Source organism: Bacillus sp. ISL-75 (assembly GCF_018613095.1).
The window spans coordinates 1-57,671 of sequence record NZ_JAGGQX010000012.1 but is presented as its reverse complement, the minus strand read 5'-3'; the positions used below and the strand labels follow the sequence as shown (position 1 = coordinate 57,671).

General features: G+C 37.9%; 55 protein-coding genes, 2 pseudogenes and 1 riboswitch (1 of these 58 running past the window's edge). Of the genes and pseudogenes, 28 read left to right on the top strand and 29 right to left on the bottom strand.

Annotated features, from left to right (window positions below; translation table 11 throughout):
• A protein-coding gene (locus tag J7E63_RS05555; RefSeq protein ID WP_215010589.1) for a GntR family transcriptional regulator crosses the window boundary here: on the bottom strand, window positions 1-157 show its 5' portion. 470 nt of this gene lie to the left of the window's left edge; the window shows 157 of its 627 coding nt (coding positions 1-157); its start codon is at window positions 155-157; its stop codon lies off the left edge, out of view.
• A 221-nt stretch (window positions 158-378) separates the two neighbouring features.
• Here J7E63_RS05555 and garR point away from each other — a divergent pair, with 221 nt between their 5' ends.
• The 3 genes from garR to J7E63_RS05540 all read left to right on the top strand — a co-directional run bounded on the left by garR (window position 379) and on the right by J7E63_RS05540 (window position 4,098).
• Window positions 379-1,272, top strand: a complete 894-nt coding sequence (gene garR / locus J7E63_RS05550) for a 2-hydroxy-3-oxopropionate reductase (RefSeq protein ID WP_215010588.1) — start codon at window positions 379-381, stop codon at window positions 1,270-1,272.
• Between the two features lie 3 nt (window positions 1,273-1,275).
• Window positions 1,276-2,712: a four-carbon acid sugar kinase family protein gene (locus J7E63_RS05545; RefSeq protein WP_374193699.1), complete on the top strand. Its 1,437-nt coding sequence runs from the start codon at window positions 1,276-1,278 to the stop codon at window positions 2,710-2,712.
• Window positions 2,713-2,778: 66 nt separating this feature from the next.
• The gene (locus tag J7E63_RS05540; RefSeq protein ID WP_215010586.1) at window positions 2,779-4,098 is read left to right on the top strand and encodes a gluconate:H+ symporter; all 1,320 of its coding nucleotides are present in this window, start codon (window positions 2,779-2,781) and stop codon (window positions 4,096-4,098) included.
• An 872-nt stretch (window positions 4,099-4,970) separates the two neighbouring features.
• Here J7E63_RS05540 and J7E63_RS05535 read toward each other — a convergent pair.
• The 3 genes from J7E63_RS05535 to J7E63_RS05525 all read right to left on the bottom strand — a co-directional run bounded on the left by J7E63_RS05535 (window position 4,971) and on the right by J7E63_RS05525 (window position 7,129).
• Window positions 4,971-5,171 carry a hypothetical protein gene (locus J7E63_RS05535; RefSeq protein WP_215007809.1) on the bottom strand — a complete coding sequence of 67 codons (201 nt, stop codon included), beginning with the start codon at window positions 5,169-5,171 and terminating at the stop codon, window positions 4,971-4,973.
• 171 nt (window positions 5,172-5,342) lie between these two features.
• Entirely contained in the window at window positions 5,343-5,528 is a 186-nt protein-coding gene (locus J7E63_RS05530) for a hypothetical protein (RefSeq protein WP_215010585.1), read from the bottom strand.
• Window positions 5,529-5,674: 146 nt separating this feature from the next.
• Window positions 5,675-7,129: an NADP-dependent glyceraldehyde-3-phosphate dehydrogenase gene (locus J7E63_RS05525; RefSeq protein ID WP_215010584.1), complete on the bottom strand. Its 1,455-nt coding sequence runs from the start codon at window positions 7,127-7,129 to the stop codon at window positions 5,675-5,677.
• Window positions 7,130-7,631: 502 nt separating this feature from the next.
• Between J7E63_RS05525 and J7E63_RS05520 the strand changes: the two genes are divergently transcribed.
• Together J7E63_RS05520 and J7E63_RS05515 are read left to right on the top strand one after the other, a co-directional pair.
• Window positions 7,632-7,895, top strand: coding sequence for a hypothetical protein (locus J7E63_RS05520; RefSeq protein ID WP_168241056.1), 264 nt, complete (start codon window positions 7,632-7,634; stop codon window positions 7,893-7,895).
• 321 nt (window positions 7,896-8,216) lie between these two features.
• Complete coding sequence (locus J7E63_RS05515; protein WP_168241057.1) at window positions 8,217-8,390, top strand: hypothetical protein; 174 nt, start codon at window positions 8,217-8,219, stop codon at window positions 8,388-8,390.
• Window positions 8,391-8,487: 97 nt separating this feature from the next.
• On the opposite strand, the gene galU is transcribed toward J7E63_RS05515, so the two are convergent.
• Window positions 8,488-9,360 carry a UTP--glucose-1-phosphate uridylyltransferase GalU gene (gene galU / locus J7E63_RS05510; protein ID WP_215010583.1) on the bottom strand — a complete coding sequence of 291 codons (873 nt, stop codon included), beginning with the start codon at window positions 9,358-9,360 and terminating at the stop codon, window positions 8,488-8,490.
• A gap of 481 nt (window positions 9,361-9,841) precedes the next feature.
• Between galU and J7E63_RS30315 the strand changes: the two genes are divergently transcribed.
• From J7E63_RS30315 to J7E63_RS05490, 4 genes are all read left to right on the top strand, one after another.
• On the top strand, window positions 9,842-10,411 hold the full coding sequence (locus tag J7E63_RS30315) for a DUF6241 domain-containing protein (RefSeq protein WP_308161918.1): 570 nt from the start codon (window positions 9,842-9,844) through the stop codon (window positions 10,409-10,411).
• An 893-nt stretch (window positions 10,412-11,304) separates the two neighbouring features.
• Window positions 11,305-11,523 carry a DUF1659 domain-containing protein gene (locus J7E63_RS05500; RefSeq protein ID WP_215010581.1) on the top strand — a complete coding sequence of 73 codons (219 nt, stop codon included), beginning with the start codon at window positions 11,305-11,307 and terminating at the stop codon, window positions 11,521-11,523.
• Window positions 11,524-11,604: 81 nt separating this feature from the next.
• Window positions 11,605-11,823 (top strand): DUF2922 domain-containing protein, encoded by a 219-nt coding sequence (locus J7E63_RS05495; protein ID WP_098932548.1) that lies wholly within the window; start codon window positions 11,605-11,607, stop codon window positions 11,821-11,823.
• Window positions 11,824-11,892: 69 nt separating this feature from the next.
• The gene (locus J7E63_RS05490) at window positions 11,893-12,036 is read left to right on the top strand and encodes a YvrJ family protein (protein WP_066248207.1); all 144 of its coding nucleotides are present in this window, start codon (window positions 11,893-11,895) and stop codon (window positions 12,034-12,036) included.
• 370 nt (window positions 12,037-12,406) lie between these two features.
• On the opposite strand, the gene J7E63_RS05485 is transcribed toward J7E63_RS05490, so the two are convergent.
• On the bottom strand, window positions 12,407-13,264 hold the full coding sequence (locus J7E63_RS05485; RefSeq protein WP_215010580.1) for a dimethylarginine dimethylaminohydrolase family protein: 858 nt from the start codon (window positions 13,262-13,264) through the stop codon (window positions 12,407-12,409).
• A 305-nt stretch (window positions 13,265-13,569) separates the two neighbouring features.
• Here J7E63_RS05485 and J7E63_RS05480 point away from each other — a divergent pair, with 305 nt between their 5' ends.
• The 5 genes from J7E63_RS05480 to J7E63_RS05460 all read left to right on the top strand — a co-directional run bounded on the left by J7E63_RS05480 (window position 13,570) and on the right by J7E63_RS05460 (window position 19,683).
• Complete coding sequence (locus J7E63_RS05480) at window positions 13,570-15,159, top strand: spore germination protein (RefSeq protein ID WP_215010579.1); 1,590 nt, start codon at window positions 13,570-13,572, stop codon at window positions 15,157-15,159.
• The gene (locus J7E63_RS05475) at window positions 15,160-16,278 is read left to right on the top strand and encodes a GerAB/ArcD/ProY family transporter (RefSeq protein ID WP_215010578.1); all 1,119 of its coding nucleotides are present in this window, start codon (window positions 15,160-15,162) and stop codon (window positions 16,276-16,278) included.
• Window positions 16,262-17,476 (top strand): Ger(x)C family spore germination protein, encoded by a 1,215-nt coding sequence (locus J7E63_RS05470; RefSeq protein WP_215010577.1) that lies wholly within the window; start codon window positions 16,262-16,264, stop codon window positions 17,474-17,476. The genes J7E63_RS05475 and J7E63_RS05470 overlap by 17 nt, the downstream gene beginning before the upstream one ends.
• A complete protein-coding gene (locus tag J7E63_RS05465) occupies window positions 17,473-17,697 on the top strand; it encodes a hypothetical protein (RefSeq protein WP_215010576.1) in 225 nt (74 codons plus the stop codon). The genes J7E63_RS05470 and J7E63_RS05465 overlap by 4 nt, the downstream gene beginning before the upstream one ends.
• Before the next feature lie 834 nt (window positions 17,698-18,531).
• On the top strand, window positions 18,532-19,683 hold the full coding sequence (locus J7E63_RS05460; RefSeq protein WP_215010575.1) for an asparaginase: 1,152 nt from the start codon (window positions 18,532-18,534) through the stop codon (window positions 19,681-19,683).
• 248 nt (window positions 19,684-19,931) lie between these two features.
• Here J7E63_RS05460 and J7E63_RS05455 read toward each other — a convergent pair.
• The 5 genes and pseudogenes from J7E63_RS05455 to J7E63_RS05435 form a co-directional block, all read right to left on the bottom strand.
• Window positions 19,932-21,163: pseudogene (locus J7E63_RS05455) on the bottom strand (MFS transporter).
• 224 nt (window positions 21,164-21,387) lie between these two features.
• A complete protein-coding gene (dgoD, locus tag J7E63_RS05450) occupies window positions 21,388-22,536 on the bottom strand; it encodes a galactonate dehydratase (RefSeq protein WP_088090027.1) in 1,149 nt (382 codons plus the stop codon).
• Between the two features lie 28 nt (window positions 22,537-22,564).
• Window positions 22,565-23,194: a bifunctional 4-hydroxy-2-oxoglutarate aldolase/2-dehydro-3-deoxy-phosphogluconate aldolase gene (locus J7E63_RS05445; protein ID WP_215010574.1), complete on the bottom strand. Its 630-nt coding sequence runs from the start codon at window positions 23,192-23,194 to the stop codon at window positions 22,565-22,567.
• A 25-nt stretch (window positions 23,195-23,219) separates the two neighbouring features.
• Entirely contained in the window at window positions 23,220-24,173 is a 954-nt protein-coding gene (locus tag J7E63_RS05440) for a sugar kinase (protein ID WP_215010573.1), read from the bottom strand.
• A 16-nt stretch (window positions 24,174-24,189) separates the two neighbouring features.
• Window positions 24,190-24,939, bottom strand: coding sequence for an IclR family transcriptional regulator (locus J7E63_RS05435; protein WP_215010572.1), 750 nt, complete (start codon window positions 24,937-24,939; stop codon window positions 24,190-24,192).
• A gap of 618 nt (window positions 24,940-25,557) precedes the next feature.
• Here J7E63_RS05435 and J7E63_RS05430 point away from each other — a divergent pair.
• From J7E63_RS05430 to mmuM, 3 genes are all read left to right on the top strand, one after another.
• Window positions 25,558-26,499 carry an LCP family protein gene (locus J7E63_RS05430; RefSeq protein WP_308161917.1) on the top strand — a complete coding sequence of 314 codons (942 nt, stop codon included), beginning with the start codon at window positions 25,558-25,560 and terminating at the stop codon, window positions 26,497-26,499.
• Between the two features lie 252 nt (window positions 26,500-26,751).
• Window positions 26,752-26,856, top strand: a riboswitch (SAM riboswitch).
• A gap of 83 nt (window positions 26,857-26,939) precedes the next feature.
• A complete protein-coding gene (mmuP, locus tag J7E63_RS05425) occupies window positions 26,940-28,349 on the top strand; it encodes an S-methylmethionine permease (RefSeq protein ID WP_215010597.1) in 1,410 nt (469 codons plus the stop codon).
• Window positions 28,324-29,271 carry a homocysteine S-methyltransferase gene (gene mmuM, locus J7E63_RS05420; RefSeq protein ID WP_215010571.1) on the top strand — a complete coding sequence of 316 codons (948 nt, stop codon included), beginning with the start codon at window positions 28,324-28,326 and terminating at the stop codon, window positions 29,269-29,271. The genes mmuP and mmuM overlap by 26 nt, the downstream gene beginning before the upstream one ends.
• A gap of 47 nt (window positions 29,272-29,318) precedes the next feature.
• Here the strand turns inward: mmuM and J7E63_RS05415 are convergent, their stop codons facing one another.
• The 8 genes from J7E63_RS05415 to J7E63_RS05380 all read right to left on the bottom strand — a co-directional run bounded on the left by J7E63_RS05415 (window position 29,319) and on the right by J7E63_RS05380 (window position 37,806).
• The gene (locus J7E63_RS05415) at window positions 29,319-31,505 is read right to left on the bottom strand and encodes an Ig-like domain-containing protein (RefSeq protein ID WP_215010570.1); all 2,187 of its coding nucleotides are present in this window, start codon (window positions 31,503-31,505) and stop codon (window positions 29,319-29,321) included.
• A gap of 1,441 nt (window positions 31,506-32,946) precedes the next feature.
• Window positions 32,947-33,234: a hypothetical protein gene (locus J7E63_RS05410; RefSeq protein ID WP_215010569.1), complete on the bottom strand. Its 288-nt coding sequence runs from the start codon at window positions 33,232-33,234 to the stop codon at window positions 32,947-32,949.
• Window positions 33,235-33,395: 161 nt separating this feature from the next.
• Entirely contained in the window at window positions 33,396-33,563 is a 168-nt protein-coding gene (locus J7E63_RS05405; protein WP_251033383.1) for a JAB domain-containing protein, read from the bottom strand.
• Window positions 33,564-33,675: 112 nt separating this feature from the next.
• Entirely contained in the window at window positions 33,676-33,849 is a 174-nt protein-coding gene (locus J7E63_RS05400) for a hypothetical protein (protein WP_215010568.1), read from the bottom strand.
• Between the two features lie 696 nt (window positions 33,850-34,545).
• Complete coding sequence (locus tag J7E63_RS05395) at window positions 34,546-35,250, bottom strand: ZIP family metal transporter (protein WP_215010596.1); 705 nt, start codon at window positions 35,248-35,250, stop codon at window positions 34,546-34,548.
• Window positions 35,251-35,705: 455 nt separating this feature from the next.
• Window positions 35,706-36,152 (bottom strand): lipid II flippase family protein, encoded by a 447-nt coding sequence (locus J7E63_RS05390; protein ID WP_251033382.1) that lies wholly within the window; start codon window positions 36,150-36,152, stop codon window positions 35,706-35,708.
• 257 nt (window positions 36,153-36,409) lie between these two features.
• The gene (locus J7E63_RS05385; RefSeq protein WP_215010567.1) at window positions 36,410-37,315 is read right to left on the bottom strand and encodes an NAD(P)/FAD-dependent oxidoreductase; all 906 of its coding nucleotides are present in this window, start codon (window positions 37,313-37,315) and stop codon (window positions 36,410-36,412) included.
• 89 nt (window positions 37,316-37,404) lie between these two features.
• Complete coding sequence (locus J7E63_RS05380; protein WP_215010566.1) at window positions 37,405-37,806, bottom strand: Rrf2 family transcriptional regulator; 402 nt, start codon at window positions 37,804-37,806, stop codon at window positions 37,405-37,407.
• A gap of 653 nt (window positions 37,807-38,459) precedes the next feature.
• Here J7E63_RS05380 and J7E63_RS05375 point away from each other — a divergent pair.
• The 3 genes from J7E63_RS05375 to J7E63_RS05365 are packed head-to-tail and all read left to right on the top strand — an operon-like array spanning window position 38,460 to window position 39,520.
• Window positions 38,460-38,825: a DUF2089 domain-containing protein gene (locus tag J7E63_RS05375; protein WP_168241107.1), complete on the top strand. Its 366-nt coding sequence runs from the start codon at window positions 38,460-38,462 to the stop codon at window positions 38,823-38,825.
• A gap of 13 nt (window positions 38,826-38,838) precedes the next feature.
• Complete coding sequence (locus J7E63_RS05370; RefSeq protein ID WP_214733045.1) at window positions 38,839-39,228, top strand: SHOCT-like domain-containing protein; 390 nt, start codon at window positions 38,839-38,841, stop codon at window positions 39,226-39,228.
• 10 nt (window positions 39,229-39,238) lie between these two features.
• A complete protein-coding gene (locus tag J7E63_RS05365) occupies window positions 39,239-39,520 on the top strand; it encodes a hypothetical protein (protein WP_215010565.1) in 282 nt (93 codons plus the stop codon).
• A gap of 190 nt (window positions 39,521-39,710) precedes the next feature.
• Here the strand turns inward: J7E63_RS05365 and J7E63_RS05360 are convergent, their stop codons facing one another.
• The 5 genes from J7E63_RS05360 to J7E63_RS05340 form a co-directional block, all read right to left on the bottom strand.
• Window positions 39,711-40,331 carry a YARHG domain-containing protein gene (locus J7E63_RS05360; protein WP_215010564.1) on the bottom strand — a complete coding sequence of 207 codons (621 nt, stop codon included), beginning with the start codon at window positions 40,329-40,331 and terminating at the stop codon, window positions 39,711-39,713.
• Window positions 40,332-40,913: 582 nt separating this feature from the next.
• Entirely contained in the window at window positions 40,914-42,395 is a 1,482-nt protein-coding gene (locus J7E63_RS05355; protein WP_215010563.1) for an amino acid permease, read from the bottom strand.
• Between the two features lie 189 nt (window positions 42,396-42,584).
• On the bottom strand, window positions 42,585-44,105 hold the full coding sequence (gene hutH, locus J7E63_RS05350) for a histidine ammonia-lyase (RefSeq protein ID WP_215010562.1): 1,521 nt from the start codon (window positions 44,103-44,105) through the stop codon (window positions 42,585-42,587).
• A gap of 275 nt (window positions 44,106-44,380) precedes the next feature.
• Entirely contained in the window at window positions 44,381-45,085 is a 705-nt protein-coding gene (locus J7E63_RS05345) for a hypothetical protein (RefSeq protein ID WP_215010561.1), read from the bottom strand.
• Window positions 45,086-45,431: 346 nt separating this feature from the next.
• Window positions 45,432-46,154, bottom strand: a complete 723-nt coding sequence (locus J7E63_RS05340; RefSeq protein WP_251033381.1) for a restriction endonuclease — start codon at window positions 46,152-46,154, stop codon at window positions 45,432-45,434.
• Between the two features lie 948 nt (window positions 46,155-47,102).
• Between J7E63_RS05340 and J7E63_RS05335 the strand changes: the two genes are divergently transcribed.
• The 5 genes from J7E63_RS05335 (at window position 47,103) to J7E63_RS05315 (ending at window position 50,101) form a co-directional block, all read left to right on the top strand.
• The gene (locus J7E63_RS05335) at window positions 47,103-47,930 is read left to right on the top strand and encodes a hypothetical protein (protein WP_215010560.1); all 828 of its coding nucleotides are present in this window, start codon (window positions 47,103-47,105) and stop codon (window positions 47,928-47,930) included.
• Between the two features lie 383 nt (window positions 47,931-48,313).
• Complete coding sequence (locus J7E63_RS05330) at window positions 48,314-48,925, top strand: competence protein ComK (protein WP_215010559.1); 612 nt, start codon at window positions 48,314-48,316, stop codon at window positions 48,923-48,925.
• A gap of 41 nt (window positions 48,926-48,966) precedes the next feature.
• Window positions 48,967-49,230, top strand: a complete 264-nt coding sequence (locus J7E63_RS05325) for a helix-turn-helix domain-containing protein (protein WP_215010558.1) — start codon at window positions 48,967-48,969, stop codon at window positions 49,228-49,230.
• Between the two features lie 210 nt (window positions 49,231-49,440).
• A complete protein-coding gene (locus J7E63_RS05320; protein ID WP_215010557.1) occupies window positions 49,441-49,704 on the top strand; it encodes a helix-turn-helix domain-containing protein in 264 nt (87 codons plus the stop codon).
• Between the two features lie 157 nt (window positions 49,705-49,861).
• Window positions 49,862-50,101, top strand: coding sequence for a hypothetical protein (locus J7E63_RS05315; RefSeq protein WP_215010556.1), 240 nt, complete (start codon window positions 49,862-49,864; stop codon window positions 50,099-50,101).
• Between the two features lie 956 nt (window positions 50,102-51,057).
• Here the strand turns inward: J7E63_RS05315 and J7E63_RS05310 are convergent.
• The 3 genes and pseudogenes from J7E63_RS05310 to J7E63_RS05300 all read right to left on the bottom strand — a co-directional run.
• Window positions 51,058-51,435, bottom strand: a pseudogene (locus J7E63_RS05310) (SH3 domain-containing protein); the annotation flags it as partial.
• A gap of 74 nt (window positions 51,436-51,509) precedes the next feature.
• Entirely contained in the window at window positions 51,510-52,286 is a 777-nt protein-coding gene (locus tag J7E63_RS05305) for an REP-associated tyrosine transposase (protein WP_215010555.1), read from the bottom strand.
• Window positions 52,287-52,379: 93 nt separating this feature from the next.
• Entirely contained in the window at window positions 52,380-53,936 is a 1,557-nt protein-coding gene (locus tag J7E63_RS05300) for a YifB family Mg chelatase-like AAA ATPase (RefSeq protein WP_215010554.1), read from the bottom strand.
• Window positions 53,937-54,287: 351 nt separating this feature from the next.
• On the opposite strand from J7E63_RS05300, the gene J7E63_RS05295 reads away from it, so the two are divergent.
• From J7E63_RS05295 to J7E63_RS05285, 3 genes are all read left to right on the top strand, one after another.
• A complete protein-coding gene (locus J7E63_RS05295) occupies window positions 54,288-54,524 on the top strand; it encodes a DDE-type integrase/transposase/recombinase (protein WP_215010553.1) in 237 nt (78 codons plus the stop codon).
• The gene (locus J7E63_RS30465) at window positions 54,497-54,670 is read left to right on the top strand and encodes an IS3 family transposase (protein ID WP_215010552.1); all 174 of its coding nucleotides are present in this window, start codon (window positions 54,497-54,499) and stop codon (window positions 54,668-54,670) included. Before J7E63_RS05295 ends, J7E63_RS30465 begins: the two co-directional genes overlap by 28 nt.
• A 351-nt stretch (window positions 54,671-55,021) precedes the next feature.
• On the top strand, window positions 55,022-56,284 hold the full coding sequence (locus J7E63_RS05285; protein ID WP_215010551.1) for a family 1 glycosylhydrolase: 1,263 nt from the start codon (window positions 55,022-55,024) through the stop codon (window positions 56,282-56,284).
• A gap of 332 nt (window positions 56,285-56,616) precedes the next feature.
• Here the strand turns inward: J7E63_RS05285 and J7E63_RS05280 are convergent, their stop codons facing one another.
• Both J7E63_RS05280 and J7E63_RS30460 read right to left on the bottom strand, forming a co-directional pair.
• Entirely contained in the window at window positions 56,617-57,351 is a 735-nt protein-coding gene (locus J7E63_RS05280; RefSeq protein WP_374193698.1) for a phosphohexomutase domain-containing protein, read from the bottom strand.
• Window positions 57,302-57,601 carry a hypothetical protein gene (locus J7E63_RS30460; protein WP_374193697.1) on the bottom strand — a complete coding sequence of 100 codons (300 nt, stop codon included), beginning with the start codon at window positions 57,599-57,601 and terminating at the stop codon, window positions 57,302-57,304. The genes J7E63_RS05280 and J7E63_RS30460 overlap by 50 nt, the downstream gene beginning before the upstream one ends.
• Between the last annotated feature and the right edge of the window lie 70 nt (window positions 57,602-57,671).

Genomic DNA, 57,671 nt, shown 5'->3' with positions numbered 1-57,671 from the left:
GGATGGGTGTTCTACTGACACCTAATTCAGCAGCAATTTTTTCCTCGACAATTTTGGTACCACCAGGAAGTTCTCCATTTAAGATCCTATCACGAAGGATCTCATAGGATTGGTGGGAAGCAGGACGAGAACGATTACTTTCTAACACACTGTTCACCTCTATATCTCTTCAAACCTACATTTATTTTACCAAAATTCTTGTCAAAAAAATACAATCTACATCAGTTTCACTAATTTTTGTATACGAAAAATAATTTTCTGTATACAAAAATTATAAATTTGTGTACAATTACTTTTGTAAACGATATCTGAAAGCGATTGCAGTTGAATGGATCGCTTAACTTATAAGATTTCAAATAGAATGAGGAGGAATTTATCATGGCACAAAAAGTTGGTTTTATAGGTCTAGGAATTATGGGGAAACCAATGGCATTAAACCTAATCAAAGCGGGATTCACACTTACGGTTAATGATCTAAATCAAGACGCCGTCCATCAGGTCGTCGAAGCTGGAGCAGTGGCAGCTCATTCTGCGAAAGAAGTAGCAGAAAACAGTGATGTCATTATCACAATGTTACCTGCCTCAAAACATGTTGAAGAAGTCGTTTTAAGTGAAAATGGAATCTTGGCAGGGGCTAAAGCAGGTTCGGTCATTATCGATATGAGTTCAATTACACCTGAAGTCTCACGGGAACTAGCAGCAGCGGCAGCGAAAAAAGGCGTTGGCATGCTAGATGCGCCAGTCAGCGGCGGCGAACCAAAAGCGATTGAGGGTACATTAGCTATTATGGTTGGCGGGAAAGAGGATGTTTTTGAAAGCGTTATGCCGGTCCTCTATGGGATGGGGAAAGACGTGATCTTAGTTGGTGATCATGGCTGCGGCGTGACTGCAAAGCTTGCCAATCAAATTATTGTAAACCTTAACATAGCGGCGATGTCCGAGGCACTTGTTCTAGCAGCGAAAGCAGGTATTGATATTGAAAAAATGTACCAAGCAATCCGCGGCGGACTTGCCGGAAGTGCTGTTCTGGATGCCAAGGTACCATTGATTTTAGACAGAAACTTCGTGGCTGGCGGAAGTATTGCCATCAACATGAAAGATATTACGAACGTAATGGACACCGCCCATGAAATTGGCGTACCACTACCATTATCAAGCCAGTTGCTAGAAATTTTCCATGCATTAAAGGTCGATGGAAAAATAAAAGACGATCATGGCAGCATTGTCCGTTATTATGAAAAGCTTGCCAATGTTGAAGTAAAGAAGGCGTAAATGATGACTGAAACGAACAGAATATCCGCAGCGTACCTAGAAACCGTCCCTGAGGTGGACCGTCAGGCAGTCCATCAATTAGTCACCGAAGCACTAAAAAGCTTAAACAAAAAAATCATCGTCCTCGATGATGATCCAACAGGTGTCCAAACCGTCCATGATATCTCCGTTTTCACGGATTGGTCTGAGGAAAGTATTGAGCAGGGCTTTAACGAAGAGCAGTCCATGTTTTTCATTTTGACAAATTCCCGAGGCTTTACAGCGGAAGAAACCGAAAAGGCTCATCGCGAGATCGCCGCTAACATTTTAACCGTAGCTTCGAAATTAAATCGAGAATTCCTCATTATTAGCCGTGGAGATTCCACACTTAGAGGACACTATCCACTAGAAACCACCGTTTTAAAAGATAAACTCGAATCAGGTTCTGATTTGAAAATAGATGGTGAAGTCATCCTGCCATTTTTCAAAGAAGGCGGTCGATTGACCATTAACAATATCCACTATGTTCAAAATGGTCAAGAGCTTGTGCCTGCAGGCGAAACAGAATTTGCAAAAGACCGGACATTTGGCTATTCCAGTTCTCATTTAGGAGAATGGATAGAAGAAAAGTCGAATGGTTTATTTCTCGCTAAAAATACATTATATATCTCACTCGAACAATTACGGGCCATGGAGATTGGCGCCATCACGGAACAGCTTCTTCAGGTAAACGATTTTAATAAAGTAGTAGTGAATGCAATCGACGAAGTCGATGTTAAAGTATTCACGGCTGCCTTAGTACAAGCAATCAACGCCGGAAAGAACTTCCTTTTTAGAAGTGCAGCCGCTCTTCCAAAAGTCATTGGCGGAGTCAGCGATAAAACTCTGTTAACGAGAGAAGAGTTAATAATAGAAGAAACAGGGAATGGCGGATTAGTTATTATCGGTTCCCATGTGAAAAAGACGACGGAACAGCTAGAAAAATTAAAAGAATTAACCACCATTGAATTTATCGAGTTTAATAGTCATTTAGTTTTACAACCAGAGCAATTCAAAGCGGAATGCGACCGCGTGATAGAAACCACCGAAGCACTGATCCGATCCGGTAAAACCGTTGCCGTTTATACAAGTAGACAACGGCTTGATCTTGGCGAGAATAAAAAAGAAGAAGAGTTAAAAATGTCCGTGACGATTTCGGACGCGGTAACAAGCATTGTAACGAGATTACAGGTGAAACCGAATTTCCTTGTCGCAAAAGGCGGAATCACCTCCAGCGATGTAGGGACAAAAGGGCTAAGGGTAAGAAGAGCAACCGTTGCTGGACAAATTAGACCGGGAATTCCTGTCTGGAGAACTGGGGATGAAAGTAAGTATCCAGGCATGTCCTATGTTATTTTTCCAGGCAATGTTGGAACACAAAGTGATTTAAAAGCAGTGGTAGAGATTTTAAGCACGAAGTAAATTGAACTGATCGATTGGAATGCCGTTCTGGCATTCCACACTTTCAAAGGGGAAAGAGGGAGAAACATGCCAATCGTTTATATTTGTATAGGGGTTGCCCTATTGCTATTATTAATGGTCGTCTTCAAGGTAAACGCCTTCATATCATTGGTTATTGTTGGATTACTTGTAGGAGTTATGGAAGGAATGACCCCAATCGAAGCGATAACATCCGTCACATCCGGTTTGGGCGGAACCCTTGGCAATCTCGTACTGGTTATTGGTTTTGGGGGTATGCTTGGTAAACTAATGGCCGATTCTGGTGGTGCACAACGAATCTCCACCACATTGGTTAACGCTTTTGGAAAAAAACGAGTACAGCTTGCAGCCGTTCTAACAGCCTTCATTGTTGGGATTGCGCTATTCTTTGAAACGGGCGTGGTTGTGTTAATTCCGTTAGTCTTCACAATCGCTGCTACAGCAGGTGTACCGATTCTTTATATTGGGATGCCGGTTATTGCCGCTTTGATCACCATGCATGGCTTTGTTCCTCCACACCCTGGACCAACAGCCGTTGCCGATGTTTACAATGCCAATATAGGTAAAACCTTATTATATGGAATTCTTATCGGTATTCCAGCAATCATTATCAGTGGACCATTATATACAAAGACGTTTAAAAAAGAAGAGTTGGAAGTTAAAATTCCAAAAGGACTTTTTAATCCTAAGCAGTTTACAGAAGAAGAAATGCCTGGTTTTGGGATTAGTGTATTTACGGCCCTTATCCCCGTCATTCTGATTGCCTTCCAAGCCATCGTTGAAATCACGATGCCTGAATCATCACTGATTCAAACAGCTAAATTTTTAGGAAATCCTGGTATTGCCCTATTAATCGCTGTCATAGTCGCCATCTTTACCTTTGGTTTAAATCGAGGTAAAAAAATGCCAGAAATCATGAACTCGATCACAGAATCAATCAGCAGCATCGCCATGATTCTTTTAATCATTGGAGCTGGCGGTGCATTCAAACAAGTACTCATCGAAAGTCATGTGGATAAATACGTTGCCCATCTGATGGAAGGTTCCACCATGTCGCCGTTAATCCTCGCATGGTTAATCGCTGCGATCCTACGGGTAGTCCTAGGTTCAGCAACCGTTGCCGGATTAACAGCAGCCGGTATTGCCGCACCACTCGTTGCCTCTGCACACGTTAGCCCAGAACTAATGGTGCTAGCAACCGGTGCAGGAAGTATGACCTTCTCTCACGTAAACGATGCCGGTTTCTGGATTTATAAAGAATACTTCAACCTAAGCATCGGTAAAACCATCCGCACCTGGTCAGTAATGGTAACGATTGCATCCCTTGTCGGACTTGCTGGTGTGCTAATTATCAATATGTTCCTATAGGGAGAAGCAAAATTAAAAGACCACCCCCGCGCCGTAGCAGGCAAAGGGGTGGTCTTTTTATATTCAGGATTCTTATTATTTGGTCCCTACTACATATTTTTAGGCTATTATTACATATTTTTTGATTTTTACAACATATTTTCCAAAACTTACGACATTTACTGGATAATAATTGGGAATTCTATCAAACTTCAGATTAATACAATACAATATGGGTTCTTACTTCGCAGATTCGGAGATTCATTCGCTGATATGATGCTAGTTTCGCTGATAAAAGTGGCATTTTCGCTGATAAAAGTCGTTTTTCCGCTGATAAAATGGTCCAGTTCGCTGATATCCTTCAATAATTCGCTGATAAGCTGCTCATTGTGCTAATTCCCCCCTACAGGCTCCCGCCTCCGCCTAAAAGTTAGCTTTATTTGTGCAAATTTGGCTTTTATTTGCGGATCTACTGCTTTTATTTGCGGATTCACAGCTTTTATTTGCGGATCGTCTACGAAATCTCGAAAACTCTATTAAAATACCCTGAGAGACGCTATCCTCTAGGGCCTTTTTCAATTTATTTGTAACTCAGAAATCGAATTGGTGAGTGCAAATAGTTTGGTGTACATACACTCACCGCTTCATACGTTGGATAGGTTTCATGTCCCGGTCTGAAATAAAATACTTAAGACCAAGAAAAATGGACTGCTGAAACAGTCCATTTTTCTTCAATTCTTGCGCCCGATTGTTGAAAAAGAAAATAGGCTACACTCTTTATGTAAAACCTAAATTTTTAATAATAGATGATTATAAATTTATATAACTTGTAATAATGATAAAGTATTCCTTAATGATAGAATCCTTTGATCTCGTTAAACAAAGTTTATTTTTTACGAATTCTTTCTATGTAGAAAAAACTTTAATCCAGTTTGATTGACGACTTCAGGCCAGCTTAACTTTAACCTGCGACAAATGGTTGTACTAAAAACTTGTCCTTTCTTCTTCAACAAATCATAATCCCTTTGGTTGGTTGAACCAATCCGTAGCAATTCTGTTTTCAACTCTTCAAGTATTTCTTGTTTTGTTTTCAATCTACTCACCTCTTTTTGATTTACAAAAAATCGAGCCAGAAAGATTGATAATGCATGTTCCCGCTTTAAAATGTTTTTTAGGAGCGGATTAAATTTGTTATACAAAATATTGAGATGTCTTACCATTTTCATCTATATAATCAATTACTGACTTATTCCTTTTAAGTAACGCTACTTGACTGGCAGGTACCGGACCGATTCCCAAGATAAACACTCTTTAGTGTTTTTTAGTTCCCTTAACCTTTCTTTGATAAACTCAATTTGTTCCTCGGTAATAATAAAATCCTTAAGACGATCCTCAAAATGAGCAATTCGTCTTTCTAATTCCTCTATAGTAAGGCTATTAGTATTCTTCATAAATCTTCCAACCCCTTTTATTTGGTGGGACCCCTGGACTTGCTGGGGCCAATGCAACGCAAATTGCTTTTAAAGCTTCCAAGGGAAATTAACAAAGAAGGGCCAACAAGGACCCCTCTATTAGGAATTAAAGTTACAATTTTATATTACTCAGCAAGATTTAATACAGTTACTTTTTCACGCGTCATCGATTCAAGGCTCTTGTGGATACCTTGCGCACCCATTCCAGATCCTTTTACACCAATAAATGGGAAATGATCCGGGCCGCGTTCGGTACGTCCGTTTATTTGAACTGAGCCTGTTTCAATTTTATTCGCAATCGCAAATGCTTTATTAATATCTTTGGTAAAGACACTTGCCTGTAAACCAAATTCAGATTCATTCGCAATATTGATCGCTTCTTCATCAGAGGATACACGGATTATTGGCAGCACAGGTCCGAACGGTTCCTCCCAAGCTACGGCCATGTCTTCTGTCACATGATCAAGAAGAGTAGGGTAAATTAAATTGCGTTCACGCTTATTTCCTGTTACAAGAGTTGCACCTTTTTCAATGGCATCCTCAATTAATCCTTGAACAAAGTCAGCGGATTGATCATCAATTAACGGGACAACTGTGTTGCCTTCTTCCGGAGAACCTACAGCTAATTTTTCGATTTCTTCTTTTAAAATGGATACTAGCTCGTCTGCTACACTTTCATGCACTAATACACGTTTAATAGCTGTGCAACGTTGACCGGAATAAGAAAACGCACCGCTGATAATATGTTTCGCCGCCTCGTGTAAATCAGCGTCTTCACGCACAATACCAGGGTCTTTCCCGCCAAGCTCAAGTACAAGTGGAATCATTCCTGCTTTTTTCGCTAAACTAATACCAGTATTTGTCCCGCCTGTAAAGGAGATCATATTAATACCTTTATGCTCAACTAAGTAATCACCAATGACAGAACCACGACCTGTCACGATATTGACAAGACCTTTTGGAAAGTTTGCTTTGTGAAGAGCCTCAATCATTTTAATACCACTAATAGCTCCTTGTGTAGCTGGTTTAAAGATAACTGCATTACCTGAAATGAGTGCCGGTGCTAATTTAGCAGCAGCTAAATTTACGGGATAGTTAAACGGAGGGATTGCTAGTATTACTCCTAGTGGAACACGTTCAACAATAGCAATCTTAGATTTAGATCCGCCTGGGAAGCTATCTCCCTTCATACTTTCACCATGCATATGCATTGCTTCTTCGACCGTATAACGAATGAAATCCGCAGTACGTACGACTTCATTCTTTGCATCTTTCAAACTTTTTCCTACTTCTTTCATAATGATTTCAGCAATTTCATCTTGCATGTTCACTAATTCATCTGCCCATTTATACAAAAACTTTGCTCGTTTTTGAAGGGAAGTTTCTGCCCAAATTTTTTGTGCCTCATGAGCAAAATTAATTGCCTTATCTATCTCTTCTATCGTAACCGCCTGTACTTTTCCAATAACTTCATAAAGATAAGGTGAAGTGATTTTAATTGTTTCACCAGACTTACTTTCTCTCCATTCCCCATTTATATAAAAAGGATAAGCTGTTAAGGATAATACGTTTGTTGGCATAATAAATCCTCCTTGAAGTTTTTAATATATTTTGAATAAATTGCAACATAATGGATTGGGACTTAATCCGTCCCGTATAGACATAAAATGTCCCGATTAGTGTAAAAAAAATTCTTCTTGTTACTTTTTTATTCTTGCAAGATCAGCCATTCCTTTGTTGGGACCACTTTAGATTATATTTTTTTATATTTCAATTTTTCCATTTCAATAAAAGATTGGAATTCCATAAAAAATATTATGGATCATATTAAGAAAAATAAATATAGTTTCTACAAAAGATATCAAAACATTACAAAAATAGACAAAATTCAATGATTAAAAATCCTAACTATTCATAGATCCTTAATTCATAAATATTCTTTCCCCATAAGAATATTTTATATTTTTACCGTGCGTTTTCAAATTCCCTTATAAAAGGGAATATCTTTTGCTGTAACGTTCGAATTTTCTGGTATAATTTCATTTTAAGAATACAATTTGAACATAGTAAGGAGAGTTTAATTTGGAAGGTTTTATTGGATTGGTTTTAAATATAATCCTCACGATTTATTTAGTGATTGATTCTCGTAAGCATGGTAAAAGCCCCATCCTTTGGGGAATTCTCGGATTCATTTTTGGGTTGATCGCTTTAGGAATCTACCTAATAAAAACAAATCGAAAGGTCATCGGTTGGATTATCACAATTATTAGCATAATAGGTTATTTAGCCTTACTCTTAGTCCTACTATTAGGTGCGGCCCTTATACTCGGGGGAGGATTTTCTTAAAATAAAAATGAAGGCTCCACAGGGACGGTTCAGGACCAGTGATAAGTCCTCTTTATGTGTAAAAGATACGGATCATCTACCATATGTAGATGATCCGTATCTTTTTTCTTTCTATTTACGAGTAAAACACACGTTTTTTTATTGAAGTAATTACTTTTTCAGCAGCCCCGGTCTAAGTTTCCTCATCTATGAGAAAAAAATTTAACAGAGGTAACTTTTGTATAAGCTATGAAAAATTTGTCCATCCTGATCATATAAAAGATAGGTTAGGAGAGTGGAGAACTTGATAATGATTTTTCCGATAAATAGGGGTGATTTTCAATGAGCACAGAAGAATTGAATAAAATTATTACAGTTAAGAAGATGGATTTAGAGGAATGTGAACAAGAACTTAACAGTCGTTACTACCCTTCAATAGTGAGAGTAGCAATGATGAATTACATTTTAACCCTACAGGACCAATTGGAAAAGTTTAATCATGCAATGAAGAAATAATTACTACTTAAAATAGAAGTCCCGTTAGGGTCTAGTGCCTGCCACTTATAAATCTATCAATCTTCGACAAAATACGAGGAGTGACAGGCACGGAATTTTATTCCACCTTAATTTTTTCTTCCATAAAAGCTAGAATTTCTTTACGTAATGTAGGTTCCTGCAGAGCAAATTCTATCGTTGTCTTCACAAATCCACTCTTTTCTCCTACATCAAACCTCTTACCCTCAAAATCATAAGCAAATACCCGTTGGATCTGATTCAACTTCTGAATCGCATCCGTCAGCTGAATTTCTCCACCAGCACCAGTTTCTTGCTGTTCCAAAAACATAAATATCTCTGGAGTTAGTATATAGCGTCCCAAAATGGCTAGATTAGAAGGGGCAGTTCCTGCCTTAGGCTTTTCAACCAAATTATTTACTTGATACCTTCTACCCACCTGAACTGAAGGTTCAACAATCCCATACCGATGTGTCTCATCATCTGGAACAGATTGTACTCCAATAACTGACGAATGCGTTTCTTCATATACATTAATAAGCTGTTTCAAGCATGGAGTCTCACTTTGAACAATATCATCACCAAGAAGAACCGCAAACGGCTCATCCCCTATAAAGTTACGAGCACACCAAACGGCATGTCCTAGCCCCTTTGGTTCCTTCTGACGAATATAATGAATATCCGCAAGATTAGTAGCATAACGTACTTTTTCAAGTATATCGAACTTTCCCTTTTCCAATAGATTTTGCTCTAATTCATGTGCAATATCAAAATGGTCTTCAATCGCCCGTTTCCCTTTACCGGTAACAATAATAATATCTTCAATCCCTGACGCCACTGCTTCTTCGACAATATATTGAATTGTTGGTTTATCAATAATCGGCAACATTTCCTTAGGCATTGCCTTTGTTGCAGGCAGGAATCTTGTTCCAAGTCCAGCAGCCGGAATAATCGCCTTCCGTACTCGTTTCATACTTACTCCACCTTTTTATTATTTTTTTGTAAAAAACAGGGGGTTTACAGTTCCAAACTCTATTCATTCAACCATATAATCATTCTTCTACTCAGTTAGTTTAAGCAAATCTTCACTATATTTATTTTAACATAGATAGCCAATAACAAGCTCCATGGACGTTTCTCATGGTATATCATTTGGTTAGTCCCATTCCATTGAAAAAGAAAGCATATCTCTTAAAGCTCCGAAATATATGTGAGAAAGATTAATTGTAAATACTATTTAGAAATTAAATTTTTTACAATCCATTCTTACATACATGTTCAAAACCGCTTGTATATCCAGAAAGCGCAAAAAACATTCGGTATACGTTTAAATCCAAATTTGAAAAAATGTCGACATCTGTCTTGTTTGAAGTGATTATGTAAGTTAAATAAGCTAGATGAATTCTGAATTCTTTGTTAAATTAGAGCTATCTAGTAAAACAGGGGGAGATGAAGTGAAAATAGTATTAATCGTAACTGGTATTATTTTAGCTGTTTTAATAGGCGTAAAATACGGAGGATATAAACCGGTCGACAATGAAGCCGAATCTGGAAAAAAACAAGAGAAAGTAGAAGCGAAAGCTGTTCAAGATACGGTCAATAATGAGAAAAATGAAGTAGACAAGCAACAGACAGCCAAAATTGGCGGAGTTCAATATGATATTGGGATTGATGACAGTAGTTCACAAGATGCTGTGATCGAAGTGATGCACAAGATGACACATCAAAAAGTGAAAGCGAAAGAAAAATGGGGAGCCATTCCTATGATTCCCGATACAATTAATCAAGTTTATGACATTGTGGAGAACAGTGAGTTCGAACAAAAGGATGATTTGCTAGCCATTTTAGATAAATGGAAAAAAGGCATTTTTTCTGAAGTAGATGATGACCACAACTTTTTCTGGACGTACCAAGGCGGGACGATCGGTAAAGCTTATGGAATTATGAGCAAATCAGAAGAAGAAACATTCATCCTGAATAACTTCGAAGAAGATATTGTACGTGAAGTAAGCTCCCAGCACTAATGGGAGCTGCAATATTCAGTTACAACTTCATCTGTTATTTCTACTTCTCTAAAAACCTATCAATCTTCGAAAAATCCGGGGAGTAACAAGCACGGAAATTTAGTTTCTTACTATTAAGCTATTGCTTCTAAATTCGCTCATAAAATGGTTAAATCCGCTCATTAAAGCCCAAAATTCGCCCATAAAACTCGAAGATTCGCTCATAAAACTTAAAAATTCGCCCATTGAAGGGTCAAGTCGTTTAATAACTCATAAATGCTCAACTATTGAAGTGTAACTTTACACAAAATATCATATTAACGAGCTCCTCCATGAGTAATCCTCTCAAACTTCAGATCCTTATTACGTAATTATTGCTTCTTATTACATATTTTTAGGCACTTACTACATATTTTCCAAAACTCACGACATTTACTGGATAATAATAGGATTCCCCTCAAACTTCAGATTAATATAACACAATAATGGGTTCTTACTATGCAGCTTCGGAGATTCATTGGCTGATAAAATCCTAGTTTCGCTGATAAAAGTGGGATTTCCGCTGATAAAAGTCGGTTTTCCGCTGATAAAATGGTCCAGTTCGCTGATATCCTTCAATAATTCGCTGATAAGCTGCTCATTGTGCTAATTTTCCCCCTCCAGGCTCCCTCCTCCGCCTAAAAGTTAGCTTTATTTGTGCAAATTTGGCTTTTATTTGCAGATCCACTGCTTTTATTTGCGGATTCACAGCTTTTATTTGCGGATCGTCTACGAAATCTCGAAAACTCTATTAAAATGCCCTGAGAGACGCTATCCTCCAGGGCTTTTTTCAATTTATTTAAAATTCTCTTCTCCCTACCCTGTCCTTTTTGCCGACTTTTTTCTATATAGAATGTGAAAGGTGGTGAGAGACAATGGCACTAGCGTTATTAGAAGTAACAAAGCTTCGTATCGTATTTGAAGCGGGCATGGATGACGAGGGAAATCCCATCCTCAAAGCGAAAACGTTTAGCAATGTCACAAAGGCTGCTACCGCAGACCAACTATCGCAAGCGGCACTAGCAGTTGCAGTTCTATGCAATGACACGCTAAACAAAGTGGAGCGGAATGATATCATCGGAATTGTAGGTTAATAGTCTAGTGAAACGGAATGACAGCTCTGCGATTCTAGGTTAATAGTCTAGTAAAAAACGAAGGGAGAGGAGGTGAAAGAAATGGCAAAAACATTGGAATTGCAATTTACCACGGAGTTTGGAAAGACGGCAAGCCTTTCCGTTGATAACCCAAAAGAGCCAATCGATGAAGAAGTCGTAAAATTATCGATGGCGCAGATTATTGCATCTGAAGTTTTCACAACTAGCAGTGGCAAGTTTGTTGCTGCAAAAGGAGCAAGAGTGATCGACCGCAATGTGACAGATTACGTGATTGCCTAATAAGGGAGAGAGGCCGGATTCATTATGAACCCAGCCTCTTTTTATAACAAGTGGAAGGAGGAGAGAAAAGTGGAGCAGTTGATTCCAATCATCAGCCAGGTGGGATTCCCCATCGTTGTGACGCTTTATTTGCTTTACCGAATTGAAGCAAAGCTTGATTTGGTCGTCCAATCGATACAGACACTTCCTGAGCGGATGAGAGAGCGAACATAAAAAAGAGAAACCACCTAGCCTCTACTATCAGGCAGATCCAAGGTGGTTTCCTGTCTTTATTCTTTCACTTTCCACAATCTAAAAGCCTATCAATCTTCGACAAAATCCGGGGCGTGACAGGCACTAAATTTAAGGCCGCCACGTCTCTACTGTTTTTCATTTATAATATTTTTATTGATAAACAAATATTAATTTTAGACAAAAATAAAAAACATTCCTCATTACAAAGAAATGCTCTATAAATTCACACTATTCACGTACTCCCAGGTTAAAACGTAAAAAGCTAAATTATGTATCTTATGACTATATAAACAACCTCACCCTTTACGGGCTTGAGGGTTGTTTATATGGTCATTTTTATATGATTATTTTACGCTTCTCGTAAGATAGGAAGGGTACAACAACGGAAGGAGCCACCAGATTTAATGATTTCTGTGATATCCACTTCAATAACTTGAAAGCCTCGGTTACGAAGCTGCTTGTTTACCTTCTTGTTGACCGGCAGACTTAAAACCCGTTTGTTCCCGATACTCAATACATTTGTACCTAATTGAAATTGTTCTTCTTCCGAAACTTCAATTAATTCATAGCGTGAAGCAAAAAGCTCGATGTCTTTTTTCGTTAAGGCATTTGGGTAAATAAGGGCCACATCAGGAGAAACGACATTAAATATACAATCCAGATGCAGGTATTTTGCTTTAAAATGGATGGGAATGACATTGAATTGATTCAAAAGACGCTGTAATTGTTCAGCAGCTTTTTGGTCCGTTCGATTGCTGAGCCCCACATAAATTGTTTCCCGATCAATCACAACATCTCCGCCCTCAATTCGTTCCTCGGCTAAATTATAATAAGAGATTTCTTCATCCTCCAGCCATTGTTTTAAAACGTTTTCCTCCCCTGCGCGAACATCCGTTGCCATATTAGCAACAAAGATTGTTTGCCCTAGAGTAAAACCAATATCCCGGGTAAAGACCTGTTCAGGATACTTTTTATGATAGGGCAATAAAATAACTTCGATGCCATTCTGCTTTAGCGTTTTGACAAATTTACTGTGCTGCTCAAGCGCGCGTTCAATATGGATACCTTCATTCTTAAAATGCTCTTGCGTTTCATTAATTACCTCGCGGATCGTCATATATTGAGGCTGACAAAGGATTACTCGTTTTAATACATCGTATTCACTCATGCAAAAAGTCTTGTTGTTTGTCTTTGGGATTTCTGCCATTTTGCTGCCCTCCAGCGTTCTCTTTTTAATTAGGTTTTCCTAATCTATCGTTAATATTTACAAACAGAGACAAAAGGAAATCTCTAACCGCCGCTTTAGTTGATGTTGCGGTGAACCGTACCAGAAGTAGGTGCGGCTTTTATTTTTTTTTAAATAACCCTAAATTCAAGCTGAGATATAAAAGGTCTCTTTTATATCCTTCTTACTTAGAAAAGGCGAAGGATAAAATTACCAAAATGTGCATATTTTTGTTTTTTTAAAACATAATAAAAAAACAATGTTGGTACATTAGGAGATTGTTGTAGATGCGTAGTAAGTGGAGAAAGCCTAAAAAAATTCAATCATTATTTCAAAATCAAACATCTACTGTCTCTAAAGAAAATAAAGCTCCATCATCAAAACCAGAAGATGTTCTAGTAGATGATTTGAATGAAAATATTACTAATCTAAATTCCATTTATGAGAATTGTCCCGATGTTATTTTTCACTCCTTCTTAATAGAAGGAAAAGAGAAAGCAGTGTTAATTTACATTGAAGGCTTAACGGATGTAGAAGGGATTAACGATACAATCCTTTCCCCACTTTTGAAGGAATCTGGAGAGCAAAATTCTGAAAATACTTCCTCTAATCTGAAACAAAAGATTTCTAACTCTAATATTAGTACAGTAGAAACATATACAGATGTGATTGATCAAATGTCATCAGGAAACCCTGTCATTCTTATAGACCAAAAAGGTGAGGGATTTTCTGTCGGTTTAGCAAAATGGGAAAAAAGGGCAATTGAGGAACCATCTGCTGAATCAGTAATACGGGGACCGCGCGAAGGATTCATCGAATCCATCGGGGTTAATATTGCTCTCCTTCGACGTAAAATCAAAAGTCCAACGTTAAAAATAAAAAAAACCACAATAGGCAGATTAACCAAAACAAGTGTAGCAGTAGCTTATATTGATGGAGTAGCAGATCAGAATCTCATCACGGAGGTTGAAAATCGCCTAAATCGAATTGATGTCGATGGGATATTGGAAAGCGAGTATATTGAGGAATTTATTGAGGATAATCCGTATTCTCCTTTTCCCCAAGTATTAAATTCGGAACGGGTGGATGTTATTTCATCCTATTTATTGGAAGGACATGTTGCGATTATAACAGATGGCACTCCTTTTGTACTGGTTGCTCCAACCACGTTCTATTCTCTGATGCAAGCTTCAGAAGATTATTATCAACGTCCAATTATAAGTACATTTATCCGCTGGCTTCGTTTTTTATTTATCGTCATTTCGCTTTTGCTCCCTTCTTTATATGTAGCCGTTTTATCGTATCATCATGAAATGGTTCCAACTGCACTTTTAATCAGTATGGCAGCGTCACGTGAACCCATCCCATTTCCCGCCTTAATCGAAGCAATTTCGATGGAGATTATGTTTGAGATTTTAAGAGAAGCTGGAATTCGATTGCCCAAACAGATGGGGGCAGCTGTAAGTATTGTCGGAGCACTAGTGATTGGACAGGCAGCAGTTGAAGCAGGAATTGTTTCTGCCCCTATGGTAATGGTTGTTGCTGTAACAGGAATCGCTTCGTTTGGCATCCCTAGATATAATGCTGGAATGGCTCTTAGATTGCTGCGCTTTCCCATGCTTATCCTAGCAGGAACGTTAGGATTATTGGGAATTATGCTGGGGGTCATTATGATTGTTACCCACTTATGCACATTACGTTCTTTTGGGGTACCGTATTTGTCTCCCATTGCACCGATGAAGGGAAGCGAAATGAAAGATGTATTTTTTAGACTTCCAAGGTGGGCTTATTCTTCCCGCCCTCATTTGACTGGGGATTATAACAAGTACCGTCAAGCTCCTGGTCAAAAACCAGGTCCAAATCATGGGGGTGAATAAATGATTGAAAAAGGGAAAATTTCATCTTTTCAACTGGCCATCATGATGCATCCTACCATCTTGGCTACCGCTCTACTGATCCTTCCTTCGATTACAGCAGCCAAAGCAGAGCGTGATATGTGGATATCCCCTGTTTGGGGTTCCTTCTTTGGTTTTTTGGCTGTATGGATTGCTTATGAATTACATAAACACTATCCAAGAGAAACAATTATTGAATATAGTAAACGTATTATTGGAAATATCCCTGGAAAGATCATTGGTTTTTTATATCTATTTTTATACTTACATATAAATGGCATTGTGATAAGAGAATATGGAGAGTTTATCTCGGGTAACTTTTTGTTTCAGACCCCTCAGATGGTCATTTTAGGAAGTATGACACTCGTTTGCGCTTTTGCTGTCCGCGGCGGATTAGAAACGATCGCTAGAGCGGCGCAGCATTTTGTCCCTATTGTGATATTACTCTGGTTGACGCTTGTCCTTTTCCTTATCAAGGATTTGGATCTAACCAATATGCTCCCTATACTGGAAAAAGGTCTCAAGCCTTCCTTTTTAGGAGCAGCCTCCCCAGCCTCCTGGTTTAGCGAATATATTCTTATCGCCTTTTTTCTACCTTATTTATCGGATCAGAAAAAAGGATTATTATGGGGAAACCTTTCCGTACTCAGCGTAGTATTTATTATGGTTCTAACCAATTTGACAGCCCTTTGTATATTTGGAGAAATAACTGCCGATTTAACTTATCCGATAATGAATGCAGGAAAATACGTTAGTATAGCGAAATTTTTTCAACACTTGGAATCGCTTGTAATGGCACTATGGGTATTAGGAACTTTTATAAAAATTTCTGTATTTTATTATGCTTTGGCACTAGGCACCGCTCAATGGCTAAAGCTATCCAATTACAAACCCATTGTATTCCCACTTGGCTTCCTTTTAATTTTATTCGCTCGGTGGTCTGCCCCTAATCTGACAGAATTAAAGAGTTTTCTTGGAACTTCTAGTGTCTTTTACTTGCTATCGCTGCAAATAATCCTTCCTGCCCTTTTGTTATTCATTACTCTAGTACGTAAAAGAGTGGAACAAAGGAAGGGATTAAAAGATGAACTCAAGGGTTAATCAAACGATTTGTAATACCTTCGTGATGGTATTGATGTGGCATACACTTTTTTTCCTTACCGGATGTTGGGATCGCCGTGAAGTTAATGATGTGGCGATTGTCCTAAGCACAGGAATTGATTACTATAATGAAAATGAAATTGAGCTTTCCGTAGAAATAGTTATACCAGAGACTATGAGTGCGGCAATAAAGGAAGGTGGAGGAGCTCCAGGTTCACGAACATCGTTTGTTGAATCTGCAACTGGTGAGACAATGGCTGCAGCTCGATCGAAGCTGCAGCAAAAAATTGCTCGCACCTTGTTTTTGGGGCATGGTTCTGCAACCGTAATTGGAGAAGAACTAGCGGAAAAAGGAATTCGAGAGCATATGGACTTCTTTTCACGATTACCAGAAGCTCGATTAAGAAACAGTGTTTTCGTTTGTGAAGGAAAGGCTAAGGATATTATTTCAAGCCTGCCCCATTTAGAAAATAGTTCCTCAGAGACGCTTACTGAATTAGCACAGTTTCAAATAGGAATGGATATTACGATGAGTGAACTGATGCAAATGTTTGCAAGTGAAACAGGAGGAGCGGCATTGCCTATGGTTACAAGTATTTCCTCCAAAAAGGATGAAGGAAAAATGAAGGATAAAACGCAATTGATGCTAAGCGGTACCGCCGTGTTTAAAGGAGATAAAATGGTTGGGACCTTAGATGAATCAGTCACAAGGGGATTATTATGGGTAAGAGATGAAATTAAATCTGCGACCATCACGGTTGATGTAGAAGAGGGGGAAGGCAAGGTCACAGGTGAAATGATTCGTTCCTATACGAAGCTGATTCCGCGAATTGAAAATGAAACATGGAAAATAACGATTAATTGCAAAGTAGAGGATGATGTGATTCAAAATGCCAGCACCTTGGACTTAAGAGATCCTAACAGTATGAGGATGCTTGAAAGGAAATTTGAAGAAAAGATAGAAGAAAGAATACAGGAAGCGGTTGAAGAAGTGCAACAAGAAATGAATGTGGACATCTTTAACTTTCATAGAAGTTTTCAGCGTAAATACACGAAAGAGTGGCAATCAGCTAAAGTAAATTGGGATGAAATTTTTCCAACTGTTGAAATAGAGTATGATATTAATGTTAAAATTCTACGACCAGGCCTTTCTACTGATCCACCTGCAGTACCGAAAAGTGAGGTGGAAGATATATGAAATGGGCGATTGTTTTTGCGTTTTCAATCGTTTTAGCTCTCATGTTTTTATACGAGTGGCCAAAAATAAAGTCAAAGGAAAAAAAAGAGAAAATTGTTTTTGTATGCCTGCTGGCAATGGGTTGGGTTCTTAGTTTCATTCTTCTCTTTTACCCGGATACTCCCGGACCCACCAATTTGGTAGATAGCATCTACAAGCCATTGGGGAAATTACTTGAATAGGATTTTACTCATGCTAGTTTTTCAAAAATAATCAAGTTGTAGAACGCTTCACAACAAAAGGAGAAGAGAAATTGTCTGATGATGATTTCTCTTCTCCTTTTTTAGTTCGCTTTGTTATTTAAAATGTTGGCTTTGTTAAACTTGGCTGTTGATTCCGCTCCAGGCGCTTCGCTTTCCGCTCCAATCAACTTGGCTATAAAATCACCAATGACAGCTACAAGTACTGATTTATAAGAACCTTCCCTGCCATACAAGAATGAAAATTGTCGAGAACTGGAAGTGTATTTCGCAGGAAATAACCCACCTTTCCACAAAATCAGATAGGTTTCTATTAAACTTACATAATTCTTTTATTTTCCCGTCCATTCCCTACTACACAAAGTTCGGGGCGTGACAGGCACTGGAATCTTTGTAGAGCCAAATCAATTGCCTCACGCTTCCGTGTTCGAATTCGATCCCTTGCTCTTCTTCCGCCATCCTCAAGTTGTACCGTAAGTACCACCTTACTGTGAAAAGAGTAATTTCTAGTTCGTAATGCTTCCACTGAGACTAAAAGTATTCAAGATTTAGAGATTACTTGCAATTGTCTTCAAGTTTTTGCACCAGAACCCAAAGAACTAACTGGTATTAAAACAATCATTTTTTTAAATTTTCATTTTTTTGTGAGTTTTTGTAGTTTTTAGTAGTTCTTATTATAAATTAAAATTATCCTTTTTTAGAACAAACACGAAAGCGCTTACTAAGATTTATCCCGAATTAACGGGCAGTAAGATCCCACTGATGGAAGTTTCACTTTTATTTTTGCCAATCACAAGTTATATGGAGGAATTTCTAATGAAGAAACTAACTACAAAGAAAAAAGTTGCTCTCACCTCACTAGCATTAATGTCAACCGGGATTATCACCATCTCTTCAAGTTACACTGGTGCATCGCATCCTGTTGAAGCTAAACAGATTACAACATCTAATACAACTAATCCTGTTGAGAAAAAATTACCTAACATTAAAATTCTGGCAACGGGTGGCACCATCGCAGGAACTGGTTCTACTTCTACCCAAACAACCGGCTATCAGGCTGGCGTCCTAACCCCAAATCAACTAATAGAAGCAGTTCCTACGATAAAAGATATTGCTAACATTTCCACTGAGCAGGTATCACGCATTGATTCTGGTACGTCTAACACTAATGCCATAATGGTCAAACTGGCGAAGGAAGTCCAAAAGGAATTGGATGATCCAAAGTGTGACGGTGTTGTCATCACCCACGGTACCGATACAATGGAGGAAACGGCTTACTTTCTCAACCTGACTATTCATTCTGACAAACCGATCGTCGTGGTTGGTTCAATGCGCCCCTCTACGTCAATCTCTGCTGACGGTCCGTTGAACCTGTACAACGCTGTAGCACTTGCTGGTTCCAAGGAAGCTCGCGGCAAGGGCGTCCTGATCACCATGAATGACAAGATTGGAAGCGCTCGCGACACATTTAAAACTAATACCACCGACGTTGATGCCTTCAATAATCCGGAGCTCGGCTCCCTCGGCTATATACAAGGCGGTAATCCCTATTTCTATAACCTGCCAATTAAAAAGCACACCACTGAGTCCGAGTTTGACATTCGCAAGATCACTGAAGACAATCTGCATCGTGTTGATATTGTTTATTCACATGCCAATGATGACCGTGTAATAGTTGACGCTACGGTTGCTGCCGGTGCGAAGGGAATTATCCACGCTGGTACAGGTAACGGTTCTATCCATGAAAAAACGCTTCCGGGTCTGCAGGATGCTGTGAAGAATGGTGTTGTCGTTGTTCGAGACACCCGTGTACCAGTAGGCATGGTTACTCACGAACAAATTGACGCAGACAACCACTTCGTCAATTCTGGCAACATTAACCCTCAAAAAGCTCGTATCCTGTTGATGTTGGCACTCACCAAAACCGACGACTCTAACAAGATCCAAGAGTATTTCAACGAATACTAAGGCTTGATTCAGCATAGCTAAGTTACTGTCTACCTGTAGGGGATAAAGTGCCCTTGCCCCTTATTGCATTATCAAAAAGTGACGGAAAATGCAATGATTCCCATATTATTCTCAAAGGAACCAAATTGGATGAGGGAGCGAACATAAAAAAGAGAAACCACCTTGGATCTGCTTTCAAGTAGATCCAAGGTGGTTTTTTTGTCTTTAGCAATTTCCGAAAAAACTCGGGTGGTGACAGGTATGCTAATTTAAGAGGCGACTTTTCCCAATTGATCTATTGGTTCTTTTACACGTTCAACTTTGCCAACTAGGAAGATGTAAGACAATGCTCCCGTTAGGGTTACACACGCAATGAAGGTTAGTGCAGGGGCAAAGTTACCGCCTTTTACCAAGAATCCAATAACGATGGGAATAATGATAGAGGCCGTACCACCGATGAAGTTAAATACCCCGCCAGCAATTCCAATTAATCGTTTTGGAGCTAGAAGCGAAACGAAAACCCAAGTGATGGATGCGAAACCGTTACCAAAAAAGGCAATAGACATAAACATCACGATTAATCCAGGACTATCAACATAATTCGCACCGATAATTGAGGTTGACAATAATAAACCAGTGATAATTGGTGCTTTTCTTGCTTTATCTTTCGAAACACCCTTTTTCACAAGGAAATCAGAAAGAAAACCGGCTGATAAAACACCCACGAAGGCAGCGAGAAACGGCAATGACGATAAAAATCCTGTTTTAATAAAACTTAATCCTCTATATTCCACTAGATAGGTAGGGAACCATGTCAAAAAGAACCAAAGTGTGGAGTTCACTGCAAATTGTCCAATAAAAATGCCCCACAATTTTCTACTACTCAAAATTAGACGGAAATCCTTTGCTCCAATTCTAACCTTTTCTCCCTTTTCTGACGCTTCAATAAATCCGTCTCCTTCGCGGATATAATCAAGTTCCGCTTGATTGACCTTTTTACTTTTATTTGGATCGCGATAGAAAATATACCAAAGGACCGACCAAGCAAGACCAACGATACCGGCAATGAGAACAATCCCCGCCAGCCAAAGGATTGCTGTAGGAAGATAAGGGTTGGTGTTAAAAAGGCTAGTCCAATAAATTGACCTGAAGTGTAAATGGAAATCGCTCTAGCTCGTTCATTTTCTGGAAACCAACTAGCTGCTACCTTACTGTTAGTTGGAAAAGCAGGGGCTTCAAACACACCCAAACCTACACGTAATAAAAACAACCCAGAGAAACCGCTTGCAAACCCTTGCAATAAAGTCATAATAGAAAATCCTGCAATACCAATGGCGTGCGTATTTCGGTTTCCTAACTTATCTAAGACCCAGCCGCCAGGAATTTGCAGAGCACAATAGGTCCAGCCAAAAGCAGAGAAAATTAAGCCCATTGTAACCGAGTCTATTCCTAATTCCTTTGTTATAAAAGGAGCTGCGATGGAGATGTTGCTTCGGTCCATATAGTTGACAATTACGGTAAAGAACAACATAAACACAACAGCATAACGAACCTTCGTCGCTTTATTATTCATTTTTCTCATCCCCTTGTAGGTAATTTTTTTCATTCTTTTAACGTTCAATCAATACATCTTTCGCCATGCGCTCAGAGGACTTACCTTTGCCGCATTACCCCGGTGTTCAAAGGTAAGTCCAAGCACATTTTCACCCTTTTAAAAAAGGAGGATTACCACTCAGCCACACTACCATCACGATGGCGCCAAACTGGATTTTGCCATTGGTGACCTTCTTTTGCCATTTTACGAACAAACTCTTCATTCACTTCAATACCAAGACCTGGTCCTTGTGGAATTTTCACATAACCGTTTTCATAATCAAAGACAGTTGGATCCTTTAGATAGTCTAATAAATCACTGCCCTGGTTATAGTGAATTCCCAAGCTTTGTTCTTGGATAAACGCATTATGTGCAGTGGCATCCACTTGTAAACACGCAGCTAAAGCGATGGGTCCTAATGGACAATGCGGAGCAGCGGCCACATCATATGCCTCAGCCATGCTAATAATCTTTTTACATTCGGTAATACCGCCTGCATGTGATAAGTCAGGTTGGATAATATCCACGTATCCGCCTTGTAATAACGGTTTAAAATCCCATCTTGAGAACATACGCTCACCCGTTGCAATCGGAATCGATGTTAACGAAGCAATTTCCTTTAGTGCCTCATTATTCTCTGGCAAGACAGGTTCTTCAATAAACATAGGATTAAATTCTTCAAGGGCTCTAGCCAATACTTTTGCCATTGGTTTATGTACACGTCCATGAAAATCAATACCAATTCCAATATTTCTTCCAACAGCCTCACGAACAGCGGCAACGTTTTCTAGTACTCTATCAATCTTGTCATAGGAATCAATATATTGTAATTCTTCGGTTCCATTCATTTTAACCGCTTGAAACCCTCGTTCTACACATTCCTTCGCAGCACGGGCTGTATCACTTGGGCGATCTCCGCCAATCCATGAATACACCTTGATCGAATCGCGGCATGCTCCTCCTAGTAACTGGTAAACTGGTGCATTGAAATATTTACCTTTGATATCCCAAAGAGCTTGGTCAATACCAGCAATCGCACTCATCAAAATAGCGCCGCCTCGGTAAAAGGCACCTCGGTACATAACATTCCAATGATCTTCAATTCTTAAAGGATCTTTACCTACTAAATAAGTCATCATTTCATCAACTGCAGCTTTTACGGTTGCCGCTTTACCTTCGATGACCGGCTCTCCCCAACCAACAATACCTTCATCTGTCTCAATTTTTAAGAATAACCAGCGTGGTTGGACTGTGAATAATTCATAACCTGTTATTTTCATAATGAACACTCTCCATTTATTAGTAGTATTAGTTTTTGGCTGCTAATGTAAATTGCTTTGCTTTTTCCGTTAAACGCACTAAATACTCGCCTGTTATTTCCTCTTTTGTATTCACAAGAGAACTACCAATTCCGAGTCCTGCAGCACCAGCAGCAAGATAGTCCTGGATATTATTTAAGCCCACACCGCCTGTTGGCAATAAAGGAATTTGCGGCAGTGGTCCCCCCATATCCTTGATAAACTTCGGACCTAAAGTCGTTGCCGGAAAAACTTTAATAATATCGCCGCCTTGTTCATAGCCCTCCAAAATTTCAGTCGGAGTGTAAGCAGCAGGAATACTCACCGCACCATATCTTTTGGTCATCCGAATCGTTTCAGCCTTTAACGTCGGAGATAGAATAAATTGAGCACCTGCAAGAAGGGCGCTTCGGGCAGATTCTGGATCCAAAACCGTTCCTGCACCTACGGCCATTTCTTTGCCAAATGTATCAGCGACCATCTCAATTGCAGATAGCGCTTTCGGGGAATTCATCGTGATTTCAACGACTCTTATCCCCCCTTCATATAAGGATCGAACAATGTTTAATGTATCCTCAGGTTTTGCTCCGCGTATAATAGCGATTAATTTATGATCTAAGATTTTTTGCAGTGTACTCATTAGACATTCCCTTCCTTCTTAAAAACTAACGATTGACTTCATCCCTTAAATTTGATTGAGTAAATTGTTTCAATTCAATCCTGTCCGGTAGTCCTTCTATATCACCGTTTATGGTAGCAACCATAGCACCGATTGCGCAGCCTCGTTTCACGGCCTCTCCAATAGATAGGCCATCGAGAAATCCAGAAAGTACTCCTGCAGCAAAACCATCTCCTGCTCCGACTGGATCGGCTACGTTTTTAACTGTAAAACTATCAATATATCCTTTTTCAGCTGCAGTAGAATAATAAGCTCCTTTTTCGCCAAGCTTGACGATCACGGTCTCTGCACCTAAAGCCAGTAAGGAACGAGCTGCTTTTTCACAATCCCTTGTGCCAAACAAAAATTCACATTCACCAATCCCAGGTAAGACAATGTCTGATTTCCCTGCAATTTCTAAGATGGTTGCCCTTGCTTCGTCATCTTCCCACAGCTTCCTGCGAATATTCGGGTCAAACACAACTCTCCCCCCGTTACCCTTAGCTATTTCAATCGCATAAATGATGGTCTCTCTACACGATGGACTTAGAGCGGGAGTAATTCCTGATATGTATAAGAATTTCGCCTGAGCGATATACTCCTGATCAAGATCAGCAGGAGTAAGCTGACTCGCTGCTGAATTCTTTCGGTAATAGTAAATATTAACCCGATCTTGATTGATAATTTCTTTAAAAAATACACCTGTTGGGGCATTCTCGTCCAAAGCTACTCGACTAATATCTACCCCTTCTCCGCGAACGGAAGTTAAGATTTGAGCTCCAAATTCGTCTCTCCCTAACCGGCTAATCCACCCCGCCTTATGGCCAAGTTTTGCTAGCCCAATAAGTGTATTCGTTTCTGCACCAGCTATCTTCGAGGTAAATTGATTTGAATAGCGCATTTTTCCAGGCGTATTTGGGGTTAGTAAAACCATCGTTTCCCCAATGCTTATAACATCCATGTACTCACCTTGTTTCTTATAAAATACATCCGATACTTTCAGATATTTTCTTTGATGTCCAAAGGACGCGTTCCACTACCTCTGCTTTTTGAGCTAGCATTCGTTCTTTTGGACCTGCCACACTAATAGCAGCTTGAATCCTTCGGTCCGCACCAAAAATAGGAGCTGCCACACAATATAATCCTTCTTCATTTTCTTCATCATCAATGGTGTAGCCAATTAATGAATACTGATATAGTTCTTTCTCTAACTCTTCCCTATTGGTGATGGTTTTCGCGGTGATTGATACTAAGTCAACCCGATCTAAGATGCCTTTTCTTTCCTCATCTGCCATATTCGCTAAAAAGGTTTTACCTAACCCCGTACAATAAAGCGGTTTACTGTATCCCGTTTGAGCGGTTGTTCGAATCGATCGATTGCTGTTTATTTTAGTAAGATAGACCAGATCTTCCCCTGACAGCGTTGCCATAAATACTGTTTCCTGAACACTTTGCATTAATTTTTCAAGATATGGCTTCGCTTGAAGAGAAATATCTAAGTTCTCCATAGCCATGGTGCCAATGTGAACTAACTTTGCTCCAAGCTTATATTTCTTCATGCTGTCTAAACTTAAATATCCTTGTTTTAAAAGAGTGGCAATAAGGTTCGATGTGCTGCTCTGCGGAAATGAAAGTTTTTCACTAATCTCTTTAATCAATAACCCATCAGGATTATGGGCTAGTAATTCAAATACCTGGAGAACTCGTTCAGCCGATTTTACCGACATAATCTCCCTCCTTTATTACACATCACATATATGATATCAAATCCTATATGTGATTATTACTGACACATAATAGCACCTCTCAATCTCTCCGTCAACCGGTTAATGCAACCGTTCACAAAAAATAATGACTCCACAGGTGGGTTCCTTTCGGGGACAATCGGGAGATTTGCACACAAAAAGGCACAACTAGTTATTTTTAACTAGTTATGCCCTTTATGCTCCATATCCACACCTTGATCTCCTGTTACCTGTGCACTAAAGCCTAACTGGATTAGTAACTCTACTAAATAATTTTCAAACTCCTATAATTCTATAGGGAGTATATCTAAACCTTCCAGTAATGTAGATGAGATTGAAGGCATGCTGGGAAAACAGCATGGTTTTTTATTTCTTCACCGGGGCGTGTCAGGCACGATGTAATCCGAATTTCAAAAAAATGTAACCTAATATTCAAAAAGATGTAAAGTAATTATGGGATAATGACTACTTTAAGGGTTTGTTAAAAAAGATCGAAACTCCTTCTTTTTCTGTTTAACTCTTTCAGAAACTGGAGAAGCGTCCATAATCTAATAGATACATATGAATATTGTGTAAATTAATTATTATTCAGCCTAGGTGGTGCAAAGTTTGGTACGGACGAGAAAGAAAAGAAAAAGAGTAAGATGGGGTAGATTATTTAACGCCCTTCTTCTCATAGGTATCTTTATGGTTGGTCTTTTTACTGTATTTCAGTACATAGAAGGAACTATAAAAACGCTGAACCAACCACTTAAAAAAGTGGAAGCAAAACATTCTTTTCAAGGGGAGAAAAATAAAATAGATGAAGTAAATGTTCTATTATTAGGAAGTGACTCCCGCGGAGAAAAACAAGCTCGAACTGATACGATCATGATTGCACATTATGATCAACACACTCATAAGGTGAAACTTATTTCCCTAATGCGTGATATGTATGTTTCTATACCTGGACATAAACCACAAAAATTAAATGCAGCTTATACATATGGAGGTCCAGAATTACTGAAGGAAACCATTAAAGAAAATTTCGGGCTAGATATTCATTATTATGCGATAGTCGACTTTAAAGGATTCGAAAAAGCGGTCGATCTCCTCGTTCCAAATGGAATTGAAGTAAACGTACCATATGAGATGTCTTCTGGCATAGGAATGAAGTTAGAAAAAGGAATGCAACAACTGCATGGTAAAGAGCTGTTAGGATATGTCCGTTTTCGTCATGATCGTTTAAGTGACTTCGGACGGGTACAAAGACAGCAAGAAGTGATCTCAAAATTAAAAGAAAAAGCTGTAAGTCCACATATTGTGGTGAAACTTCCTGAGCTATTAGGTCTTCTAAAAACATACATCGATACAAATATTGATACTTACACACTTTTGACGATTGGAAAAGACATTTTGACTAAGAAAAGTGGAGACATAGAAACAATTCGAATCCCTGAAGATGGCAGTTTTCAAAATAAACGTCTTGAAGAGATTGGTGAAGTATTAGAAGTGGACTTTCAGCAAAATAAAGAAGCTCTTAAAAAATTTTTAGGAGTATGAGAATTGTAACCAAAGTAAAAGTGACGAACTAGAGATTATAAAAATCTTCATAAGTTATGGATTCACGATTACAGTAGAAATTTTCACAGTTCCTGAAGGATACAAAAGCTTAAGTAACGGCGAAATTTTCACTTGAATTTATATTAGATAAGCATAATTATAATATTTTTTGCTTATAAGGTTTTAAAATTTTAAAAAACTCAGAAATATATTGACAATTATTTAATAGATTGATAAAGTTTAAAAAAATATTTCTTATCCAGAGAGGTGGAGGGACTGGCCCTATGAAACCTCAGCAACAGGTCTAATAAGACACTGTGCTAATTCCATCGGGTGTGAAGCCTTGATAGATAAGAGCTACGTTATTATTTGTCAGTAACGCACTCATTTATCTGAGTGCGTTTTTTGTTTTTTCTGGATGTAGGAAAAAGGAGACTATGATGGAGAAGAAAGGCAAGCAAAAATTTCAAAGAAAAATGCAAACACGGCATTTAGTTATGCTATCGCTCGGCGGAGTGATTGGAACAGGATTATTCTTAAGTTCGGGTTACACGATTCAACAGGCTGGCCCGTTTGGGACCATTCTTTCCTATCTGATTGGTGCACTAGTGGTTTATCTCGTCATGCTATGCTTAGGAGAGCTTTCCGTACATATGCCTGAAACTGGTGCCTTTCACAGTTATGCGACTAAATATATTGGACCAGGGACTGGGTATACAGTTGCTTGGTTGTACTGGCTAACTTGGACTGTTGCTTTAGGTTCTGAATTTACGGCTGCAGGATTATTAATGCAGCGATGGTTTCCATCCATTAATGTCTGGAATTGGAGTTTGCTGTTTGCTATTTTGGTTTTTGTCTTAAATATACTGACGGTTAAGTTTTTCGCTGAATCTGAATTCTGGTTTGCGTCTATAAAGGTAATAGCGATTGTTCTGTTTATTGTTGTAGGAGCAGCGGCAATGGTAGGTTTTCTTCCGATGACTCATTCCCAATCGGCACCGTTCTTCTCTAATTTTACAAGTGCAGGTTTATTTCCTAATGGTGCTTTTGCGATTGTCATGACAATGCTTGCGGTTAACTTTGCCTTTTCAGGAACGGAATTAATAGGAATTGCAGCGGGGGAAACAGCAAATCCGGAAAAAGCGATACCAAAGGCTATTCGTACAACATTGTGGAGATTGATTATCTTTTTTGTAGGAACGATTGTTGTATTATCTGCATTATTGCCTACTTCAGATGCAGGAGTATTAGAGAGCCCCTTTGTTGCCGTTCTTGAACAAATTGGCGTACCATATGCAGCGGATATTATGAACTTTGTCATATTAACAGCCATTCTATCTGCTGCAAACTCAGGTCTTTATGCCTCTTCAAGAATGCTTTGGTCACTAGCAGATAAGAATACGATATCACCCATTTTTGCAAAATTAACAAAACAAGGTGTTCCAATATATGCAGTCATTTTTAGCATGTTTGGCGGTGGTTTAGCTTTGTTCTCAAGTATTATTGCACCAGATACAGTGTATATCGTACTTGTATCCATCTCGGGCCTAGCTGTGGTGGTAGTTTGGATGAGTATTAGTGCTTCACAGTTTTTCTTTCGCAGACAATATATTAAAGAAGGAAATTCCGTAAAGGACTTGGTTTATCGTACACCATTCTATCCTTTGGTACCAATCGCTTCCTTTATCCTTTGTCTTGCTTCATGTATTGGAATCGCATTTGACCCCACCCAACGAATTGCCTTATATTGTGGCATTCCATTTATATTGTTTTGCTATGCAAGTTATTATGTAACCCAGAGTTTAAAGAAAAGAGGAGCAGACTATGTCCAACAAAATCAACCCTATTAAGGCTATTTTATCCGAACATTCCATTATGCTACTGGACGGAGCGTTAGCCACAGAGCTAGAGTCGCATGGGTGTAATTTGGACGATCCCCTCTGGTCTGCACGTGTATTACTAGAAAATCCAGAATTGATTTATCAGGTTCATACTGACTATTTTCGTGCTGGGGCGGACTGTGCCATAACGTCAAGCTATCAAGCAACCATTGACGGTTTTTCCAAGCGTGGTATCCAAGAGAAAGAAGCTTTAGAACTAATTAAGAAAACGGTGTTACTTGCGAGAAAAGCAAGAGATGATTTTTGGCAGGAAAATTCACAAACCAATAGACCTAAGCCATTGGTTGCCGCATCCGTTGGCCCTTATGGGGCTTACCTAGCCGATGGTTCAGAGTATGTGGGAAACTACGGTGTTACAGATGAAACATTAATAGACTTTCATCGCACAAGAATGTCAGCGTTGATTGAAGCAGGTGCTGATCTATTAGCATTTGAAACGATTCCTTCCCTGCAGGAAGCAAAGGTATTAGCTTCATTGTTGAAGGAATTTCCAGATACATATGCCTGGCTATCCTTTTCTTTGAAAAATGAGAAAGCGATAAGTGACAGTACGCCGCTGGCAGAGTGTGCGAGAGTGTTTGGTGACAACGAACAAATTGTTGCCATTGGTCTCAATTGTGCACCAGTGACAATCGTAACAGAAGCTATCAACGAGTTGCGAACAAACACCAAAAAACCGATTATTGTTTATCCGAACTCTGGTGAAACCTATAATCCAGAAACTAAAACATGGCATGGTCAAGAATTATGTAATGGGCTCGACTTTAAATCTGAAGAATGGTACCTTGCAGGGGCACGACTAATAGGAGGATGCTGCAGAACAGCACCTCATCATATTGAAGAGATTTCAAAAAAGTGGCGAACTTCTTAATTAAGGTTAATAAAAAAATGGGAAAGGAGTTCAGCTCCTTTCCCATTTTAATAAACCTTTACCGTTCTTGTTGCACTAATTAAACCTTTTGAATCCTTTGCCGTTACAAATAATTTGGTTCCAGCTTTTTGTTTTGGAATGGTTACTTTAAAGTTCCCATAGATATTTGCTTTCGATGTATAAACTTTGGTGCCGATTTTTACTGCGACAACTGCATACTTTTCGGTTTTTCCGGTAACGGAGGTTGAGTAATATCTTACAGAATTCACAACCGGTATATTCGGTGCGACTCGATTAACCGTTAAGGATCGTGCATTACTAACCTTACCAGCTACGTTTGAAGTTACTTTAATTGAAGTACCGCTGGTTTGAATCGGGATGGCCACTTTAAAATTGCCAACACTATCTGCTTTGACGCCGTAAGATTTTGTGCCAATAAGAACAGATACAACAGCATACTTTTCGGTTTTTCCTGTAACCGTTGCCGCTTTATTGTTGACTATGTTAACAACCGGGACATTCGGAGCAACCCTAGTAACCTGCATTTTCTTCGGTAAGCTGATGTTTCCTGCTGCGTCCTTCGCGGTGATGCTCAATTCCACGCCGCTGTTTTGAGTAGGTATCTTGACTGTGAACTTTCCATAAGAGTCAGCAATGCCGCTATATGATAACGTCCCTGCTTTCACGATAACGGTGGCTGCTTTTTCGGTTACCCCTGTTACTGTGGTCGATTTGTTTGTTACCGTATTAACCACCGGAATATTTGGAGCAATTCTTGTAACTGCCACCTTTTTGGACTTACTTTGGTTCTGTGCGAGATCGGTTGAAGTAACGGAAATTGCCGTTCCACTAATTTGAACCGGGATTATTATTTTAAAAATTCCATTCAGATCAGCAGTGGCGCGGTAAGTTTTACTACCTATAACGGCTTTAACAATTGCTCCGGCTTCAGTTTTCCCTGTGATTTCGACTGCTTTATTGGTAACTGGATTAACTGATGGTTCTGACGGTGGAGTTCGATCCACCACGGTTTCAATCGTAGCTCCGCTAATATTTCCGGACTTATCTATTGCGTTCACAAGTACTTCTGTATCTGCCTTTAATTTTTCAATCGTTATTGAAAAGTTACCATTTTCATCTGCTACATCCGTACCAAGTGATTCACATTTACCATCGACCATTACTTTAACGGTTGATAATGGCTCCGCTGTTCCGGTGATTTCTACTGAGCTATCAGTCACTTCATTTACGACAGGGGCTTCTGGTGATGTTTCATCCACCGGAGGAACCGTATCGACCTGTTTCTCGATATAAGCCGATGAAACATATCCAACGTAAAGTCCATCGACTGTTTTCACTGGGAACCAGACAAATTGATTTCTGCTTGTTTCAGTCTCATCAAATTCAAATGGACCCTCAATGAGTAATGGTGTATTGATTGGCAATACCTTTTCAACACACGGTGCACCTGGTCCTTTTCGTAAGTTAACCTTATCCTTTGTTGTAATCACTCGGTCTCCTTCAGTTAATCGGATCGTTGTCTCATGAACACCCTGTACGATATATTCGGGCTGTAGAAATTCAATAAACTTATCAACGTATTTGAAATCCTTCACTTCAAATGGATACCTTTCTAAGAAGGTATCGTCCAAGTAACTTTCTTTTTCGATTTTTCCGAAAACTAATTCTTGATAGGCTTCATGATTAATTTCTCCCGTTTCTTGGAATAGAGGACTATTCACTTGCACGACCCCATTGTACGCCATGACAGGAAAATACCAATTTTCAATAATGTCTCTTCCTGCTCCTTTGATGTGCGGAAGCGTAGTCAAACTGGCCTTGTAATTGAGAATACGTACGCCTGTTTCGATATTGTAAAGAATATCATTCTTTAAGCGCTCTTGCTGTTCATCTGGTAATGTTGTATCTGTGATTTGCATAATCCCAATTCCCTTGTCATTCGAGATGTACGGCTTACCATCGACGAATTGTCTCCAGTCGGATTCTTTTGTGGCAATCCCTTTTACGACTTCAGGCGGAATATCCGCTTGGATTGCAGCGTTTGTCAACAAACAATTGATATGTTGGTAAGTTGGGTTTTCATTTGGTTTAATGGCACCATATTTTGCACAATTCAATGACCAATCTGTTTCCGATTCTGCTGCCGCTTTCCCATGAAACAAACTGACCATACATGCCGTTAGTAACACTGATTTTACTAAAAAAGATTTCATGACTCCATTTTCCCCAATCTATTTATTTATGTAGTTATCAATCTATTTAACCTTACTTGTCGGTATCTTAGCAATACAACCATTCATGCTACACTTTTGGTATTTGCTATCTGTTATTTTCGATAAACTTTCCTTTCAATAATTATATGATGAACACCCTCTTTTACAGGCACCGCAGGAAATATTAGCCAATTACAAGATGGACACATGCAATCTGTAAAAGAGTTTAATGAAGAAACACAATTCCAGCAACCAATAAAAGGAATAAGTATATACCATTTTCAAAATCTCTCTATTGTTTCTTTGTTCTTTTTTTATTCAATTAATCCCCTCCAAAACTAGCAAATACATCAATCATAATCATTTTCATTTCAGCTAACACTTTCATTCTACCATTTTCCACCAATAAGCACTCTACATATTCAACAAATGACGATAGAATTCTTCCTAATTAAACGTTTGATTGAAAGTGCCACAAACCCTTTTGAAAAAAGAACCTTAGTCTCAATTCAAGAGATTTTTCTTGTCGAGGAAAAGCTCTGCTTTCTTCTCAAATACTACAAAGCTAGCCAATAAAAATGACTTTCTACAATCATCGACGGGTTCTTCCAAGTTGGCATGTTAATCAAACGATTGTGTAAAAATAGGATAAATCCCGTTGTTTAAAGCTTTCCCTCTGGATTAAGGTAAAATAATTGTCGGTGATCGACTAGATTTTAATAGATTATTCCTCCAGATTAGCAATAATGATCATTTTCGTCTAAATACTGCATTCTTTGGCAAATACCTTGTTTTTCTCCTTTTACACAAACGATTGGTTAAAACTCGCCTCAGCACCCGTCATGACTGGACTTATCACTTCAAATGCGTGAAAAGACTGTCGATAGCTGTCTCCAACCATGCCTTTTTTAAAAAGGAACAGGTGGGCAGCTGAATTAGAATTTCTCCCCAGTCAAATATGTGGCCTTTTACTGAGTGTCCTCTAGTAAACCTAGTTACAGAATAAATATAGGTGGTTATCAAAAGGAGAAAATTGTATTTGGTCAGGGGTTCCAATCCGCTTAATGAGAAAAGATACAACGAATTTCCAATTATAACCCAGCAAGTGTCGTAAGTTTTGTAAATTATGTAATAAGTGTCCGATTTTATGTCGTAAGTTTCGTAAATTATGTAATAAGTGTCCGGTTTTATGTCGTAAGTTCCAAAATACTTCAATTATTCGCTGATAAGTTACTTAGTTGGACTAATATCCACAGCTTTAAGCCCCTCAGCTCCCGCATATTCGAAAAAGAGGGAGTTTCTTTGCGCAAGTTAGGATTTTGTTTGCGAAACTATACGATTTGTTTGCGAAACCGAGCTATTTGTTTGCGAAACGACACCATTTGTTTGAATAAATCCATACGTTAGTCATAAATCATTTTTCGAACAATCTAAAGTACCATCATTTCGTATAGGTTTTATCTACCTTCATTGTTGTAATTAGCAATTGAACTGTAATGATTAACATTAAAATCAAAATTACAGCGCTCATATAGTATTGAATATTAGGTTTATATCCATATTTACTGAATAGAAAAAAAGATAAGATAAACAAAAAAGATAAAAACAGCTCAAAAATTAATGTAATAATAAAAAAGAGTACATAAGGAATAACAATCTCTTTGTGAGAAACGTGTTTTAAAGTTAATCCCTCCCAACATAAGTCTGCTAATTTATTTATTTTCCTCATTGGTACCACTCCTATTAATTCCAACTCAAATCAATTGCGTCAATTAAAGAATATATAAATATGACCAATTATTTCCTTATTACTGGAAAAATAAACTATTATTTTTCATTTATTATATTTGCGTTGGTTTTATGGTGGTACCTCTAATTTAAAAATAGATATTAATACTGATCAATATTTTTATTGCACTTAATAAACATTTCTTGATTATGAAAAAGAAAGGGGGAAAGGGAGCTAACAATAATATGGTCAAGGACTTCAATTCCCATGATTTTTCCAGCTTCAACAAGCCGCTTTGTTACTTCTAGAACACTAGCACCATTACGCATTTTTGTATTGCTCTAAAGGAACTTTAAGCATAACAAAAAGGCTTCACGCGGAGCGAAACCTTTTTTGTTAACAGAGTTCATATTATTCTAATCTTGATGTAAATTAAATATTCTAGCCTACTTTACTTCCTTCTATTGCATGTTGCCAACTTGGGTAGTAATACAAAGCACTCCGCATTAAATCAGGATAAAGTTGTTTTACCTCTTTTTTACGTAGAGAATTACCTTGGTTCTGTAACTTCTGGATCTGAGTAATGACTTCCTTTGATGTGAATGGAACATCCATTTTTCATTCCTCCCTTTCCAAGTTATCTTTACTATTTTCCCCTTTGGCTAACAATATAAAACCCGAAAACAAAACTTTGCACCAAAAACTCCTTTTGCGTTCATAAAATATTGCTTTTTTTAGTGAGTACAAGGAATCCTTATATTTCTTATTTTGCTTGAAACTCCACAGGGACTATCCAGGCACACTTTCCTGGATTTACCTTGTTTATCCCAAGAATAACATATTTAGGGATTTTCTGTTGTTAATTTATCCAGTACTATTGGTTTGTAGGAGAAGAAGTTCACTCCAGCACCAATCGATGAAATTACAAACTTCGACCATTTCCCTCAAGTTTTCCTTTCAATTAAACGTTTGATTAGAATGGATGCATTCCTTGATAAATATGAATCAGCCTTCTCCAAGGCATAAATAAATTGTTGAAAAATGGTCTTAAAATTGGAGAAAGAACAGTCCAAACCACTTTTGTCATTAATCGACGCCGTTCGATTAAATTCTATTTAGGCTATACTATTCAATCGTTTAGTTAAAAAGGCTACAAGTACTGATTTATAAGTACTTCCCCTTCGAAGCAAGAATGAAATTTGTTGAGAACCAGAAGTAAATTCCGCAGGAAATAACCCAACTTTCCACAAAAATTGATAGATTTCTATTAAACTTACATAATTCCATTAATTGCCCGTCTTTTCCCTATATTTAGATTGACAACTCAATAATAAAAATCATCGTTAATAGTCCAATGACAAAAGAAAAGGTTGCCGATCGTTCGTTTCCATCTCCATGGCTTTCAGGAATTAACTCTTTATACACAACAAAAAGCATGGCTCCGGCTGCAAATGCTGCTAGTCCATATGGTACGATATTAAGGAATTGGTCAGTTAAATGGATTCCAAGAAAAGCTGATACAAACTCAATAGCTCCTGTAAAAGCAGTATATAAAAAAGCTTGTACTTTAGGAATACGATTAGAAACTAAAAATAAGCATACAAGAAATCCTTCCGGTATATTTTGAAGTCCAATTGAAAAGGAAACAAGGGATCCTAAACCCTCATATTTACTAGCATAGCTGACTCCTACTGACAGTCCCTCTGGTATATTATGTATAGCCATAGCAGCTATTAATAGAAGTGGCCTTGCTTGTCCAGAACCATGGGTTGAATGGTCAACTTCTTCATGTGGTAAGATAATTTCTAATATGGTAAGCATAGCTGTCCCGAGTAAAATCCCTAAAGTTAATACGAACATGTTTGAAAGCTTTAAGGTAGAAGGAATTAATGCATAGGTAGACGCTGCAACCATAATCCCTGCACTATATGCCAATAAATTATCCTTAACGCGGTGCGATACATTGTTTAATAACAAAGCAGGCCCCGCTCCAACCGCAGTACATAATGCACTCATAATTATTCCTAAATTGGTCCCCACAAAAAACCACCTTTAATCATTTTTTATTGCATTATATGTACAACCACTGTAAAAAAGACAGGTTTCAATTAACCTAAAATCATAGACGATTAGCCTTACTTCCTACAGAAGTAAGGCTAATCGTATTTCGTTGTAACAATATTCAAAAGCATATTGTTGTTTTTAATGAACCATATGCGTGAAGATGTGCTCCCCTTTTGTGTTTTGACAAATATCTACTTACTCCATTTTTACTTCCAGGGGTAGTGTCAGGAAAATGCGGATTTACAACGTTAAGGAAAATCGAATATTAATAAGCCCAATTCCTCTATATTATAATAGAGAAATTGGGCCCCTTTTCGTTACTCCATTAAAGCGCCCTATTCTTGAATAAACCACATCTTATATCAGATAGCATATTAAGGGAAATCAGTCTTTCGAACCTGATTTTTTCAATTTAAGTACGTAAATCTTGGTAATCTAATACACGAAAAAAACCTTATCATACCATTTCGATTAAAGTATTTAAAAAATAATGCCATTATAGAACCATGTTGGTTTGATAATTGAACAATTGCACGAGAAAAGACATTGATGAATGTTGGAAATAAAAGTATTCCAGATAATACTCCAATAGATGTTACCCCGATTAAAATCCTATACTGCCCTTCTAAATAATTTAAATCCGGCGACTTTGCAATAAGTTTTGCTGTGAGAGGTTGTTGAATCATTGTTGAAAGCCTTGACACAATGACAAGTGTACTAAATAAAGAAACTGCGGTTGCAATTAATTTTACCCTTGCACCAGAAATCCTAGTTGAATAGGCTAAAGTCTCAACCATTGTTATTATCAATAAAAGTAAAGATATGATAATCAGCTTACCCGTAATTAGTTCCATAAAAAGCCCCCTAAAAGTACCTTCTTTTACTATTTTCCTTCGATTGTCCTATCCTTTAATAACAATTATTTCAAATTTCCATCATTTGCACAATCCGTTACTCAAGAATCTGGCCCTAAAATGAAAAATGAGCGCTTATCCTTGTTCCAGGATAGCGCCCGATTGTTGAAGATCAAAGGCTGTAGAAGCTAGCTCGTACTTTTTTTAACTCTCAAACTCGTTGTCCGAATAAGAAAAGGCTATTATTATTACCATAATCAAAAACGTTCCATAGTTAAATCAGTATTTACGGAAACTGCAGCTTTATTACCATCGGCAGCAGAGATAATTAATGAGGAAGGTCCGGATTTTTCAGTTTCTCCAGCAATATATATATTTTTTTGTGTTGTTCTACCAACACCATCTGTTACAACTGTTCCATTTTCTTGTACTTCACACCCAAGCTTTTCAGCAAATTGATTGGGGCGATAAAAAGATGGAACAACAAACCCACCTGATCTTATGATCGTTTCTCCTGATATAAATTCAATTTTTTGTAGATAACCGTCATCACCTATTAAGTTTTTTATCGGCTCCGATTTTATTTTGATACTACGTTTGTGTAACTCTTGAACTCCTTCTTTAGATAGTTCAACTCCATTTGTTATGACAACTAAATCCTTCGACCAGTTATAAATTAATTTTGTCATATGCACTACATGCTCTTCTTTTTCTGCCATAACAATTAATGGCTTATCCCTTAGCTCCCAACCATCACAATAAGGGCAGCTAAAAAGGCTTTTTCCGTAAAAATTTCTTACATCTTCGATAGAAAAAACCTCTTGAATACCAGTGGCTAATATAATCTTTTCTGTAACAAATTCCCGACCATCCGTGGTTTTGGCGATAAATAGTTCATTAGCAAAATCTTTGATTATTTCAGTAACCGTTGTATTAAAGTAGGATACAGATGGATATTTTTTCATCTCATTTAATCCGATTTCTTTAAACTCTTGTGGTTTAATACCATCTCGAGTAATAAATCCATGTGACTCATGTGTAACTCTATTCCTATTTGTTCCATTGTCAAATACAGCAATTTTCCTTCTAGCTCTTCCTAAAGTTAAACTTGAGCTTAATCCAGCTGGTCCTGCTCCAACAATAATACAATCATAAATATTCATATCTCTTCACCCTTTACTTTTTAATTATTATCGACTAATTAACGACTTTATAACTCTTTAATATCTATAATGGGAGTAAAAAGCGTGACTTATGGAGCCACTGCCATTTGTTTTGCTATATCAACTATTTTTTGGTGTTTTAATTCATTCAACATCTTTTCTTCTGCAGAGATCATGACCTGTTGTATCAAACACTCAGGATTATGACCTAAACAATAGTCAAATAATGATGTTGGACCTTCAATTGCCTGAATAATATCTAAAAAAGATATACTCTCCCAATTAGGTCTTAACTTATACCCACCATTAGCACCAGAAATTGATTCTACCATTCCAGCCTTAACAAGCTTAGTCAATATTTTGGACAAATACGTAGTAGAAACCTCTTGACGTTCAGCAAGTTGATGCACACCTACATGTCTCTCAGGAGTAGCAACTGCTAGAAATAACATCGTATGAAGTGCATAATTCGTCGCTTTTGAATATTTCATCTTTATAGTTCACCCCAATTAGAGATATTACGAATCCACTATATCTACTTATTTATTTTAAGTCAAGCTAATTGCATTTTCTAATTACCATATATAAAGCTCTATTCGGGACCTATAATCGTTCCTAAACAATCTGGCCCGATTACTGAATATCAGCACTCTCCAGCTATTCCCCAAATTAAGGGGTAATCCCAGCGTCCGTACAATCAGAGGCAAAGTAACTTTCCTTGACTTCGCCCCATGGATAAATCCAGGGGATTCTTTTTTAAACCTTCATCAAAGCCGCCTTTCGGCCGGAGCTTCAAGGTCTTACTACTTCTCCAGTTCATTACGACATGTAGTAAAAACCACATACCGCAGCCCAATCATAGGCACTACGCCACTGCCCTTTTAGCCTCATTGTGCGAGACAATGGGAGCTAAAAGGACTCGGCGATACTTTGTATCTTCTATTTTAGGTAGTTCCTGAAGAAAGGGGTTTTACGCCACTATTTGATAAAATTAAAAATCACAAAATTAGTTGAATAAAAACGCCGAATTAATAATATTGATTTACTGATTAATTATTTTAATGTTTTTGTTAATTATATTAAGTTTCCTTATTTACTATATAAATTTCTTGATATATAATCAAATAAAAGAAAGGAATTCATTATGGCCTATCAAGTAATTACAAATTGTCCCGTCTGCAGCAAAACATTGAAGATTACGAAGTTGCATTGCTCTCATTGTCACACGACGATTGAAAATGAATTTGAATTATCCAAGCTGGCGTCATTATCAAAGGATCAGCTTCATTTTGTGGAAGTATTTTTAACATGCAGAGGGAATATCAAAGAAGTTGAAAAGGAAATGGGGATTTCGTATCCAACGGTTCGAGGCAAGCTAACGGACATCATTTCATCCCTTGGATATGGGCAGAAGAAGAAAAATGAAGTAGACGAGAAAAAGGTTGTCGCCATGTTGGAAAATGGCGAAATCACTCCTGAAGAAGCCATTAAGCTCTTAAAAGACGAATAGGGAGGAATTTACCATGAGAGAAGAAATTGCAAAAGTATTAACAATGGTCCAAGAAGGAAAAATTGATGCAGATAAGGGATCAGAACTTATCCAAGTATTAAAAGAGAAAGAAGAAGCAGGAAGTAAGCTAGTAGAAAAACCGACTAAATATTTAGATAAAACATTAAAAATTCGTGTGGTATCAGCTGAAAATGATAACGTCACGGTCAATTTGCCCATAAAACTTATCCAGGTAGTATTAAAGGCTGGACACAGCATCGCAGCGAGTATTCCTCAATCAGAAAAATATGTAAAGGATCTAGACATAAACCTGATTATTGAAGCAATGGAAAACGAATTGGATGGCCAAATTGTTGATGTTAAATCGGCAAACGGAGATACCGTTTCTGTCATCATTGAATAGTGAGTTGCTTATGCTGCATTTAAAAGTGAAAGCAAAAGACGTTCGGCTCACCATCCCCATTCCATATGCCATTTTAAACATGGGTATATCAATTTTGTCTTCAAAATTGCTTCATCACCATGCAAACAAATGGACAAAAGAGCACTTCGAAAAAAAAAAACTGGACTTTACCATTCCACTGATAGACAAAGAAACGCTAAAGCCAATCGTAAAGGAACTGAAAAATCATAAAGGGATCGTGCTGGTAGATGTCAAAGCTAAAGACGGTACTGAGGTGAAGGTTACCCTATAATGTTTTATAGATTACACCGGTCACTGACCGGCTTTTTTATTTAACTCATAAATTTATAATTTATATACCTTATTGGATTCTTACACAATCAAATTGGATATTCCTACATATGAAGCAAATCGCTAATACGACTTAAATCACGACCCAAGTGAAGATTAATCACTTGGGTCTTCCTAAAAAAAGAAACTCACTAAAGACTGTCCTCTCTCACCTTTATGAAGTCTACATTTTCTTTTTCTACTTCATTTAAAGAGCCATCAAAGGAAGGGTCTGGATGATACCATGACTTACTTGAAAAATATGTTTGCAGATCCTGTGATTTAAAGCCATACCCATGACGTGCATAGATTTCATTTCTGGCTAAACGCAGCTGCCCTTTTGTAAGATTAGCAATGTCTTCTTCACTCACCACCCTCTTATCACTAGCAGGCAAAATATGATCTGAAGAGGAAAGATTTGAACTTTCATGACTTTTTTCTTTTGTTGAATAGTGATCATGACTAGATTGATCTTTATTTTCTACAGCTTTATCTTTTGATTGATTAATCGTTTTGGTGGCTGCTACATTCGATTTAGGTCCAGGCTTATAAAAATCTTTAACCATTAAGGTAAAGCTTATGACGAGCAGCAAACCGATAATCGATCCGAGTCCTACTATTAATCTCGTTTTCGAACGATTTTTCTTTATTTCCATGCGCGTTTTTAAGGTTGAGGGCATGTTCTTATTATCTTGTGCAACCCTCGAACCACAGTTTGTACAGAAATCTACTAGATTCATATATTTTTCACCACAATTTGTGCAAAAATCCATTTGAACATTCCCCTTTCTATTGAATATTCCTTAGTAAAGGACATCCAAAATTCTATACTTGCAATCATACATATTATAGAACAAAAAGAGGTTGGAATTATTTCAAACAGATTATTCTGATGTGACAGCACCATTTCAGGGCCTATAATTTCTTAAAAATCTCCAGTTAACCTTCCTTTCTACAAGTGGGGGATTCAGCCCACCCAAAAAAAGCGAATTAGAACCCACATTTACATGTGTCTAATCCGCTTTTTATTAGGAGCTGAAAGCCCTCGTTTTCAACCTTATTTCTAAAAAAGAAGAAACCTATTTTTTCATTTCGACTAAAAACTAACGCAAGAAATAAAAAAGAAGCCCCAAAAGTTTACTCAACTTATGAGAAGCTTCCGTTAAAATCCTCGGAAATTCAAAATGTTAGAAATTTACTCTCTTATTCAATACCCATATATATCAAGGCTTTGAGAGCGTTATTACACCATTCCTCCCATACATCAAAATATTGAAATAATAGGGGTCTTCAAGTTACTACTTTGAAAATTTTAAAACAAATGAAAAGAATGCTATGAGATGAATAATAAATACTTAATCTCTGCGGAAATCCGCCTCTTTTAATGGAACCATTTTTGTTTTGTTAACAATTTTATAGCCTAAATAACCCATTAGGAATAGAGGTAGTCCAATATAAGAAACCAATATACCATACCAGTCAACCTTAGGGCCGATAAATGCCACATAATTTGTTCCAAGCATTGCGATTAAACATAATACTGTCGCCAAAATTGGACCTAATGGGAACCACTTTGCTTTATAGGGCAGGTCTTTGAAATCTTTTCCTTGTGCAACATAAGCTTTACGGAATCGATAATGTGTAACCGAAATACTTAACCAAGAGATATAACCAGCTAAGCCAGCAGCGTTTAATAACCAAGAATAAACAGTTCCATCACCAAAAAGGGAGGTAAGGAAGCACAGCATCCCAACAAGGGTTGACATGTATAATGCGTAAATCGGAACACCGCCTTTATTTACTTTTTTCAAGAATGACGGAGCTTTTCCTTCTTCCGCTAATACCCAAAGGACGCGCGAAGCGGCGTATAAAGTGGAATTTCCTGCTGACAGAACTGAAGTAAGAATTACTGCATTCATGGCAGCCGCCGCAAAGGCAAGACCTGCATTTTCAAATACTAAAGTAAACGGGCTCACTGCAATATTATCTAAATCTGCGCTTAATAATTTTGGGTCGTTATAGCTAATTATACATCCAATAATAAAAATCGCTAAAACATAAAACAATAAAATTCTCCAGAAGATCTGTTTCACTGCCTTAGGTAAATTTTTCTCAGGATTTTCACTTTCACCGGCTGTAATTCCGACAAGCTCCGTGCCTTGAAAGGCAAATCCTACTACCATAAATACACTAAATATGGATAACAAGCCGCCTTTAAATGGTGCTTCTCCTTTTGTGAAATTTTCAAAACCGCCAGCATGCCCCTTCAATATTCCAAAGATCATTAATAATCCAACAACAATAAAGATTAAAATGGTTGCAACTTTAATCATTGAAAACCAAAATTCTGATTCACCGTAACCCTTAACGGATAAAACGTTTAGGCCAAAAATAAGTATAAGGAAACTTGCGCTCCAAATAATACCTGGGGCATCGGGAAACCAATATTTCATGATCAATGCCGATGCTGATAATTCCAAAGCAAAAATAATCGCATTATTGTACCAATAGTTCCAACCAACAGCAAAACCCAGTGCAGGGTCGACAAACCTTGAGGTATACGTACTAAAAGAACCTGAAATCGGAATAAAAGATGCCATTTCTCCTAAGCTGCCCATGATAAAATATACCATTATTCCTGCAATTATATAGGCAGCTAAAGCTCCACCAGGACCAGCATCATGAATCGTGGTTCCACTGGCTAAAAATAACCCTGTTCCAATTGTTCCTCCGATAGCAATCATGGAAAGATGCCGTGTTTTAAGCTTTCTTTCTAAATGTCCTCCATACCCGTGTTCGTGTACTGTTTCTTGGGATTTAAGTGCAGTATTTTGCATATAACACCTCTTATTATAGTTATAGTAACTCCTTAATCTAGCATTTGTTGATTGCGTTAATAATTCTTTTTTTTAATCGATCAATTCATTAAGGGCATAGAGAAAATTACTAGAAGATTAGCAGGAATCAAAAAGGTGTCTTAAAATATGAATTTCATTTTCAATTACGTTTGTTAGTAGGTCCTCTTCTTATTTGTTTACTTTGTCCACTTGCTGAAGTAATTTTGACAGATTCATTGTTTTCAGACCTTCAGCAGATTTTTCAATATCTTTTGAGAATATACGGTCTTTTTTAATCGAAGGAACAATTTCTCTTCCTTTCTCATAAAGCCGTTTTGTTTGGCTTGCCATTTTTTCAACTCCACGGTATTCAACCGCCTGCATCGCACAAATGAACTCAATTGCTAGGACTCTTCTAGTATTCTGAATAATGTGATAAGCATGCCTTGAACCGATCGTTCCCATGCTTACATGATCCTCTTGATTCGCCGATGAAGGAATCGAATCTACACTTGCTGGATGTGCCAGCGTTTTGTTCTCTGATGCAAGAGATGCGGCAACATATTGCATGATCATGGCACCAGATTGTAGTCCCGGTTCGGGGCTTAAAAAAGGCGGTAAATCATTTAACTGAGGGTTGATTAATCGTTCAATTCGTCTTTCTGATATATTTGCCATTTCCGCAACAGCAATTTTCATAAAATCCATTGCAAAAGCAATTGGCTGTCCATGGAAGTTACCACCGGAAATGACCTTTTCACCATCATCAAAAATTAGTGGATTATCTGTTGCTGCATTCATCTCAATTTCTAATTTTTCTTTTACATAATCAAGTGCTTGCCACGTGGCACCATGAACTTGCGGGATACAGCGAAGGGAATAAGCATCCTGTACTCTCAATTCCCCCTGTGTCGTCGTCAATAAACTATCGCTTAGGTAACCTCGGATTCGTGCAGCGGTATCAATTTGCTGTTGATAACCCCGTGCGATATGAACCTCTTCAGCAAAGGCATCAATAATCCCATGTAATCCTTCAATGGTCATAGAGGAAATTAACTCACTTTGGTATGCGAGTTGTTCTGCTTCTAGATAACCGACAACTCCCATTGCTGTCATTGCTTGGGTTCCATTGATAAGAGCAAGGCCTTCTTTTGCCTCAAGTGTTACTGGGAAGATTCCTTCTTGCTGTAAGGCTTCAAGTGAATCCATTCGATTTCCTTTATAAAATACTTCTCCTTCCCCGATTAGCACTAACGCCAGGTGTGAAAGCGGTGCCAAATCTCCGCTTGCTCCAAGGGAACCTTGCTGCGGAATCACAGGGATAATATCCTTGTTTACTAAATCTAATAACCTTTCAATAACAAGCGGCCTAATTCCAGAATAGCCCTTTAAAAGTGCGTTAGCGCGAAGAAGAACCATTGCTTTTGCAACAACCTCTGGGAACGGCTCACCTACGCCGCAAGCATGTGAACGAATTAAATTAAGCTGAAGATCTTGAACATGATCTTTATTAATAAGGACGTCACTAAATTTTCCAAACCCTGTTGTAATCCCATAGACTACTTTTGATTCTGAAACTATTCTTTCTACTGCTTCCCGACTCTTTCTAGCAGCCTCCATACTCATTTCTGAAGCGCTTACCTTCTGATTTCCGAATAAAATTTCCTTCATTTGTTTTAATGTTAAACTTTGACCTGTTAATGTTATCATTAACGTTCCTCCTCTAGCACTTTAGTATAATAAAGAAAGAGGCTGGATTCCGATTCCTATTAGAATTGGAGTCCAGCCTCTTTTATAACCATTTTTGAATATTGAACTATTTTTTTTCGCAGCCTCATGGGTAATCATCCCTTTATTCATATTCTATAATCCTATTGCTATGATAATTATTCTATGTAACGTAACCTTATCTGTCAACTAATTTTTCAGAATTTTAACACAATAATACTTTAGCACAATAGCAAATGAAAGACTGTCACCCTTAATTAAATGTCGACTTCCATTACATACCGCCCATAGGACGGGACAATCCGCACTTGTTGTAGTTTACCATCTATATGTGCGATTTTTCCCAGTTTTAATGTAAGAGGAGTTCCTGGTAATGAAAGCATATTTCCATTTTTAATTTTGGTAATTTGATTGGTTAAATAACAGGTCGTACGTCCATTTTTCGGTTTGTATTTTGGAATCTTTGGCTTTCCGGAAAAGCTAGTAGGCATGGTTTTATATTTCTTAGAGGCTTCGAAGAAACTTTTCCAATCATCATATACCTTTTTTATTGTTTGTTGATTGGACTGAGAGGGCATAGAAAGGTAATCGGTTTGTTTCATCACTTTAAACAGTGCTTCTACAAAGGTATAGGGAAGGAATGCATTCTTTGGATGGGGCATTTTAAATAGATTTGGTTTTGGCTCCAAAATATGGCCATTTTTATCGACTTTTTTAGGCTTAGATTTGGCTCTCTCAAAACTTTTTAGACGAATTTTATTCATTTGAGGTAAGTGGTCTTGAATTTCTGTTAGAACTTGAAGTTGATTTTCATTTCTTGTTTCTTTTTTTAAAGCAGTGTAAACCTGTCTAATATAGTAGTTGGTGATATTGTACAAGTTTTTCGCTTTAAAACAGAGTGAGTCACAGTAGTCGAACAATTCATGTTCCGGCTGAATTTGTATTTTATAGGATCGATACATTTCATTCCCCCCTCCTGAAGGAACAAGTGTTCTATTTATATTATCATTATACCAAAGAATTTCAAAGAATGTATAGTAAAATTACTGCATTATCCAAAAAAAACGAACAAAAATACAGCTTATATCCCCATAACTAAAGCTAGGGGTTTTACGCTGCTTTTTGATAACTAATTGAAAAGAAAAACGAAACTATATTATACCATTATATGTAATGTGTGATTAGACACTTTTAAGGTTCACCTATTAACTTCTAAATGTCTTCCCATAAACACATAGTAACTACCTAAGCTCGTTTATTAATTTTCTAATCTTTACCTTCACTTCTCTTAGGTTAGACTAATTAAATTTATAAATTCTTCGTATTTCGGCACTTTGGAAAACTACTGCACCCTAGAAATTCCCCTCTTTTCCCTGTCCTTAAAACCATAAGACTGCCACATTTACTACATGTGTCATTAGCACTGCTAGAATCGGAATGTATCCTTTTTGACGGAACCGGCTTTGTACTTCCTAGATTTAATAACAGGATATAATCAATTAACTCATCTCTATCCACCAGCAACACTTGGCCTTTACTTGCTAGTTCACTTGCTGCTTTTGTAAAATAACTATTCGAAACGACCCAAGCTTCCTCTGCCTGATAATACGATTTTGCTCCCATAACCTCTTGAACTGCTTTTATACCTACATCCTTTGCATACCTCTTTGCTTGAACAACAATCTTTTTTCCATCCTTCTTAAGCAATAGATCTGCACCATAATCACCACTGGCGCTCGTTACTTCTGCAGCATATCCTCTAGATAAATAAAGTTCCTTTAGATAATGCTCGAACTGAATGCCATCCATTGCATCAATATCCTCAATTCCAGAATTCCTTAACCGCCCTTTTTCCCTTTTAACTTTATATACAACTACACCAATGATAAATATCACGACCACTCCTACATTCATTAGCGTTAGATAAAGTTTTTGGGTAAAGTAATAGGAAACCCCGGCAACCAATAAAAGGAATAAGTATATACCATTTTCTAAATCTCTCTGTTGTTTCTTTGTTCTCTTCTTACTCAATTAAATCCCCCCAATACTAGCAAATACATCAAACATGGTCGTTTTCATTTCAGCTAACACTTTCATTCTACCATTTTCCACCAATCAGCACTCTACATATTCGACAAATGACGATAGAATTCTTCCTAATTAAACGTTTGATTGAAAGTGCCACAAACTCTTTGGAAAAAAGAACTTTAGCCTCGATTCAAGAGAATTTCTTGTCGAGGAAAAGCTCTGCTTTCTTCTCAAATTCTACAAAGCTAGCCAATAAAAATGGCTTTCTACAATCATCGACGGGCTCTTCCAAGTTGGCATGTTAATCAAACGATTGTGTAAAAATAGGATAAATCCCGTTGTTTAAAGCTTTCGCTCTTGATTCAGGTAAAATAATTGTCGGTGATCGACCAGATTTTAATAGTTTATTCCTCCAGATTAGCAATAATAATCTTTTTCGACTAAATACTGCATTCTTTGGCAAATACCTTGTTTTTCTCCTTTTACACAAACGATTGGTTAAAACTCGCCTCAGCACCCGTCACACCTGGACTTATCGCTTCAAATGCGTGAATAGAATGTCGATCGCTGTCTCCAACCATGCCTTTTTGAAAAAGGGAACCCAAATGGGCAGCTGAATTAGGATTTCTCCCCAGTCAAATATGTGACCTTTTACTGAGTGTCCCCTAGTAAACCTAGTTACAGAATAAATATAGATTTGTTATCAAAATCAGGTACTAACACCCCTTCAGGGGTTAAAGATGCAAATGATATGAAAACTAGATGAAATTGCAAAAAACGGCTTCAAAATTCACTTTTGACCCCCTTTTTGATGCGTTTCGTTACAAAATCGGCTCCAAAAGTGAATTTTGGTCGTTCGATTTACGCAGCCAAACCCGATATCGTTGAGGTGCTTGAATCGTTAACTTGACGATTGGAAGCAGAAATCAATGCGGTGGAAGGGTGTTTGAAATGGTAGGTTTAAAATCTGGCAATATCGAAGGATTTGAGCAGTTTTCACAATTTAGTTCGCTAAAGGAATTGAATACCCATATCGAGATGTGGTTAGCGGTACATAAGCATGATTTTTCAAAAGGGGCACTGATTGGATTGAAGCGGCTGGTTCGTTTTTCTGCCAAAATACCTGGCGTCTGCAATGCGAAAATAGGGACCATTTTAAAAGTGATTCATCAAGAATACAGCGATCATGGAATCTCACGCTCTACTTTTAAACGGATGATTCAAAAAGCAAAGGACTTGGGAATCCTCTCGGTTTATGAAACAGAAAGAAAAAATGGTTCACAGTCTAGTAACTTGTATTCGTTTAATCGCTTTCCTTCAAATGAACTACCTAAAGAGGAAATCTTGAACCACCCTAAAGAAACTAATAATCTTTTAAAAACTGAAAAAGATCAAAAGATAAAAGAACGTAAAGAAGAACCGTCCGAATTAGATCATACCTATGTGAGCGACCGAGTTCCACAGCCTTTTGTTCAACTGGTAAAATGCTTCTTTCCTGAATCAAAGACAATCGAAGAGTATTGGAAAATGGTGAAAATCACCGCCTATCAGCACCATTGGGAAAATGATCCCGAACTAATCCTAGATGTCGCCCTCCAATCCTTTAAGCAGCTCATCAGGAAGCTGAAGTTCAACAGCAACATCAAGAACCCCTTCGGCTATTTTTATGGAATCTTAGATCATAAGTTTTTCATACTTTATCATGAAGCACTCGAAGAGAAGTTTGATGTGAATGATGAGGAAATTGTATTTTGTCTGGGTTCCAATCTGAATCATTAACAGTTTAGTAACAACGGTTTTGGTGAAGAGATCATGTTTTTTGGTTTCACTTTACTACATACACCCCTAAGACTTTTCACATTTCTGGCCACGACTAGCACTTTAATCTGTCACTGGATTGTCACGAAATAAGGCGAATTATGGCGAATCCACATACCATAGTCCGTGGTAATAAAGTCCTAATTACTATTTAATTAATACGAGAGGCAAGGATTAACATATTTTCTAAATTATCTCGACTGAGCAAATAGGTTAAACAATAATACCTGCTAAGTGAGAAATCTACCCGCAAGCTGCCAAAGTAGTCAGAGACGATCCATACAGATAATGAACGCACAACCTTCCTTTCCAACGGGCAGTACATAACAGTTATAGTAGTAGGTATGCCTTTTTTCAAATCAAATGATTTAAAGGAGAGGAAGACCATTATTATTCAAAAAAGCTATTTTATTGAAAAAAAAATGATCTTACTGATGGGAGAATATGATTGTTATGGCAAACTGTGTGCACGAGTCATGGCAGGAGGTTCGTCTTTTCTGGTTGATCGAACACCGCTACAACTATTAGACGATACATTAAATTACATAGGATACGATTTAAGAGGAGCGATGGCCAGTGCCAAACTCATCCTTGGTGAACGGGCGAGGTGTCCAATCATCGTCAACCCTTACTTGGGTATTTGCCTGTTTCCGAACAAATCACCTCATAAAGGGGATTGTATTTGGTTTAGCCCTGAACATATTGTGAGAACAAAAGCGATGGGACATAAGACGGAAGTGGAATTAAGTAACGGTCATTCCATTATCGTTGATTCAAGATTAACTTTCTTTAATAATAGGATTCACAAAGCCAATCAATTGATGCAGATATCTATGAAAAGAGGAAACCATCCAGGTCCGCTCACTTTTTACCTCGAACCCCCAAAAGGGCATAAGTTAACCAAGGAGAACACAGGAAAATACAATTTTAGTAACCTAGATGATGACCATAAATAATGTTTAGATCTGGACTATATCATTGAAAAAGGGGTATTTCTTTGGATAATTCAACTTCTTACTTCGGAATCGTATTAAAAAAATTAAGGAATGCGCAGCAGCTTTCCCAAGAAGCGTTGGCCTACCGCTGCTGTCGACATCCCTCCTATATCAGTTTAATGGAAAGAAATATTAAAAAACCTAGCCTGGACACAATCATGGCTCTTGCTATCGGTTTGGAAATGAAAGCTTCTGAAATGTTAATAGAAGTAGAACAACATACTGAGAACAAGGGGTCAAAGGATGATTCTGATAATGAAGACTAAGACTAATCATTAAATAAAAGCCAGGGATTTCAAATACCTGATTGGAGAATCAAGACTTTTAGTACCCATTTTATGTGTCTATTTTAGTGAGATTAGCTGTTAAACTGTACAAATTTCAATTATTTTTCCAATTCGGTGTGCTTTGTAGGCTACAGCCCGTGGAGCTATACTGTGCCAAGTTATGTAATGGTCTTAAAAAGGAGAATTTCCTTGAAAAAAGAAAAGGCCATTTACATAGGTGAAGTACTGAAACAGTTGCGGCTTGCTACTGGTATGTCTCAAGAAGAATTGGCTCATCGCTGCAAACTAGATCGATCATTTATGAGTGATCTTGAAACGGATAAAAAAGGCCCATCCTTAATGACTACTTTTAAACTCGCTAAGGGTCTAGGGCTCAGGACCAAAGACCTTGTAGGAGAAATTGAAGAAAACATTGATTTTGAAAGTATATTTGAAGAAGAGCCTGAAAAATAAAAAAGGATCTATCTCATTTAGCTAATACCTTAGAAAAGTAAGAGTTAAATCTGCTCTTACTTTTCCTATTTTTAGGCGTATACTATTATATGAAAACATACTTTTTAAATATATGAAGCTATGAATCCCTTTACTTTCTAGACAGGAGGTTAATTGTATGAGGATTGTATCAGAAACATACGGTGAGGAACTAGAGATTAGAAAAATGTACATAGACAACAGTTTCACGATTATTGTCGAGATATTTACGGTGCCTGAAGGTTATAAAAGCTTCGCTAGAAATTCCTATCTTCACCACGATGAATTATCAGGATCTGGATTTCATGAAAATAAAGAAGAGAGTGTGAATCTAGCCGTCAATGATTTATATGAATTGATGGAAGAGTTCCCGGGATAATAATAGTTAAAGAAATATTCATGAATGGATCCGGGAGTAAAGTAAATGATTATTCGAAGGAAAGACGATATTGAGCATTTTTATGATTGGTTTGGGAATAAAGCCAAATGGTATGGTTCCAAGCACTACATCACATTACTAGATGAATAAAATAACGGCACACTGACCTTCACTCAATATCGGGCGATGATAGGCATCGGAAGTTATCTCAAACTTTTGCAGTACTTCTCCCGCCTCTGTTCTTCTGATCCTTCGTAATAGTCTAATAGGCAGTTCATATTCATAAAGCATGGCGGTAACGTGTTTGGATATCTATATAAATAATAGCTGCTCCAAGGATAATACTCAGGCAACCTGACCATCTTTGCCTCAACAGGATTTAGATGTATGCCACCCACTATACAAATTCATTATTATATCTGGTGCGGGGCAGGGGATATTACCTTCTCAACAGGAATATTTTTATGTATAATGGAGATATAATATAAAAGAGAGAAGTGTTGCTAGCACTCTTCTTCTGCAGCCCCTACCGCAGGGTGGTTGTTGTCTAGGTTAATTATTATCAGAACCCCCTTTTGCTTGCGACGGCGTAGGGTGGTTTTCTCGTTTTCTAGAACATTCTTCCGAAAAAAATATGCACATACTTCCCGCGCAATCCCCTTCAGAACTTCTCGTAGAATTTCAAGAAATTCTTCCATAATCCATCTAAAAGCCTATCAATCTTCGACAAAGTTAGGGGCGTGACAGGCACTGGGATTTACATCTTTAGTTGAATTTAACGGCTAACTGCCTCCTATGTCATGCTAATATGCATCTTTCCTTATGTTGTGGGCTAATGCCACAATTCATAAATGTGTCCCTTTCTCTTCTTTGGCCGCCTGGGTAATCATTATTTTGCAAAAAAAAAAAACCAACAGAAAAATAAATCTGTTGGCTTTTTGTTTCTCCGTGGAAAATTAGTATTTGTTTAGCTCCTGAATCGAAGTTTGAATGATGACTGGATTCATTTTAGGATCCAACCATTTCAGGATGTTGACAACATTCGTTTGAGAAGTGGAAGTACATCCCAGCGTATAGCCACTTCCAATGTGGAAGAAAATCGCACTACCTTTATTCGGAGTTCGTTGTGTATTGTAGTTAATAACGAAACCGTAGGTATAAGCTGCGATGTTCATGTTTTCAGCACTCTTCCATTGACCTTGTGTTTTACTTCTTGATTGCCAAGTGTTGTAAAGTTTTGAAGTTGGATCATCTACCCAAACATCATCGCTTGTGATTTTTCTATAAGGCATTTTGGTTCCTGGATTTCCATAACGTCCAAATGTGGTTCCAACGCCACAGGGACGGTTCTATTGGTTTCCTTATGGGTTTTAAATGAGGTTAGTTCCAACCACAAGAACCATTCCCTTCACGCTTTAGATATCAGTGTCCGTGAAACACCTAAAATTCTTGCTGTCTGGCGTTGTGACAGCCCTTTGATTCCTTTTGTTTTTCGCAGAATCTCATTTCTTTTAAGTCTAGGCAAACTCTTTAATTGGGCGATTTCAATTCCGTTCAGTACCTTTTTAATCACTTCCCTTGCTTCCTCATCTGTAAATCTTCTTTCATTCACGTGGTCAGCAAGACATTGGTCCTGATTGACCCTTTCATTAAATTCTTTAAATTTCTCTCTAGCCAGAGTGATATCCTCTGAAAACATTCCCAAAATAAATTCATGGTCCAGCAGTTTCCTTGGCTCATCGTTGATACCGTAATATGGCCGGCAGCTGCTCCACCGCCATTCATCCATCCGTTTGACGATTCCTGCTTTAAGTGGATTTTGATGGATGTATCTTACAACGGTTAATAAGTACTGATCATTTTCTACATTCTCACTCTTGAACCTGTCCTGAAAAAGATGTCCTGATGTTTCGTACTTCCAGTTATAGTACAAGACAAAACTAACACCTATTCGCTTCATGGTAATCGAAATATCTTCATTGCCCTCTCTTACCAGCAGGTGTACATGATTACTCATCAAACACCAACCGTAAATCTTCACCTTAGTTTTCAGCTTATATTTTTGTAAAATCTCAATAAAGCTCAGGCAATCCTCATCATCATGGAAGATTTCCTGTCTATTGGCACCTCTCAGCATAATATGGTAGATTCCACTCCCGCTTTTCACTCTGGCTCTTCGAGGCATCTTAATCACCACTGGAAAACATCGGCATATTCTTTTGCTTTACTCCCCTAAAAGAGCAAGCAAGCACCAATATTAGATTTTCTTTTTCTCTGCTCACTGATAGTTCCATTCACTCTTCTCCCCTGCCATTGTTTCACAAGGCGCCATTCCTTTTGGCTTATCTATTTTCCTTAATTGTATTGCCTCACTAAGAGCCTCATCCGATATTGATTTTTCTCCATTTAAGTCAGCAATCGTTCTTGCCAAGCGGATAATCTTTATTTGCACACGGTTACTAAGTCCTTGCTTGATTGACATACTTTGTAGTAATTGCTGCTGTCTGCTTGTTAAAGGTGATTCACCAATCAGCTTTTCAAATGGGACACTTCCATTACAAATCTCTTTACCGTACCGTTTATATTGTGTTTCTCTAGCAGCGATAACCCGCTTTTGTACTTCATCTGATGATTCAATTCCTTTGAAATCGTGATCCTTCAGATTAACTGGCTTTAAAGATAGCAGAATATCAATTCTATCTAAGATAGGGCCTGAGACGCGATTTTGATACGATTTAATTTGATTTTCAGAACAGGTGCAATATTGCTGACTGGAACCAAAATAACCGCAATGACAGGGGTTCATGGCAGCGATAAAAATAAACTTTGCGGGATACGTCACAGTAGAATGGACACGGCTGATCGTTACCTTCTCATTTTCTAATGGCTGTCTTAGCATATCTAATGTTTTCTTTGAAAATTCCCCTAATTCATCTAAGAAAAGAACACCCCGATGGGCTAACGACACTTCACCAGGTTTCGGATTGGTACCACCACCGATAATCGAAACAGATGAGGCAGAATGATGTGGATGACGATATGAAGGTAGGGAAAGGGAATGATAGGGAGCACCGGCTAGTTGGTAGAGACTTATTTTCTCCAACTGAGCTCCTTTGGATAAGGAAGAGAGGATCGAGGGGAAGGTTTCAGCTAGTAAACTCTTACCACATCCGGGTGGGCCGTCCATCAAAACATAGTGTTCACCACTTGCAGCAATTTCTAGTGCTCTTTTTGCAAATTCATGACCTATAATTTGGTTAAAATCCCTTTCTACCACCATGTGATCTTCCAGCAGTTCAATTGGTTGAAGAAGAGGAAACATCGGCCTGCCTGCTAAATGGTCCATGACATCTTGAAGCGTCTCTATGTAAACTAGCTCTAAATCAGTCAATTCAATTTTAGGAATGGTAGGGTCAAAGGGGAGAAAAAGCTTTTTTAACTTCAGTTTTTTCGCTGCTAAGATAGCTGCAATCATTCCTTCCACCGGAAGTATTGTTCCGTCTAATGATATAGCTCCAATAAAACCAGTATCGTTAGGAATTTTCTCCTTTACAAACTTCCCACTTATCAATACTCCAATAGCAATCGCTAGATCAAATAATGGACCATTTTTCTTTTGTTCGGCAGGCGATAGATTTATGGTTACTTTCATATCTACTAAAGAATTCCCCATACTATGCAGTGCAGCTGCAACCCGTTCCTTTGATTCTTTTACCGACGCATCAGGGAGCCCGACAATCACAATGGATTCAATTCCCTCTTTCACCTGAACCTCCACTTGGACACGATATCCCTCCAAGCCCTTTAGTCCAATGCTTGTAACTTTTACTGACATGTTTAAATTCCCTCCTCGAATATATAGTGGATATTTTCTATTTCTCAAAATGGAGATTATGAATAGTTACTAGTACACAATGGTGAAGTATTCAAGAGTAGTTGGATCATGGGGTCAAGTGGTGAAAAATTTGAATAAAGGATTGGATAGGGTAGTAAGGTTGAAATGGGATGAAACAGATAGATAATATATTTCCATTGGTGGGTAAACACACGAGGGGATCTTTAGCGGAAGGAAAGGAGTAAACTGTTTCTATCAAACCTATCATACACTAATTTTCAAAATACTTCATTCATTTTTTGCTTATACCCTGCTTAAAAAAATCAGGATAAAGCCGGTAGAACCGTCCCCATGGTCCTCCCATGGTCCTCCCATGATGTCAATCTAGTAGAAGATACGCTTGTCTCTGCATTAGAAACTAGAAATAAAAAGAAGGGGATGATTATTCATTCTGACCAAGGAATGCCCTACCGGTCAAATAGATGGAAAGAGTTAATGGGGGAAGGGGAAAATAAAATCACTCCAAGTATGTCTAGAAAAGCAAATGCCCTCGATAATGCATGTATAGAAAGCTTTTTCTCTTTCTAAAAGCAGAACGCAAAGAACTAAAAACAGTTAAGGTTATAGACGAAGCTAAACAGATTATTCATGAGTATATAAACTATTATAACCATCACCGAATTCAAGGGGTCTTAGATTACAAAACACCTAAACTATATGCAGCAGCCAGTTAAGAGACAGACCACAGGGCTAGTCTTTCTCCTTCGCTTCTTACAGACCAATTCTCAGAATTCTGGGAGTCTGTCAAGTGCTTTCCTTGACAGGCTCCCAGGGTTCTGAGACCATGCGAAAAGATGAGAAGAAGAAAGGAACCAGAGCGATTATTACTGATTCCTTTCTCTAAATCCGAATTTATATTGTCTACTTCTGGGATCGCAACGCACAGGCACGGAGATTACTATTTGAATTTTATCAATATCTGTGGAAATAAGTGTTGCTAAACAAAAAATATGTTATAGAAGATATAGGTGAAATAAGGTATCATGACCTTAGCAATAATATTAATGATAAGGTAGTGTGGGATTTTGGGGAAATTGAGTCGTATTGCAAAGAAAACAATATTATTCACATCTGTTCTTAGTTTTAGTTTATTGGCACTCACAGGATGTAAAGATAAAGCTATGACTAAAACATTTAATAATGACCAATTTGGAGTCAATATTCACTTTACAGGCAACCAGCCAACCGATATTGAATTAATCAAGAGTGCAGGTTTGCGTGTTGTTCGTACAGATCTTACATGGTCGCGAATAGAGAGGGAAAAGGGGAAATATGATTTTATAACAACTGGATATGACGAATTAACTAACTCATTAATCAAGAATAATATTCGCCCCTACTATATACTCGATTATAGTAATAGTTTGTACGAAAAAGACCTATCTATTGTAACTAATGATGGTCGAGAAGCATTTAATAAATACGTGGATAGTGTAACTAAAAGATACAGCGGGAATAGTATTGTGTGGGAAATTTGGAATGAGCCTAATGGGTTTTATTGGAAACCAAACCCTAACGTTGAGGCATACTCTCAGTTAGTAAAAGGTGCTTCAAAAATAATAAAAAGAAATGATCCTAGTGCTCAGGTTGTTGCACCAGCTCTTACAGGTTTGAATAGTGATTCAATAGTTTGGCTTGAGGAAGTATTCAAACGAGGTGCTATGGAGGATGTGGATGCTGTTTCTGTTCACCCATATCGTGGTGCTCCACCAGAAACTGTAGTAAATGATTATCAATTATTAAGAAAAATGATTAGCAAATATACAAAAAAGGATATGCCTATCGTTTCAGGAGAATGGGGCTACTCAACTACCCATGGATGGTCAGGTCAAGACTTAAACGAAAATAAACAGGCCGAATATCTTGTTAGAATGTTTTTAATTAATGAATATAAAGGAATACCGATTAGCATTTGGTATGATTGGAAAAATGATGGACAAGATCCTAATAATGCTGAACATAATTTTGGAATTTTATGGGGGGATAATAATCCCAAACCAGCTTACCAAGCATTGAAAACTCTTACACACACATTAAACGGATATCACTTCAATAAAAGATTAGAATTCGGACAACCAAAAGACTATATTTTTAAGTTCACTAATACAGCTGGACAAAAAGTTTTAGCTTTTTGGACAATTGAAGCTAATCATTACTTAACAATATCTTTACCTTCAAGTAAAGGAGAACTGGTATCTATGTTAGGTGAAACGCAAACAGTAAAGTGGAATACAAATCAAGTAACGCTAAGTCTTTCTTCCAGTCCTAATTATTTAATAATCGAATAATACGTATTTGGACGAAAAGGCGACGTAACTCAATAACATAGCAACCAACATGTGCGATATGTTTACTGATGAAATTACAATAAGGTTTTTTTCGAAGCAATAGAAAAGCTAATTGTGGAGAACGTGTATATTATCCCGACTCTGTTAAAACAATTTAAGATTATCACTTGTTTGTCCCTGACATATTGATAACTATAAAAGAAACTCCACAGGGACGTTCTCATGGTTTTTAATGAGGTTAGTGCTGATCACAAAAACCGTTCCCATGGACTCACTAATATCTACAAAAAACGCACCCTTGCCCATAAGGGGGCAAGAGTGCATGTTATAAACTAAGATAGAATCGCATCGAATCTATTCATTACCGAATTTAGGATGGCTGATAACTTCTCTTGGCTATCTTCCATAGTTTCACCCTTCACCCCAAAATAAAACTTCGCCTTTGGCTCTGTTCCAGATGGACGAAGACAGAACCATGAACCATCCGCCAAATGATACTTTAGGACATTGGATTGTGGCAAATCGATCTTGCTTTCTGTTCCATTAATGAATCTTAAAGACGTTGAATAATACTCAATAGCTGCTACCTCAATTCCAGCCACTTCCATTAATCGTTCACTTCTAAATGCATCCATTAAACCAGCAATTTGTTCTGCACCATCTTTTCCTTTTAAGGTAATCGATTGGAAAGATTCTAGATAGAAACCGTACCTTTCAAAAATAGCTAAGAGTCCTTCATACATGGTCATGCCTTTTGACTTATAAAAGGCAGCAACTTCGGCAGCTAAAATGGCTGATTGGACCGCATCCTTGTCCCGAACAAAGTCACCAATTAAATAGCCATAGCTTTCTTCATTCCCAAATAATAAGGTAGAAGCGCCTGTTTGATCAAACTCATTAATCTTTTCTCCAACGAATTTAAATCCTGTTAGGGTATCGATTGATTTTATCCCGTAATGCTCAGCAATAGCTCGACCAATTTCCGAAGTAACAATCGTTTTGATTATGACACAATTTTCAGGCAGCGATCCTTTTGCTTGTTTTTGAGATAACAAATACTCCAGCATTAAGGCACCCATCTGGATCCGTAGCCAGGAGGATATCTGCATTGATCTTTTCTACATACTGAATAGCCAATTCAAAGGCCGCATGTTCTTCAGGGTTCGGAGATTTAACGGTAGAGAAGTTAGCATCAGGATGTTCCTGCTCCTTCACAGCGGTGACATTCTCAAAGCCAAATGCCTCTAGCCCCGCACGAACTGAGTTATTCCCTGTCTCATGTAATGGAGAATAAACAACTCTCATGTCTTTTGCCACGCCTGCAACCACTTCTGGGTTTAATTAAAGTGTTTTTAATTGTTCAATATGTATACGGCCACCCAAAAGT

What these genes read in the sequence shown, in the direction of transcription:
- J7E63_RS05465 (WP_215010576.1), top strand. Translation starts at nt 17,473, where the DNA reads ATGAAATGGGCGATTGTTTTTGCGTTTTCAATCGTTTTAGCTCTCATG.
- J7E63_RS05380 (WP_215010566.1), bottom strand. Translation starts at nt 37,806, where the DNA reads ATGAAATATTCAAAAGCGACGAATTATGCACTTCATACGATGTTATTT.
- J7E63_RS05360 (WP_215010564.1), bottom strand. Translation starts at nt 40,331, where the DNA reads ATGGATTTTTGCACAAATTGTGGTGAAAAATATATGAATCTAGTAGAT.
- J7E63_RS05405 (WP_251033383.1), bottom strand. Translation starts at nt 33,563, where the DNA reads ATGCGTAATGGTGCTAGTGTTCTAGAAGTAACAAAGCGGCTTGTTGAA.
- J7E63_RS05300 (WP_215010554.1), bottom strand. Translation starts at nt 53,936, where the DNA reads ATGTCAGTAAAAGTTACAAGCATTGGACTAAAGGGCTTGGAGGGATAT.
- J7E63_RS05395 (WP_215010596.1), bottom strand. Translation starts at nt 35,250, where the DNA reads ATGAGTGCATTATGTACTGCGGTTGGAGCGGGGCCTGCTTTGTTATTA.
- J7E63_RS05495 (WP_098932548.1), top strand. Translation starts at nt 11,605, where the DNA reads ATGGCAAAAACATTGGAATTGCAATTTACCACGGAGTTTGGAAAGACG.
- J7E63_RS05365 (WP_215010565.1), top strand. Translation starts at nt 39,239, where the DNA reads ATGCTGCATTTAAAAGTGAAAGCAAAAGACGTTCGGCTCACCATCCCC.
- J7E63_RS05525 (WP_215010584.1), bottom strand. Translation starts at nt 7,129, where the DNA reads ATGCCAACAAACGTATTATCCTTAACAGCTTATCCTTTTTATATAAAT.
- J7E63_RS30465 (WP_215010552.1), top strand. Translation starts at nt 54,497, where the DNA reads ATGTATAGAAAGCTTTTTCTCTTTCTAAAAGCAGAACGCAAAGAACTA.
- J7E63_RS05530 (WP_215010585.1), bottom strand. Translation starts at nt 5,528, where the DNA reads ATGAAGAATACTAATAGCCTTACTATAGAGGAATTAGAAAGACGAATT.
- J7E63_RS05480 (WP_215010579.1), top strand. Translation starts at nt 13,570, where the DNA reads ATGCGTAGTAAGTGGAGAAAGCCTAAAAAAATTCAATCATTATTTCAA.
- J7E63_RS05460 (WP_215010575.1), top strand. Translation starts at nt 18,532, where the DNA reads ATGAAGAAACTAACTACAAAGAAAAAAGTTGCTCTCACCTCACTAGCA.
- J7E63_RS05385 (WP_215010567.1), bottom strand. Translation starts at nt 37,315, where the DNA reads ATGAATATTTATGATTGTATTATTGTTGGAGCAGGACCAGCTGGATTA.
- J7E63_RS05540 (WP_215010586.1), top strand. Translation starts at nt 2,779, where the DNA reads ATGCCAATCGTTTATATTTGTATAGGGGTTGCCCTATTGCTATTATTA.
- J7E63_RS05440 (WP_215010573.1), bottom strand. Translation starts at nt 24,173, where the DNA reads ATGGATGTTATAAGCATTGGGGAAACGATGGTTTTACTAACCCCAAAT.
- galU (WP_215010583.1), bottom strand. Translation starts at nt 9,360, where the DNA reads ATGAAACGAGTACGGAAGGCGATTATTCCGGCTGCTGGACTTGGAACA.
- J7E63_RS05305 (WP_215010555.1), bottom strand. Translation starts at nt 52,286, where the DNA reads ATGCCTCGAAGAGCCAGAGTGAAAAGCGGGAGTGGAATCTACCATATT.
- J7E63_RS05355 (WP_215010563.1), bottom strand. Translation starts at nt 42,395, where the DNA reads ATGCAAAATACTGCACTTAAATCCCAAGAAACAGTACACGAACACGGG.
- J7E63_RS05470 (WP_215010577.1), top strand. Translation starts at nt 16,262, where the DNA reads ATGAACTCAAGGGTTAATCAAACGATTTGTAATACCTTCGTGATGGTA.
- hutH (WP_215010562.1), bottom strand. Translation starts at nt 44,105, where the DNA reads ATGATAACATTAACAGGTCAAAGTTTAACATTAAAACAAATGAAGGAA.
- J7E63_RS05330 (WP_215010559.1), top strand. Translation starts at nt 48,314, where the DNA reads ATGCCTTTTTTCAAATCAAATGATTTAAAGGAGAGGAAGACCATTATT.
- mmuM (WP_215010571.1), top strand. Translation starts at nt 28,324, where the DNA reads ATGTCCAACAAAATCAACCCTATTAAGGCTATTTTATCCGAACATTCC.
- J7E63_RS05410 (WP_215010569.1), bottom strand. Translation starts at nt 33,234, where the DNA reads ATGAGGAAAATAAATAAATTAGCAGACTTATGTTGGGAGGGATTAACT.
- J7E63_RS05415 (WP_215010570.1), bottom strand. Translation starts at nt 31,505, where the DNA reads ATGAAATCTTTTTTAGTAAAATCAGTGTTACTAACGGCATGTATGGTC.
- J7E63_RS05400 (WP_215010568.1), bottom strand. Translation starts at nt 33,849, where the DNA reads ATGGATGTTCCATTCACATCAAAGGAAGTCATTACTCAGATCCAGAAG.
- J7E63_RS05345 (WP_215010561.1), bottom strand. Translation starts at nt 45,085, where the DNA reads ATGTATCGATCCTATAAAATACAAATTCAGCCGGAACATGAATTGTTC.
- J7E63_RS05435 (WP_215010572.1), bottom strand. Translation starts at nt 24,939, where the DNA reads ATGTCGGTAAAATCGGCTGAACGAGTTCTCCAGGTATTTGAATTACTA.
- J7E63_RS05445 (WP_215010574.1), bottom strand. Translation starts at nt 23,194, where the DNA reads ATGAGTACACTGCAAAAAATCTTAGATCATAAATTAATCGCTATTATA.
- J7E63_RS05390 (WP_251033382.1), bottom strand. Translation starts at nt 36,152, where the DNA reads ATGGAACTAATTACGGGTAAGCTGATTATCATATCTTTACTTTTATTG.
- J7E63_RS05295 (WP_215010553.1), top strand. Translation starts at nt 54,288, where the DNA reads ATGGTCCTCCCATGGTCCTCCCATGATGTCAATCTAGTAGAAGATACG.
- dgoD (WP_088090027.1), bottom strand. Translation starts at nt 22,536, where the DNA reads ATGAAAATAACAGGTTATGAATTATTCACAGTCCAACCACGCTGGTTA.
- J7E63_RS05370 (WP_214733045.1), top strand. Translation starts at nt 38,839, where the DNA reads ATGAGAGAAGAAATTGCAAAAGTATTAACAATGGTCCAAGAAGGAAAA.
- J7E63_RS05375 (WP_168241107.1), top strand. Translation starts at nt 38,460, where the DNA reads ATGGCCTATCAAGTAATTACAAATTGTCCCGTCTGCAGCAAAACATTG.
- J7E63_RS05315 (WP_215010556.1), top strand. Translation starts at nt 49,862, where the DNA reads ATGAGGATTGTATCAGAAACATACGGTGAGGAACTAGAGATTAGAAAA.
- mmuP (WP_215010597.1), top strand. Translation starts at nt 26,940, where the DNA reads ATGGAGAAGAAAGGCAAGCAAAAATTTCAAAGAAAAATGCAAACACGG.
- J7E63_RS05500 (WP_215010581.1), top strand. Translation starts at nt 11,305, where the DNA reads ATGGCACTAGCGTTATTAGAAGTAACAAAGCTTCGTATCGTATTTGAA.
- J7E63_RS05485 (WP_215010580.1), bottom strand. Translation starts at nt 13,264, where the DNA reads ATGGCAGAAATCCCAAAGACAAACAACAAGACTTTTTGCATGAGTGAA.
- J7E63_RS05545 (WP_374193699.1), top strand. Translation starts at nt 1,276, where the DNA reads ATGACTGAAACGAACAGAATATCCGCAGCGTACCTAGAAACCGTCCCT.
- garR (WP_215010588.1), top strand. Translation starts at nt 379, where the DNA reads ATGGCACAAAAAGTTGGTTTTATAGGTCTAGGAATTATGGGGAAACCA.
- J7E63_RS05515 (WP_168241057.1), top strand. Translation starts at nt 8,217, where the DNA reads ATGAGCACAGAAGAATTGAATAAAATTATTACAGTTAAGAAGATGGAT.
- J7E63_RS05475 (WP_215010578.1), top strand. Translation starts at nt 15,160, where the DNA reads ATGATTGAAAAAGGGAAAATTTCATCTTTTCAACTGGCCATCATGATG.
- J7E63_RS05280 (WP_374193698.1), bottom strand. Translation starts at nt 57,351, where the DNA reads ATGCTGGAGTATTTGTTATCTCAAAAACAAGCAAAAGGATCGCTGCCT.
- J7E63_RS05335 (WP_215010560.1), top strand. Translation starts at nt 47,103, where the DNA reads ATGGTAGGTTTAAAATCTGGCAATATCGAAGGATTTGAGCAGTTTTCA.